47 protein-coding genes (2 of these 47 cut by a window edge) are annotated in these 57,671 nt (G+C 31.7%); 25 read left to right on the top strand and 22 right to left on the bottom strand.

The window, feature by feature from the left end:
- Positions 1 to 1,164, top strand: partial view of an AGE family epimerase/isomerase gene (locus tag EOV51_RS14300; protein WP_128153204.1) — the 3' portion only. The gene continues 96 nt to the left of window position 1, outside the view; 1,164 of the gene's 1,260 nt are visible here — the last part of the coding sequence; the start codon falls outside the window, past its left edge; the stop codon is at positions 1,162 to 1,164.
- Positions 1,165 to 1,199: 35 nt separating this feature from the next.
- Here EOV51_RS14300 and EOV51_RS14295 read toward each other — a convergent pair whose 3' ends face one another.
- The 4 genes from EOV51_RS14295 to EOV51_RS14280 form a co-directional block, all read right to left on the bottom strand.
- A complete protein-coding gene (locus EOV51_RS14295) occupies positions 1,200 to 1,655 on the bottom strand; it encodes a hypothetical protein (protein ID WP_128153203.1) in 456 nt (151 codons plus the stop codon).
- 140 nt (positions 1,656 to 1,795) lie between these two features.
- Positions 1,796 to 2,266: a hypothetical protein gene (locus EOV51_RS14290; RefSeq protein ID WP_128153202.1), complete on the bottom strand. Its 471-nt coding sequence runs from the start codon at positions 2,264 to 2,266 to the stop codon at positions 1,796 to 1,798.
- A gap of 90 nt (positions 2,267 to 2,356) precedes the next feature.
- Positions 2,357 to 3,520, bottom strand: a complete 1,164-nt coding sequence (gene pncB / locus EOV51_RS14285; RefSeq protein WP_128153201.1) for a nicotinate phosphoribosyltransferase — start codon at positions 3,518 to 3,520, stop codon at positions 2,357 to 2,359.
- A 53-nt stretch (positions 3,521 to 3,573) separates the two neighbouring features.
- A complete protein-coding gene (locus EOV51_RS14280; RefSeq protein ID WP_128153200.1) occupies positions 3,574 to 3,924 on the bottom strand; it encodes a YrdB family protein in 351 nt (116 codons plus the stop codon).
- A 150-nt stretch (positions 3,925 to 4,074) separates the two neighbouring features.
- On the opposite strand from EOV51_RS14280, the gene pncA reads away from it, so the two are divergent.
- On the top strand, positions 4,075 to 4,674 hold the full coding sequence (gene pncA, locus EOV51_RS14275) for a bifunctional nicotinamidase/pyrazinamidase (RefSeq protein WP_128153199.1): 600 nt from the start codon (positions 4,075 to 4,077) through the stop codon (positions 4,672 to 4,674).
- Between the two features lie 734 nt (positions 4,675 to 5,408).
- Here pncA and EOV51_RS14270 read toward each other — a convergent pair.
- Genes EOV51_RS14270 through EOV51_RS14255 form a run of 4 tightly spaced genes read right to left on the bottom strand, consistent with a single transcriptional unit; the run spans position 5,409 to position 11,297 of the window.
- Entirely contained in the window at positions 5,409 to 7,211 is a 1,803-nt protein-coding gene (locus EOV51_RS14270) for an acyl-CoA dehydrogenase family protein (RefSeq protein ID WP_128153198.1), read from the bottom strand.
- Positions 7,212 to 7,259: 48 nt separating this feature from the next.
- Entirely contained in the window at positions 7,260 to 8,438 is a 1,179-nt protein-coding gene (locus tag EOV51_RS14265) for a thiolase family protein (protein WP_128153197.1), read from the bottom strand.
- Between the two features lie 17 nt (positions 8,439 to 8,455).
- Complete coding sequence (locus tag EOV51_RS14260) at positions 8,456 to 10,861, bottom strand: 3-hydroxyacyl-CoA dehydrogenase/enoyl-CoA hydratase family protein (protein WP_128153196.1); 2,406 nt, start codon at positions 10,859 to 10,861, stop codon at positions 8,456 to 8,458.
- A complete protein-coding gene (locus tag EOV51_RS14255) occupies positions 10,845 to 11,297 on the bottom strand; it encodes a MarR family winged helix-turn-helix transcriptional regulator (protein ID WP_128153195.1) in 453 nt (150 codons plus the stop codon). The genes EOV51_RS14260 and EOV51_RS14255 overlap by 17 nt, the downstream gene beginning before the upstream one ends.
- A gap of 177 nt (positions 11,298 to 11,474) precedes the next feature.
- Here EOV51_RS14255 and EOV51_RS14250 point away from each other — a divergent pair, with 177 nt between their 5' ends.
- From EOV51_RS14250 to EOV51_RS14240, 3 genes are all read left to right on the top strand, one after another.
- Entirely contained in the window at positions 11,475 to 12,233 is a 759-nt protein-coding gene (locus EOV51_RS14250) for a nucleotidyltransferase domain-containing protein (protein WP_128153194.1), read from the top strand.
- A gap of 64 nt (positions 12,234 to 12,297) precedes the next feature.
- Positions 12,298 to 13,356: a nucleotidyltransferase domain-containing protein gene (locus tag EOV51_RS14245; RefSeq protein ID WP_128153193.1), complete on the top strand. Its 1,059-nt coding sequence runs from the start codon at positions 12,298 to 12,300 to the stop codon at positions 13,354 to 13,356.
- A gap of 277 nt (positions 13,357 to 13,633) precedes the next feature.
- Positions 13,634 to 15,949, top strand: coding sequence for an outer membrane beta-barrel family protein (locus EOV51_RS14240; protein WP_128153192.1), 2,316 nt, complete (start codon positions 13,634 to 13,636; stop codon positions 15,947 to 15,949).
- Positions 15,950 to 16,030: 81 nt separating this feature from the next.
- On the opposite strand, the gene EOV51_RS14235 is transcribed toward EOV51_RS14240, so the two are convergent.
- The 7 genes from EOV51_RS14235 to EOV51_RS14205 all read right to left on the bottom strand — a co-directional run bounded on the left by EOV51_RS14235 (position 16,031) and on the right by EOV51_RS14205 (position 22,530).
- On the bottom strand, positions 16,031 to 17,110 hold the full coding sequence (locus tag EOV51_RS14235; RefSeq protein ID WP_164875321.1) for a glycosyltransferase family 9 protein: 1,080 nt from the start codon (positions 17,108 to 17,110) through the stop codon (positions 16,031 to 16,033).
- A 77-nt stretch (positions 17,111 to 17,187) separates the two neighbouring features.
- Positions 17,188 to 17,817 (bottom strand): 4'-phosphopantetheinyl transferase family protein, encoded by a 630-nt coding sequence (locus EOV51_RS14230; protein ID WP_128153190.1) that lies wholly within the window; start codon positions 17,815 to 17,817, stop codon positions 17,188 to 17,190.
- A 66-nt stretch (positions 17,818 to 17,883) separates the two neighbouring features.
- Positions 17,884 to 18,942: a nucleoid-associated protein gene (locus tag EOV51_RS14225; protein WP_228427645.1), complete on the bottom strand. Its 1,059-nt coding sequence runs from the start codon at positions 18,940 to 18,942 to the stop codon at positions 17,884 to 17,886.
- A gap of 95 nt (positions 18,943 to 19,037) precedes the next feature.
- Positions 19,038 to 19,493 carry a PepSY-like domain-containing protein gene (locus EOV51_RS14220; RefSeq protein WP_128153189.1) on the bottom strand — a complete coding sequence of 152 codons (456 nt, stop codon included), beginning with the start codon at positions 19,491 to 19,493 and terminating at the stop codon, positions 19,038 to 19,040.
- Positions 19,494 to 19,575: 82 nt separating this feature from the next.
- Positions 19,576 to 19,968, bottom strand: coding sequence for a hypothetical protein (locus EOV51_RS14215; protein WP_128153188.1), 393 nt, complete (start codon positions 19,966 to 19,968; stop codon positions 19,576 to 19,578).
- 605 nt (positions 19,969 to 20,573) lie between these two features.
- A complete protein-coding gene (locus tag EOV51_RS14210) occupies positions 20,574 to 21,845 on the bottom strand; it encodes a sensor histidine kinase (protein WP_128153187.1) in 1,272 nt (423 codons plus the stop codon).
- A 13-nt stretch (positions 21,846 to 21,858) separates the two neighbouring features.
- Entirely contained in the window at positions 21,859 to 22,530 is a 672-nt protein-coding gene (locus EOV51_RS14205) for a response regulator transcription factor (protein ID WP_128153186.1), read from the bottom strand.
- 119 nt (positions 22,531 to 22,649) lie between these two features.
- Between EOV51_RS14205 and purU the strand changes: the two genes are divergently transcribed.
- Together purU and EOV51_RS14195 are read left to right on the top strand one after the other, a co-directional pair.
- Positions 22,650 to 23,510 carry a formyltetrahydrofolate deformylase gene (gene purU, locus EOV51_RS14200; protein ID WP_128153185.1) on the top strand — a complete coding sequence of 287 codons (861 nt, stop codon included), beginning with the start codon at positions 22,650 to 22,652 and terminating at the stop codon, positions 23,508 to 23,510.
- A gap of 94 nt (positions 23,511 to 23,604) precedes the next feature.
- Positions 23,605 to 25,197: a peptide chain release factor 3 gene (locus EOV51_RS14195; protein WP_128153184.1), complete on the top strand. Its 1,593-nt coding sequence runs from the start codon at positions 23,605 to 23,607 to the stop codon at positions 25,195 to 25,197.
- A gap of 53 nt (positions 25,198 to 25,250) precedes the next feature.
- Here EOV51_RS14195 and EOV51_RS14190 read toward each other — a convergent pair whose 3' ends face one another.
- Positions 25,251 to 26,459 carry a M12 family metallopeptidase gene (locus EOV51_RS14190; RefSeq protein ID WP_128153183.1) on the bottom strand — a complete coding sequence of 403 codons (1,209 nt, stop codon included), beginning with the start codon at positions 26,457 to 26,459 and terminating at the stop codon, positions 25,251 to 25,253.
- Between the two features lie 79 nt (positions 26,460 to 26,538).
- Here EOV51_RS14190 and EOV51_RS14890 point away from each other — a divergent pair, with 79 nt between their 5' ends.
- Both EOV51_RS14890 and dnaK read left to right on the top strand, forming a co-directional pair.
- On the top strand, positions 26,539 to 26,670 hold the full coding sequence (locus tag EOV51_RS14890; RefSeq protein ID WP_262901878.1) for a hypothetical protein: 132 nt from the start codon (positions 26,539 to 26,541) through the stop codon (positions 26,668 to 26,670).
- Positions 26,671 to 26,819: 149 nt separating this feature from the next.
- The gene (gene dnaK / locus EOV51_RS14185) at positions 26,820 to 28,727 is read left to right on the top strand and encodes a molecular chaperone DnaK (protein WP_128153182.1); all 1,908 of its coding nucleotides are present in this window, start codon (positions 26,820 to 26,822) and stop codon (positions 28,725 to 28,727) included.
- A gap of 158 nt (positions 28,728 to 28,885) precedes the next feature.
- Here the strand turns inward: dnaK and EOV51_RS14180 are convergent, their stop codons facing one another.
- Complete coding sequence (locus EOV51_RS14180) at positions 28,886 to 29,215, bottom strand: hypothetical protein (RefSeq protein WP_128153181.1); 330 nt, start codon at positions 29,213 to 29,215, stop codon at positions 28,886 to 28,888.
- Positions 29,216 to 29,404: 189 nt separating this feature from the next.
- Between EOV51_RS14180 and EOV51_RS14175 the strand changes: the two genes are divergently transcribed.
- From EOV51_RS14175 to EOV51_RS14135, 9 genes are all read left to right on the top strand, one after another.
- Positions 29,405 to 29,794, top strand: a complete 390-nt coding sequence (locus tag EOV51_RS14175) for a helix-turn-helix transcriptional regulator (protein WP_128153180.1) — start codon at positions 29,405 to 29,407, stop codon at positions 29,792 to 29,794.
- Positions 29,795 to 29,894: 100 nt separating this feature from the next.
- Positions 29,895 to 33,725, top strand: coding sequence for a hypothetical protein (locus EOV51_RS14170; RefSeq protein ID WP_128153179.1), 3,831 nt, complete (start codon positions 29,895 to 29,897; stop codon positions 33,723 to 33,725).
- Between the two features lie 273 nt (positions 33,726 to 33,998).
- The gene (locus EOV51_RS14165; RefSeq protein ID WP_128153178.1) at positions 33,999 to 34,244 is read left to right on the top strand and encodes a DUF3781 domain-containing protein; all 246 of its coding nucleotides are present in this window, start codon (positions 33,999 to 34,001) and stop codon (positions 34,242 to 34,244) included.
- A gap of 838 nt (positions 34,245 to 35,082) precedes the next feature.
- The gene (locus tag EOV51_RS14160; RefSeq protein WP_128153177.1) at positions 35,083 to 35,691 is read left to right on the top strand and encodes an outer membrane beta-barrel protein; all 609 of its coding nucleotides are present in this window, start codon (positions 35,083 to 35,085) and stop codon (positions 35,689 to 35,691) included.
- 67 nt (positions 35,692 to 35,758) lie between these two features.
- Positions 35,759 to 36,403 carry a hypothetical protein gene (locus EOV51_RS14155; RefSeq protein WP_128153176.1) on the top strand — a complete coding sequence of 215 codons (645 nt, stop codon included), beginning with the start codon at positions 35,759 to 35,761 and terminating at the stop codon, positions 36,401 to 36,403.
- A gap of 64 nt (positions 36,404 to 36,467) precedes the next feature.
- Entirely contained in the window at positions 36,468 to 37,214 is a 747-nt protein-coding gene (locus EOV51_RS14150) for a glycoside hydrolase family 25 protein (protein ID WP_128153175.1), read from the top strand.
- A gap of 135 nt (positions 37,215 to 37,349) precedes the next feature.
- Positions 37,350 to 38,999 carry a glucose-6-phosphate isomerase gene (gene pgi, locus EOV51_RS14145; protein WP_128153174.1) on the top strand — a complete coding sequence of 550 codons (1,650 nt, stop codon included), beginning with the start codon at positions 37,350 to 37,352 and terminating at the stop codon, positions 38,997 to 38,999.
- A 158-nt stretch (positions 39,000 to 39,157) separates the two neighbouring features.
- Positions 39,158 to 39,571 (top strand): DUF5856 family protein, encoded by a 414-nt coding sequence (locus tag EOV51_RS14140; protein WP_221410474.1) that lies wholly within the window; start codon positions 39,158 to 39,160, stop codon positions 39,569 to 39,571.
- A 97-nt stretch (positions 39,572 to 39,668) separates the two neighbouring features.
- Positions 39,669 to 40,166, top strand: a complete 498-nt coding sequence (locus EOV51_RS14135; RefSeq protein ID WP_221410473.1) for a Dps family protein — start codon at positions 39,669 to 39,671, stop codon at positions 40,164 to 40,166.
- An 84-nt stretch (positions 40,167 to 40,250) separates the two neighbouring features.
- On the opposite strand, the gene EOV51_RS14130 is transcribed toward EOV51_RS14135, so the two are convergent.
- From EOV51_RS14130 to EOV51_RS14120, 3 genes are all read right to left on the bottom strand, one after another.
- Complete coding sequence (locus EOV51_RS14130) at positions 40,251 to 41,045, bottom strand: SDR family NAD(P)-dependent oxidoreductase (RefSeq protein WP_128153173.1); 795 nt, start codon at positions 41,043 to 41,045, stop codon at positions 40,251 to 40,253.
- Positions 41,046 to 41,157: 112 nt separating this feature from the next.
- The gene (locus EOV51_RS14125) at positions 41,158 to 42,015 is read right to left on the bottom strand and encodes an N-acetylglucosamine kinase (RefSeq protein ID WP_128153172.1); all 858 of its coding nucleotides are present in this window, start codon (positions 42,013 to 42,015) and stop codon (positions 41,158 to 41,160) included.
- 145 nt (positions 42,016 to 42,160) lie between these two features.
- A complete protein-coding gene (locus tag EOV51_RS14120) occupies positions 42,161 to 42,943 on the bottom strand; it encodes an NUDIX hydrolase (RefSeq protein WP_128153171.1) in 783 nt (260 codons plus the stop codon).
- A gap of 534 nt (positions 42,944 to 43,477) precedes the next feature.
- Here EOV51_RS14120 and EOV51_RS14115 point away from each other — a divergent pair.
- The 3 genes from EOV51_RS14115 to EOV51_RS14105 all read left to right on the top strand — a co-directional run bounded on the left by EOV51_RS14115 (position 43,478) and on the right by EOV51_RS14105 (position 49,519).
- On the top strand, positions 43,478 to 45,799 hold the full coding sequence (locus EOV51_RS14115) for a glycoside hydrolase family 3 protein (RefSeq protein ID WP_128153170.1): 2,322 nt from the start codon (positions 43,478 to 43,480) through the stop codon (positions 45,797 to 45,799).
- Positions 45,800 to 45,928: 129 nt separating this feature from the next.
- Positions 45,929 to 48,211, top strand: a complete 2,283-nt coding sequence (locus EOV51_RS14110) for a porin family protein (RefSeq protein WP_228427644.1) — start codon at positions 45,929 to 45,931, stop codon at positions 48,209 to 48,211.
- Positions 48,212 to 48,247: 36 nt separating this feature from the next.
- Complete coding sequence (locus EOV51_RS14105) at positions 48,248 to 49,519, top strand: MFS transporter (RefSeq protein ID WP_128153169.1); 1,272 nt, start codon at positions 48,248 to 48,250, stop codon at positions 49,517 to 49,519.
- Positions 49,520 to 49,604: 85 nt separating this feature from the next.
- Here the strand turns inward: EOV51_RS14105 and EOV51_RS14100 are convergent, their stop codons facing one another.
- The gene (locus EOV51_RS14100; protein ID WP_128153168.1) at positions 49,605 to 50,333 is read right to left on the bottom strand and encodes a ZIP family metal transporter; all 729 of its coding nucleotides are present in this window, start codon (positions 50,331 to 50,333) and stop codon (positions 49,605 to 49,607) included.
- Positions 50,334 to 51,056, bottom strand: a complete 723-nt coding sequence (locus EOV51_RS14095) for a class I SAM-dependent methyltransferase (protein WP_128153167.1) — start codon at positions 51,054 to 51,056, stop codon at positions 50,334 to 50,336.
- Positions 51,057 to 51,951: 895 nt separating this feature from the next.
- On the opposite strand from EOV51_RS14095, the gene EOV51_RS14090 reads away from it, so the two are divergent.
- The 4 genes in view from EOV51_RS14090 to citC are tightly spaced (at most 44 nt apart) and all read left to right on the top strand, a layout consistent with a single transcriptional unit that may run on beyond the window.
- Entirely contained in the window at positions 51,952 to 54,531 is a 2,580-nt protein-coding gene (locus EOV51_RS14090; RefSeq protein ID WP_128153166.1) for a bifunctional aconitate hydratase 2/2-methylisocitrate dehydratase, read from the top strand.
- 44 nt (positions 54,532 to 54,575) lie between these two features.
- Complete coding sequence (locus EOV51_RS14085; protein ID WP_128153165.1) at positions 54,576 to 55,772, top strand: hypothetical protein; 1,197 nt, start codon at positions 54,576 to 54,578, stop codon at positions 55,770 to 55,772.
- Positions 55,773 to 55,797: 25 nt separating this feature from the next.
- The gene (locus EOV51_RS14080) at positions 55,798 to 57,276 is read left to right on the top strand and encodes an anion permease (protein WP_128153164.1); all 1,479 of its coding nucleotides are present in this window, start codon (positions 55,798 to 55,800) and stop codon (positions 57,274 to 57,276) included.
- 16 nt (positions 57,277 to 57,292) lie between these two features.
- Positions 57,293 to 57,671, top strand: the beginning of a protein-coding gene (gene citC, locus EOV51_RS14075) for a [citrate (pro-3S)-lyase] ligase (RefSeq protein WP_128153163.1). 680 nt of this gene lie beyond the right edge of the window; only the first 379 of its 1,059 coding nucleotides appear in the window; its start codon is at positions 57,293 to 57,295; the stop codon falls past the right edge of the window.

Below are 57,671 nucleotides of genomic sequence, written 5' to 3'. Positions count from 1 at the left end.
TTTGGTCTCAATTCTGTATTGAAACAAGGAGGTTTCGGATATTTGGATGATAATGGGAATTTGATTAATAAAGCATTGGATACAATGGAAAATGCTCGTATGACTCATTGTTACTCATTAGCATCTATGAAATTTCCTGAGTATGGTAAAATTGCAGATCACGGCGTAAAAGTTCTATTAGACGTAATTAATGATAAAGAACACGATGGATGGTTTTATTCAATTGGAGGATTAGGAGATGCTGGAAGAAAACAGGCTTACATACATGCTTTTATAGCATTAGCCGGATCCTCTGCAAAAATTTCCGGACGTAAGGATGGTGAGCTTTTATTGGAAAAAGCTATTCATATTTTAGAAAAATATTTTTGGAGTGAGGAAGAAGGAGCTATGTTGGAAAGTTATGATTATGACTGGTCAGATTTAGAATCGTACAGAGGAGCTAATAGTAATATGCATTCTACAGAAGCTTTTCTTGCTGTTTTTTCTGCAACTCAAGATGTCAAATGGTTACAACGAGCATTAAAAATAGTGGAAAGAATTATTCACGTACATGCTAAAAAAAATCATTACAGTGTAATTGAGCATTTCACTCCCCAATGGGAAGAAATAAAAGATTACAACAAAGAAGATAAAAATAACCAGTTCAGACCCTATGGAATAACACCGGGGCACGGTTTTGAGTGGAGTCGTTTGCTTGTAGGCCTAGAAGCAGAGTTGTATAAAAATGAGATGGAAGTTCCTGAATGGCTTTTGGAGGATGCTGAAAAACTTTTTGAAAAAGCGTGGAAAGAAAGTTGGGACGTAGATGGTAAACCGGGAATAGTTTATACGGTTGATTTTGATGAAAAACCCATTGTGAGAGACCGTCTTCACTGGACATTGGCTGAGGCGTCTGCAGCTGCCGTTTCATTTCTTAGAAGAACAGGAAACGTTGCATATGATGACAAATATAAATTACTTTGGGAATATATTGACAAGTATTTGGTGGATCATCAAAAGGGAAGTTGGTTTCATAATTTAGATGAAAATAACAAACCTACGGAACGTATCTGGTTAGGGAAACCAGATATTTATCACGCCTTGCAGGCAACCATTATACCCAACTTACCTTTAGGTGGAAGTATTACTGAAGGGGTCAAAAACAATGTAAGCAAAGTATTATAAAATAAAAAACGCGTAAATTTAGTTTACGCGTTTTTTTAATGTTTAAGTTCAAATTGATCTTTAAATCCTTTGGAACCTAATAGGTAATTAATTCCAAAAGTTATTCCTTTCATTCCTATTTTATCATTACCGATTTCCCAGCTGTATCCGATTTTAAGACGGAATATATTCATTCCGTTAATTCCCAGACTTGGATTAATGTTATGAGGAGTGATTGAAAACTCTCCTAAGAATAATGTATTGGAATAGGTAACGTGCGCTTCGGGCACAAATTTAAAATCTCCGTTAAAACTTCCCAGTAAAGTTCCTGCTCCTAAGGCTATGCCATGCCAGTTTTCAGGGTCAAACCGATAAGCATACTCTCCTCCTACATAACCAGCATTTGTATTAATATAAGAATAACCTACATTTAATGCAACACCCTGTGACTGAGCCTGAGCTTTTACTAGTGTACATATAAACAAAATAAGTATGAAACACTGTTTTATCATTTACAATTTTTTTTCAAATTTAATATTATAATTTCATTTTAAGCTTACGTAAGAATACGATACTTATAAACTATCGTAATTAAATTATTTTATAGTTTTGATTTGAGTTTAAACTATAAAAAATAATTAAACAGGCTAATTTAATGTACTACGTTTAGATTTAAATCATCATAAAACCCGGAACTTCCAAGTAAAACGTTTAATCCGAAGGTAATGCCTTGCATTCTTACATTTTCATTGCCCATTTTCCAGCTATAGCCCACCTTAAGGCGCATTAAATTGAATAAGTGTAATCCTATGCTAGGGTTTATATTGTGTTGAGTTATAGAAAACTCACCTAAAAGAACTGCATGAGAATAAGTAACATGAGCTTCCGGTATGAATTTAAACTCACGATTGAAATTCCCCATAAAGGCACCGGCTCCTATGGTAATACCCGTCCAGTCAATCGAATTAAATCGATAGCCATATTCTCCTCCAAAATAGCCGGTATTGGTATTTACATAAGAATACCCAAGGTTAAGAGCAATTCCTTGAGTCACTTTTTTCTGACCATTTACTATAATAGTAATTAAGATACTCAGAGCTGTAAGTAAATGTTTTATATGCATACAATGAATTTTAGTTTATAGTTAGTTTTATTGTTGTAAAATTTAGGAAAACCAAAACGGCAGATTTTAAAATCTGCCGTTATTTATTTTTTAATCATCCAAGCCTAAAGTCAGCTTACTCAAATTAATTTCTTTTTCATCACCGGTATTTTTACCCAATACATCTGATAGCTTTACCGCATTCAGATATTCATCAGAAGGAGTTTCTTTCACATGAGTTAATTTAATTACCATGTTAAGAGGTTTAACGCCTACGTCATTAGACAAATAAGTGCCTATCCCGTAGGTATCATGAATTCGCCCATTAACGTATTCCTTTATTTTTTTTACCTCGTTCAAATTCAAAGAATCACTATAAACAATAGTCTTTGAGGTAGGATCTATTCTATGTTCCTGATAGAAATTGATAGTTTTATCGGTAAATTCCAAAGGATTGCCACTATCACAACGAACACCATCAAATAATTTTGCTAATTTTAAATTAAATGATTTGAAGAAAGAGTCAGAAGTATACGTATCAGTCAGAGTAATTCCCAAGCTTCCCTGAAAAACATCTACCCAGGCTTCTAATGCCTTTATATTAGCAGAGCGATATCCAAAAAGTGCTCCATGATACATAAACCATTCATGAGGCATGGTGCCGATGGGAATAGTATCGTATTTCATTGCCAGGTAAACATTACTGGTGCCTTTAAAATAGTCACCTGAGTTTTCCTTTAAGGTTTTAACAACTCTGTCCTGTACATCAAATGAATAACGTCTTCGCGTTCCAAATTCCGAATAATCAGCCTCAAGATTTTTAAGTCCCAAAGCTTTTTCCTTAGCTTTTATTTCAATATCCTGAGGTTGGGTACCTATCATCTCGAAATATAATTCAGAAATAAGAGCCATTAAAGGAACTTCCCATAATACGGTTCTATACCAAAAACCTTCAATATATAAGTTTAATTTTCCGCCTTCCTGAGAAATGTGCACTTCTTCCGGATCGTAGGTATAACCTTCTAAAAAATCAATAAAAAAAGGATCCAGGAAATAACATCTTTTCATAATGAAGTGCTTTTCTTCTTTATTAAGTTTTAAAGAAGTCATTTCGTTAATTTCTTCTTTTAATCTTTCAGCAAAACCTTCAGGAAAAGCATTTTGACCCCGGTTAATAAAATCATATCTTACATATGCCCAGGGATAAAGCCTCTGAATGGCATGCATGACTGAAAATTTATATAAATCATTGTCCGTGAAGTGCTTAATTATCATGATATTATTTTGTTTTTAATTAGGGTTATTATGTTTATATCTTTTGTTCTAATTTATTGTTTATCGAACCATATATCTCCCCAATGGGTTAGAATATTATTTGCAATCGCGAAGATTAAATAACTAATTCCTAAATTGAGGGAGAGCTTTAAGCTAAGAAGGAAAAAAGCTGAAATAAAAATTGTAAGCTCAATTATAAATCGTATAAAATGACCGGATCGACTAGGAGAGCCAGGCGAAATGTATGCTGACCATAGGAAAATAAATGCAGCAGGAAGTAATATTCCAATACATATATTAAACGGAAATTTAAATTTACTAAATCCCAGCCAGATGAAAATTGTGATAGAAATTAATTCTAACATAAACCTTAAAACAGAATTTATAGAAAATATATAATTCATATTTTTGATCAACAAATTTGTCAAATTTACAATTTTGTATTAAAATATCAATTTTTATTGATTATTATATAATAACAATTGTTATGCCTAAGAAATTTAGTCAAGTAAAAATTAAATTTTATATTTAACATATTTTTGAAAAAAATAGATATGAAAGCATTAATAATTGTAGATGTTCAAAACGATTTTATACCAGGAGGAAATTTAGCTGTTACGGATGGAAACCATATAATACCGATAATCAATAAAATTCAGCAAAACTATGAACTGGTTGTAGCGACTCAGGATTGGCATCCGGCAAATCATTTAAGTTTTAGTACAATGCATGAAGGCAAAAAAAACTTTGAACAGATTGAGCTGGACGGATTACCTCAAACACTCTGGCCTGCACATTGCGTACAGGGAAGTATGGGGGCAGAGTTTTCTAAAGAATTAAATCAAAATAAAATTGAAGCCATTTTCAGAAAAGGAATGGATAAAGGTATCGATAGCTATAGTGGATTTTTTGATAATGGAAATAAAAAATCTACAGGTTTATCAAATTATCTTCAAGGTAAAAAGGTTGATGAAGTTTACATTTGTGGATTAGCCGCAGATTTTTGTGTTTATTTTACAGCTAAGGACTCTATAAAACTTGGTTTCAAAACCTTTATTATTGATAATGCTACAAAGCCGATAAGTTATGAGAACTATGAATTGATAAAAAGAGAATTTATAAGTTTAGGTGGGGAAATTGTGAATTCAAATTAAATAGTTAAAAGACAAAAAACCCCGTATAAAACGGGGTTTAAAACTAACTACTATGAAAATTCACTGCCTTATGAACGCTATATTTAAAACAAAATGTGTGCCAAAGTTATTCATATTTAGCGTGATAGTAATTAATTAAAAATAAAAACCCCGTATAAAACGGGGTTAAAACTAACTACTATGAAAATTCACTGCCTTATGAACAATATATTTTAAACAAAATTTGTGCCAGAATTATTTATATTTAGCGTGATGGTAAATAATTAAAAATAAAAAACCCCGTATAAAAACGGGGTTAAAACTAACTACTATGAAAATTCACTGCCTTATGAACAATATATTTTAAACAAAATTTGTGCCAAAGTTATTCATATTTAGCGTGATAGTAATTAATTAAAAATAAAAACCCCGTATAAAACGGGGTTAAAACTAACTACTATGAAAATTCACTGCCTTATGAACATTATATATAAAGCAAAATGCGTGCCAGAGTTATTATATTTCAGTAAATTAATAAAATAAAAAAACCCCGTATAAAACGGGGTTTAAAACTAACTACTATGAAAATTCACTGCCTTATGAACGCTATATTTAAAACAAAATGTGTGCCAAAATTGTTTGATTTAAAAAATAAATATAAATAAAAAACCCCGTATAAAACGGGGTTAAAACTAACTACTATGAAAATTCACTGCCTTATGAATACTTTTTAACATGCAAATTGCGTGCCAAAATTATAAAGTATATTCGTTTTTTTCAATAATATGCGATGCTATTTTTTCACTTAGCGCTATTACATTGGGAGGATTGCTATACTTAGTAAATCTTTTCAAGCCTAATAATAGCATTCTTTGTTCATCACCTTCCGAAAATGAGTAGATGGATTCTGTTGCTTTAGATTTTATAATTTCAATAGCTTTGAAAAGATTTAGTTGAGCCATTGCTAATGGTATTTTTGCATTTGTTGGAAACTTAGTTACAATTTTTTCTGCTCTTAAAACAGCACTTTCAGCCATATAAATTTGTATAAGTATTTGGGAAGCATTGAGCAATAAATGCTGTTGTTTTTCTATTTCTTCTTTATATTTTTGAATAGCAGAACCAGAAATCATGAGGAAAACATTTTTCAGTTTAGAAAGCATTTCTTTTTCTTCGGATAGGGTTTGAGAATAATCAGGAATATCGAATGAAGGAATACTCATTAATTCTTTACTTATAGAAAGTGCCGGGTTAATTAAATCGATCTGACCTTTCAATGCTCTTTTAATTAACATTCCTATCGCAACCAAACCATTAATTTCATTAGTACCTTCATATATCCTTCCTATTCTGGAGTCTCTCCAGGAGGCTTCCATGGGAGCATCTTCAGAAAAGCCCATTCCTCCATATATCTGAATACCTTCATCTGCAGTTATCTGAGCTTCATCAGATGCATAGACTTTTAGAATAGAACACTCAATAGCAAATTCTTCAACTCCTTTAAGCTCTGCTTCACTGTGAGAAGCTCCTGAGTGTATCAGTTCTTCAATCTTATTTTCTATATTTTTAGCAGCTCTGTAAGAACCAGATTCACAGACATAAATGGAAGTAGCTCGCTCAGCTATTTTTTTACGTATTGCCCCGAAAGCCGAAATAGGAGTTTTAAACTGTACTCTTTCGTTAGCATATTGAATTGCATGCGTAATTATTCTACGTTGCGAATCTATACATGCAGCAGCTAATTTTATTCTACCTACGTTAAGAGCATTCATTGCAATTTTAAAACCTCCGTTTCTTTCTCCTAATATATTTTCAACAGGAATCTTTGTTTCATTAAAAAAAACCTGCCGGGTTGATGAAGATCGTATTCCGAGTTTATGTTCTTCTTCACCGAAAGAAAGTCCGTTTGATTCATCTCTTTCTAAAATAAATGCGGTTATATTTTTATCGTTTTCAATTCTTGCAAAAACAATAAATAAGTGAGCAAATCCAGCATTGGATATCCACATTTTTTGCCCCGTAATTTTATAATATTTTTTATCTTCAGACAGGATGGCTTTTGTTTTCCCTGAATTAGCATCAGATCCGGCATCAGGTTCTGTCAGGCAGTAAGCTCCAAACCATTCTCCTGAAGCTAATTTAGGCAGATATTTCATTTTTTGTTCCTCCGTTCCATATAAAGTTATAGGCATAGTGCCTATTCCGGTATGAGCTCCGAAGGCAGTACTTAATGAACCATTAGCTGCTGAGATATAATCACAAACGAGCATCGTAGAAACAAAGCCAGCTCCCATTCCTCCGTATTGTTCAGGAACGGCAATACTCAGAAGTCCTAATTCTCCTATTTTACGCATTATTTCTTCTGTTAGTGCGTAGTCCTTTTTTTCGAAGCGTTCATTTATAGGTATGACTTCTTTATCAATGAAATCTTTTACTGTATCTCTCATCATTTTTTGTTCTTCTGAAAAATCTTCCGGTATAAATATTTCTTCAAAATGAACTGATTGAGTGATAAATGCAGCTCCTTTAGCTTTATTAATTGAGTTTAATGTTTCCATTATTTGATTTTTTTAAGGTTTATTTTATCGTTTTAACAACATCAGGCTCTATAAAAGTTCAAAAATACTTGCTGCCCCTTGTCCTGTACCAATACACATAGAAACTATTCCATATTTGCTCTTTCTTAGCTTCATTTCATTTAGCAGTTGTACGGTAAGTTTTGCTCCTGTACAACCTAATGGATGCCCCAATGCTATTGCTCCACCATTAACATTCAGTAGATCAGGATTGATTTGTAATTGTTTTTTTATAGCTACGGATTGAGAAGCAAAAGCTTCATTAAGTTCTATCAAATCTATGTTATTTAAAGTCAATCCGGCTTTTTTTAATGCCAGGGGAATAGCTTCAATAGGTCCTATTCCCATAAGTCTGGGCTCAACTCCGGCAACACCATAAGAAACAAGTCGGGCCAGAGGTTGTAGATTGTTTTTACTGATAAATTCCTCAGAAGCTACCAGAACAAAAGCAGCTCCGTCAGAAGTTTGAGAAGAATTACCTGCGGTCACACTTCCTTTATTTGCAAATACTGGTTTTAGCTTAGAAAGAGCCTCCAGTGAGGCTTCCTTTCTTGGTCCTTCATCTTGAGTAAAAGAATAATGTTTTGTTTCAGGTTTATTATTTTCATTCAAAAAATCATATGAAATTTCTAAAGGAACGATTTGATTATCAAATTTTTGTCCGATTATAGCTTTTATAGCTCTTTCATGAGATTGAAGGGCAAATTCATCTTGCTCTTCACGGGAAATATTAAACTCCTGAGCTACTGCTTCAGCTGTAAGTCCCATTCCCCAATAATAACTAGGATGTTTTTTAGCTGTTTCTATTTCGGGAACAGGTTTATAGCCCCCCATCGGTATGTACGACATACTTTCGGCACCTCCGGCAATTATACAGTCGGCCATTCCGCTTTTTATTTTCGCTGATGCAATGGCAATAGCTTCCGAGCCTGATGCACAATAACGATTAATAGTCATTCCCGGAACTTTATCTGTTTGTAATCCCATAAGCGAAATTAATCTTGCCATGTTGAGACCCTGTTCTGCTTCAGGCATAGCACAACCTACAATTACATCGTCTATTTGTTCTTTATCAATGGAAGGATTTTCTAAAAGTAATTTTGCTATCACCTGAGAGGCCATCCAATCAGGACGGACAAATCTGAGACTTCCCTTAGAAGCTTTTCCTACGGCAGTTCTATAGCCTGTAATTATATATGCTTGTTTCATAAATCTTTGCTTTTAAATTAGTTTCTTAGTGCTTTTCCATTTTGTAACATATATTGTATTCTCTCCAGAGTCTTTTTTTCTCCGCAAAGAGAAAGAAAAGCTTCTCGTTCTAAATCCAGTATATATTGCTCAGTAACTCTGGAAGGTTCAGATAAATTACCTCCGGTCATTACATAGGCAAGTTTGTTGGCAATGAGCTGATCATGTTCAGACATGTACCCTCCTTTAACTAATTGATCTGATCCCACGTAAAACATTCCCAAGGCATTCCTGCCCAAAACTTCAAATTTTTCAGGATAAGGCTTTGTATATCCTCTTTCGGCAAGTAAAATCGCCTGCTTTTTAGCTTCCGATATTAATCGGTTTTTATTAACTATTATCGTATCTTTTCCTTGAATAAGAATACCCATGTCCATAGCTTCGTAAGCTGATGTTGATACTTTTGCAGTTCCGATATTCATATATGCATTTCTTAATCTGTTTGTTTTAACGTCGTCTTTGAGGTAATTGAGAGAAGCCCTTCGAGCAAATTCTTTGGAACCACCACCTCCCGGTATAACTCCCACACCAAATTCAACTAATCCTATATAGGTTTCAGCAGCAGCTACCACTTTATCTGCATGCAAAGTAAGTTCGCAACCTCCACCTAAAGCCATACCGTGAGGAGCAACTACTACAGGTATGTTAGAATACCTGACTCTCATGGTTGTTTGTTGAAAAAGGGCGATAGCCATATTTAATTCTTCCCAGTCTTGATCAATGGCCAACATAAAAATCATAGCCAGATTTGCACCTACGGAAAAATTAGTTCCTTGATTTGATATCACCACTCCTTGAAAATCTTTTTCGGCCAGTTCTATTCCTTTGTTTATTCCTTCCAGAACTTCACCTCCCAACGAATTCATTTTAGAACGGAATTCAATATTTATAATTCCATCCCCCAAATCTTCAATTGCTGTTCCGGAGTTTTGCCATAATGTTTTTGTAGGACGAAGATTATTGAGAATAATAAAAGATTCCTGACCGGGAATGGGTTGAAAGGCTTGTTTGTTTTGATCATAATACAAGGTATTTCCATGCGAATCTACTTGATAAAAGTGATGAATATCTTTTTCCTGCATTTCTTTAACCCAGGATGAAACTTTAAACCCTTCGTTTTCAATTAAATCGATTCCATTTTTTAAGCCTAACTGATCCCAAAGTTCGAACGGCCCCGTTTTCCAGGCATACCCCGTTTTCATAGCATCATCCAGACTGTATAAATTATCAGATATTTCAGGAATTCTTAATGAAACATACGCAAATAAACTGGCAAAATGTTTTCGATAAAAGTTTCCGTATTTACTTTCGGATGATAACAATATTTTTAATTTATCTTTTTCATCCTTTGCTTGTTTTGCTGTATCAATAAGATCAATTTTCGGTTTTTGAAGTATTCTGTATTCTAGAGTTCTTAAATCTATAGTATAGCGTACATCTTTTCCGTCAGCATCTTTTTCTTTAAAATAGAAACCTTTTCCGGATTTGTTTCCTAAAAATTTATGCTCAGTCAGAAATTTCATAAAGTCCGGAACATTCAGATTCTGAATCATTGTATCTTCCGGGCAGTTAATTTTAAGCCCTTCGGTTACATTTGCGGCCGTATCCAGTCCTACCAAATCACTTAATTTGAAAGTGCCTGTTTTAGGACGTCCGAGTATAGAGCCGGTCAGAACGTCGGTTTCTTCTGCAGTTAAATCAAGTTCATCACTCAAAGATATTATTTTGGACATGGAATATACTCCGATTCGATTTCCTATAAATCCGGGTGTATCCTTGCATAAAACAGTAGTTTTTCCTAAAAATTTGTCTCCGTACATCAAATAAAAATCAATGACTTCTTTTGAGGTTTCTTTGGTTGGAATAATCTCTAGTAGTTGTAAGTAACGAACCGGATTAAAAAAGTGGGTTCCTGCAAAATATTTTTTAAAATCATCACTTCTGCCTTCAGACATTAAATGAATAGGTATACCTGAAGTATTTGAGGAAATATAAGTTCCCGGAATCCTATATTTTTCAATATTTTCATATATGCTTTTTTTAATTTTCAGATTTTCAACAACAACTTCAAATATCCAGTCGGTATGCTTAATTTTGTGTAAATCGTCTTCTAAATTGCCGGTAGAAATTCTGTCAATAAAAGAGGGGTGATATAGAAGTGCAGGTTTAGATTGAACGGCTTTTCTAAGGTTGTTATTTACAATTCGGTTTTTTACTATAGGATCATTCAATGATAAGCCTTTAGCTTTTTCTGAATCTGAAAGTTCTGAAGGAGCCATGTCGATAAGCAAGACCTGCACGCCAATGTTTGCAAACATGCATGCAATGCCCGAACCCATAATCCCGGATCCGAGAACGGTAACATGATTAATGTGTTTTTTCATTTTTCTTCATTCTTTTTTTTGTGATTATTCGATTGATTTCATCCATAACATCATAGAAAATAGTTAATTTGTCCATAGGTATTTCTTTCTCAATGGTATGGTGAAATTCTTTTACATATTGTTTGGATATGTCTCTCATACGAAGTCCTTCATGGGTTAGGCTTATAATGATGCTTCGCTTGTCTTCTTTTGAAGTAGTCCTTTTTATAAGTTTTCGTTGTTCCAGGTCATTAAGTGTCCGGGATAAACTGGTGGCAGCTATTCCCATTTTTGGACCTAACGAGGAACTGGGAGTTCCTTTTTTCGGATCAATGGATAATAAAGTAAAAGCACCTGACATTGTAGCTCCAAAATGAATGGCTTCTTCGTTATACATTTTTTGTATAGAAAGCCAGGTAGAGCGTAATATATAGTCTATTGTGATTCTGTTTTTCATGATATTTGTCATATACCAAATATAATAAAATTTATTATGCATGCATAATAAATTTAGATTTTTTAGCTTTTTTTGTAAAACTATCTTATTGATATTATTGTGTTTGTATATTCAGTAAGGGATGACTTGTGTAATATTTAAATCATTATTTTTATTTTTGGAGATAATATGCATCTCATGAGAAATAGAATTTTGGATAAAATTTCAACAATTGAAAAAGAAAAGAAAATAAAAATTTGGTTTGCCTGTGAATCGGGGAGTAGAGGATGGGGCTTTCCTTCACCGGGAAGTGATTATGATGTCCGGTTTATTTACAGTAGAGAACAAAAAGAGTATTTATCTATACAGGATCCGGAATTATATTTAAACTTTGCCATTGATGATGAACTCGACATTAATGGATGGGATTTGAAAAAAACTTTACTATTAATAAAAAAATCGAATACAACTCCGTTCGAATGGCTTCAATCACCTATCGTTTATAAAGAAGAAGCCGGATTTAAAGAAGAGTTAATGGCTATTTGCTATCAGTATTTTAATCAAAGATCTAACATTTTTCATTATCTGGGTGTGGCGAAAGGAGCAATGGAAACAATAGCTGAAGAAGAAATAAAAATCAAAAAATTGTTTTATATACTTCGTCCTTTGCTTGCGGCTCAATGGTGTATGGAAAAAAATGAAATAGCACCTATGACTATACAAGAGCTCCTTAAACTAGTGCCTTTGAATTTAAAAGATTTGATTACAAATTTGATAGAATACAAAAAGGATGTTGAAGAATCTCACATCATAACAATTGATAGTAATTTAAAAAAATATATTAATACAACTTTTCAGTCATGTACAGAATTTGCTGGTTCCATAAATACTGTAATTTTTGAAAAAGATAAATTAGATCTTTTTTTTATAAACAAGATGGGATTTGATCAAAGATAATATTAAATGTTGAAAATTTTTTACTATTTAAGTTCAGGTATAATTTAAAAATTAACTGCATATTATGAATATTCAGGATATAAAAGATAAAAATCTATTGTTATTTGAAGCTATTAGTGGAAGTAGAGCTTTTGGATTAGATACGGAAAATTCAGACACAGATATAAGAGGTGTATATTATTTGCCTAAAGATAAATTTTATGGATTTGATTATATTCCTCAAATCAGTAATGAAACAAATGACGAAGTTTATTACGAACTAGGCCGGTTTGTTGAATTATTGGTGAAAAATAACCCTAACATTCTTGAAGTTTTAGCATCTCCCCAAGACTGCATACTATATAAACATCCGATTATGGAAAAATTAAATCTTTCCATGTTCCTTTCAAAATTGGTGAAGGATACGTTTGCCGGTTATGCAATCAGTCAGATTAAAAAAGCTCAGGGATTGAAAAAGAAAATAGTAAATCCAATCGAGAAGCAAAGAAAATCGGTACTTGATTTCTGCTATGTTTTATCCGGATATGATTCTGTTTTACTGTCTGAGTGGTTACAAATTAAAAATTTTAAACAAGAAAACTGCGGGTTAATCAGTATTCCTCATTCTAAAGGGATTTACGCATTGTTTTATGACCAAAAAGGTAATTTGGGATATAGAGGAATTACTAAAAAGGATGATACTAATGAAGTTAGCTTATCTTCTATTGCTAAAGGAGAAAAAGAAATTGCTTACTTGTCTTTTAATAAAGACGGATATTCCTCTTATTGTAAGGAATATAAAGAATATTGGAATTGGGTGGATAAAAGAAATAAAGAGAGATTTAAAATAAATGAATCACATGGGAATAATTATGATTCTAAAAATATGATGCATACCATCAGGCTTCTGGAAGTGGCTAGGGATATTTTTCAAAATGGGGAATTAATAGTTAGAAGGTCAAATCGTGAAGAATTGTTAAATATAAAATATGGCAGGTATTCCTATGAAGAATTACTACAAAAATCAGAAGATCTAATAAAGGAAATAGAAAATCTATATTCTTTATCTTCTTTGCAAAATGTACCGGATTCTAAAATTGCTGAATCATTATTAATTGAGATGCGAAAACATTTATATGAATAGATTTTTTTATGGATGCATTTTTATTTAATATCAACCTGATTATTTTCAATTTTAACTTCTTTTTTTACTATTTTCCAGTTTTACTATATTACAAACTTAAAAAAAATCATAGTTTTTATTAATTTAGTGTATTGATTGTCAGTACTATATTAATTTTTTTCAAAAAAATTAATATAGTATGTAACAAATTTCATAATACTCATACATATTGTATAAAACAGTTGCTTTTATAATTAACTAGTATGTATAACAAAGTATTAAATTAAATTTACAACCTATGAAAAAAATCCAGTTAAGTACAATTTTGACCCTTATATCAATAGTATTATCCAGTACTTTATATGCTCAATCAATGTCACAGGTAAAAGGTAAAATTGTTGACGAATCTACACAGATAGGTATAGAGGGAGCTATGATATTAATTTTAAAAAATGGAAGTATTGTAAATGATACTTTTACTGAAGAAAATGGAGAATTCAGATTTGAAATATCTGAAGGAGAGTATGAAATTATTACTGAAATTTTCAGCTATGTAAAAAATAAACAGTCTATTCATATTTCTGGTGAATCTGTAAATCTGGAATCAATTAAAATGGAAAAAATAACGAAAGAACATACGCTGACAAATTTAGTAATCACCGGAAAAAAAACGACGATTAAAAATAGTATTGACAGAAAAGTCGTAACTCTTGGTGATGATTGGGCAGGTACAGCTCCGGATTTAACTCAAATATTGACAACAATTCCGGGAATCAGCATAGATCAAGCAAACCAAATTTCTTTACGGGGAAGTTTAAATGTTAAAGTTTTGATAGACGGCAAACCTTCTACTTTAGATTTTGATCAGGTATTAAAATTATACCCCCCCTATTTGGTAGATAAAATAGAAATTTTAACCAATCCACCCGCAAAGTATTCACCTGAAGGTAAAGCAGGAATAATCAACATAATTTTAAAAAAGAGTACTAAACAAGGAATTAATTTAGGTTTGAATACCGGATATATAATAGGAAAAAAATCAAAATATGTAAACGGTATTGATATGAATTTGGGCTATAAAAAATTTAATCTATTCGCAAATGCAGGATATAATGATTATAATTTTCAAAACTCCGGTTATTTAAAGAGAAGAAACCCAGATTCTCAATTAGATTATCTGTTATCAATAGGAAATATTAACAGATATGTAAAAGTAGGAACTGATTATTTTATAAACTCTCAAAATACGTTATCAGTTTATACGCAACAATCAGGAAATAACTTACGAGTGGATAATGAAAGTACCGATAGTAATAATTTAATGAAAAGTATAATAAATCAGTCACAGAAAGATAATTCAAAATATCAGGAGTATGATTTATTTTATAAATCAAAATTCGATAAATCGGATCACGAATTAGAACTTCAAGCAAATTTTAATAAAAATAATCAAGATAGATTTAGAAACTCTTCTATAAGTTTAAAGGAAAAAAATCATATTGAAGAAAAAAATATCAGAGCAAATTTGGATTATTCAAATCCTCTTTCTGATAAAACTATGTTTACGGCAGGTGCTGAATTAAGGCTTAACAGATACAATGACAATTACGAAAGTGCCCAGGCAAATGTATACAAATTCGAACGGGATATTTATAGTTTATATGCAGAATACAAAAAACAATGGGAGAGAATTGGTTTGAAAGCCGGTATACGTGGTGAGCTTACAGATACAAAAGCAACATCAGATTTTACTAATTCAGTTCAGGTTAATACAACAGATGTGCAAATTTATCCTACTTTACATACCAGTTATAAATTAGGAAAAGAAAAAAAAATGGAATTGTCTTTCAATTATTCACGAAGAATTGATCGTCCGTGGGCAGGAATACTCTCTCCGGTTCCTCAATTTGTAGTCGGAACAATAATTATTTCAGGTAATGATAAATTAAAGCCTGAATTTACTAATTCATTTCAGGTAGGAACCTCTGCTAATATTGGAAAATTAAATGTGGAAGCTGGTATTTTTTATAGAGATATTAAAGACGCAATCAGTCAAAGATTTGTAGAGCATCCGAGTTATATTGAAATTATTAACGAGAATACGAAAGCCAATGCTCAGTATGGAGGTGAATTTGATTTAAATTTTTCTGCTTACAAATGGTGGAAAAATAATTCTTCTTTGGAGTACTATTGGGGAGAAGTGTCTGGATTAAAGCAGGAGCAGTGGACTAAAAGGAATATTGACAAATATATATTTAAAACAACCAATAATTTTGTTCTTAATCCTTCTTTAAGTATTCAACTTCTAGCTCAATATTATTCTAAGTCAAAGGACCTCTATAACTCATATAATGAACAATGGAAAGTAGATATTTCATTGAGAAAAATGTTGATGAACAATCAATTAAGTATCAGTATAAGGTTGGCTGACGTATTCAATACCAACCATTCGGAATATCAAATGATCAACCCATCTAATCTCAAAGGACGTTCTGATTGGGAAAGCAGAAATATAAGTTTTTCTGTTCGTTACAATTTAAATTCTGGGAAAGTTAATAGAATAAATAAAAAAGTTTTTGACGAGAACACTAAAAAAGGAGGAGGAATTATGTGATTTTTCTTTCAAACATTTGATACATTAATTTTGCAGGTAATTTATTTTTTAATAGTTACCTGCTTTTTAACGTTTATAGGTTTATTTATATAAAGGAATATTTAACACGTTTTGTACATAATCGGAAATTACCGGAATAACTTTTTCAGGCTTCAATAAAAGATAAAAAGGTTCAGGTGTTTTTAGAATCTCTTTAACAGAGTGTTGTTTGTATATTTCGGGGTTTATATCTGTAAGGTGAAAACTTTGATGTATAAACAAATTTTCATAACAGCCCCAGTCTTTCCGGAATTTATGTGGGGAAAAGATTGAAAATGTAGGTTTTAAGAGAGCTTTTGCGATATTTACCGCTCCCCCTTCATTAGCAATAAGAGCATCTGAATTTTTTAAAATAGCTGCAAATTCTCTTACTGAAGATCCCAATATAGATGTAAATATCTTATCTTTTTGTGAAACCGAAGAAAGGATTTGATCTACATCTTTTTGTTGAGAAGGTACGTAATTAAACAATATATTAATATCAAAATTTTCAAGTAAAAAATTGGTCAATTCTGCCATATAGGCTAAAGGCCAGGACTTATCCAGGCTGCTTCCTAAAACACCCAGTATAATAACCGGTTTATTAAAATTAACCCCCTCCTGGGACATATAGTCTCTGGCGTTATTTATTTCTTCATCGGTAAGAAATATTTCCGTCTGAAAATCAATAGTCGTAAAATCTTTAAAGAATGGAGATAATAATAAACATCGGTTTTCAATGGAAGTACAATGAATAAGCATAGGTTCTTTTTCTTCTTTATAAACATCTGTATAAAAATGTTTGAAAAAGGGTTTGTCGAAGCTGATTTTTTGCTTAGCGCTGGAAAGCAGAGTAATAAAACGGCTTTGTAACTTTGCATAGGGATCAATTAATATATCATACTTTTCATTTCTGATTTGTTTGGTATATTTCCAAAGAACCGAAATTTTTTTTAGTTCTTGGTCATCAAAGGTAATAACTTTATCTATGTATGGGTTATTCTCTAATATACTTACGGCTTTATCATAGCAAAAAAAATGAACACTAAGGTCAGGAATGCTTTTTTTTAAATTTTTAGCCAGTACACTGGCTACCAAAACATCTCCTATAAATTTGTTTTGAATGATAAGTGCTTTTTTCAATGGATTAAATTTTAGATGGTAATACAGATGAAAATAAAATAAAAATTTCGATAGTTAATGTCAATATATGAAAAAAATTATTCATAGTTTAAGACATAGGCCATGTAATAATTGTTGATTTTTTTGTATCGGGCATAATACTTTACGCTGGCTTTTTCATCAATAATCCAGCAGGTGATGGGTTTATCACCCTTTAAACTGAATGGTTCCACCCTGTAATGATTTAAAAAAGACCATAAGTTTCCCTGGTGTATTTTATATAAAGCTTCTTTTAGTCCCCAGATGATATGAAAATAATCTTTTTCCTGTTCTTTAGGAATAAATTTAAATTCATCTTCACGAATAAACTTATATTTAATGTTATTAATTTTATTATCTCTTTCCAGCTCAATGTCTACTCCTATATTAAAAGAGGAGGCACCTACGCAAACCATTCCGTGAGAATGAGTGACAGAGATGTTATATGTACCTTCAACGAAAGGTTTTCCTTCGGGGGTATATTGCACTTTTTCATCCAGTCCCAGAGCCATAAGACAGGCTCTAAGTCCAAGATACTCACGTTTCCTTTTAGGAGTTAACGATTCATATCTTTCTTGACGCTTATTGTTCAGTTTGAGAATACGAAGCAATTCTTCATTGGTCTCGCTTACTTTCCATGTAACAATTCTGGTGAAATAGTCTGGTATAATAAAGTCTACGATGGGCATTCTGTGGTGAATTGAAAAGTAAATATAAGAAATAAACTACTTATACACCAAATATGTCTGAAATTCCTATATTTCAGAATTAAAATAGACTTTATAATAGAACATTTTTTTCTCATCATCATACCCCTGTTCCATGAAGTCTTCAGAAGATTCAGGTGAGTTTATATCCAGCTTAATCTGTATGTTGGTATCCAGTTTAATATCAGTTTTAATCTTTCTTTTTTCCCGGTTTAAGGCAGGAGTAGATACATCAAATATTTGAGAAAACTCAATATTGGAAGACTCAGCATAATCTTTTTTATAATTTTTAAATTCTTCTGCTACCTCATACGTATCCAATATTTCTTTTTCAAGAATTTCTTCGGTTATAGTTTCATTTTCGTTAAAAACCTGAAGGCAATTACTTATAAACTCTGTCTGGGCTTTTTTTCCTTTCTCTTCAAAAATAACTTGCTGAGAAAAATCAGAGAGCAGATTGATGTAATTCTTTGTCTGATAAGAGTCATCCTTAATGTAGTCTACATCTAAAAAAGATTTTTTCCAGTATTCCGATTCAACACGTGCATCATCATGTATTAACGAAAGGTAACCGGAGTCTTTTTGAACGTTAAGAATGATACACCCTTTATCCAGAGATGAATTTAAACGATATCCTTTTTGAATTGCGCATTCTACAATATCAGAATGTCTGAATCGCAAAAATTTATTTTTGTTTTCGAGTTTAAAAATACCGATGCCGGATATTTTAGATTCCTGACCCGTATCAATACCTTCCAGCAAAGCGATAAAAACCTCGCCACTTTTTATCTGAGGGTGATTGGATCTTTCATAAAGATGATCCAGTACTTTGTCTGAAAATTCAACAAAGTCTATAGAATCATCAAACATTTCTTTGCAGAGAGAATATAATATATTAAAGTTGATATCTTGAGTATAATGAGTAAACTGATAGTATTCCGTCAATTTTTTAAAAGGAGACATAAAAAAAGGAAGAAGTTCTTCCTCTTCTTTTTCATTGAGATGGAATAAATCACCGGCATAGGTGTTTTTTTCTTCCCGTAATTTATTTCCAACAGATTGCAATGTTAATTTGGTTATCACTGCAGTTTTCAGATTAATCATCATAATTATAGACTTGAAACGAAATGCAAAAATAACTTTTTAAAAAAATACAATTCAACGAAAATTAAATTAATTTAAAAAAATAGATAATTAACTTTTTAATCTTCCAGACTTTTAAATTCTCCTTGTGATGAGAAGAGCAGTTCCAGCCCGTTAGATATTTTTATTTCCTGTCTTCCGAAATTTTTCCTTTCAGCTTTTAAAATTTGAGTACCGGGAAAGTGGGAGGCTAGATAAAATCCGATTTTTTGAGAAAAAACGGAATAATCAATGGTAGCATATTTTGCATCAATCTCTGTCCAGTTTCCTTGAGAATCAAAATTTATTTCCATTCCATGGGTAAATTTGACTTCATATTTTGTACTAAAAAATTTCTGCTCTCTAATTATATAATTTAAATTATGATGAGCATAATGACGTTGAATAAATGCTGAGGCTTTCTCAGGTAACTGGTCTTTCGTTACAATGGTCTCACCTACGGAATAAAAACGCATAGAGATAAAAACTATGGAGGCACAAATTAAAATTCCTAGAACTATTATTTTGTATTTCATTACAACTAATTTTAATAACGGGATACAAACCTAAATGTAAATTTAGGAAAGAATTAGGAATTTAATTTTCAGGCACAGAGAGTTAAATATAATGTTCAAATCTTTTTTGAGAATAATAAGAAATTTGAAATTCATTATTTTCTGACAAAAAACCCAAGGCTAAAGATAATTTTTCATTTAAGTTGGAAACCCCTACTTTATCATTTATATGTTCATTAATAGGTTCTTCCAGTACTTCTATAACAATAGCCGGTTGATTATATTCGGGTTTTTTTCTGTTTTTTAGACCTGTCTTCCATTGTACTAAATCGCCAACTTCAAAAACAGATTTTTTATTATAATTTTTTGCTATGTTTTTTAACTTAGAAATATATTCCTCGTTGGCATTATTATCTTGCCGGTTGAGAATTTTAGGTTCAAATTTATTTTTAATAAGATTGTTTTTTCTTACAGAAAGCTTTGTATTTTCTTCCATTTATAAAAGAATTTATATTTTTATTTTCTAACATACAAGTAACATTAAGCATAAAGCTTACTCCATAAAATATTAAGAGAATGATATCTCATACATATACAGGTTAACAGCATAGATTGTATATGTTAAAGGACTATACAAAGAGTTGAAAATGTTATTAATCAATAGTTTGGAGAGGTGAAGTAATAAAGAGCGAATTTTTTTATTACATATTATTGAAAAATAAGTTATCGGACAACAACGTTTTGCAAATAAATTAATTAATTTTATTATTAGTTAAATTTAAAATCATAGTATTTTTTTATTAATGATGTATTATTATATATTTATTACCTTATAATGAAAAAGAAATGTTTGCAAAATTAAACAATATTTTATAATAAATGTATTATTTAGGTAAAATAAATAAATTTTAACATATTATATACTGATTAACAAAATGATATGTAAATAAAAGTATTAAAACAAAATAAATCTTTTTTTATATTAAAAGACTTTATATGATCCGTTGAATAAATTTAAAAAACACTGAGCAAATGGCTTAATATTTAATGGATTAAAGAGAGAATAAACAACAGAGTTGTAATTATATTGTAAAAAACTAATTATATAATTTGGTAAATTTTAAAACTATGAAAATCATTAAAAGTATATTGAATAGATAATTTAGGATAAGAGTTAATTATTGTTTTAACTAAGGATAAGCCTAAGCCTGTAGACTGGGAGTCATTCGAATTTCTGTAAAATCGGTTAAAGATGAGTTGTTCGTCAAGTACTGTTTGAATACTGGTATTTTGTATGAGGAAATAGTCTTGGCTTATAGTAATAATAATTTTACCTGTAGGGTAATTATGGATAATGGCGTTTTTTATCAAATTATTAATCAAAGTTATAGCAAGCCCTTTATTCATATTAAATTCAAAATTACCAATCTCTGTAAGTTCGATTGAAATTTGTTTATATTCAGCAAAGTCAGTAAAATCAGTTAAGCTGTTTTTAATTATATCATTAAAAGATATATTTTCATTTTCATGAAACTGGTTATTTTCAATACGGGTCAGCAGTAATAAAGATTTATTAAGTTTAACCAGACGATTTAAACTGTTGGTAATAGAAGAAATTCCTTCTAATTGTTTTTCTGTAATTTGAGGATCTTCCGCTAAAAGTTCTAGTTTATTGATGGATATAGCTAATGGAGTTTGAAGCTCATGAGCGGCATTAGATATAAACAATTTTTGTTGATTGAAGCTATTCTCGTTTCGGATCATCATTTTTTCAATTTCATTTTCCAAGTCTTTAAATTCTTTAATCTTTGTTTGAGTGGATGTAAAGCTGGATTTATTTCCCGGAATATATTTTTTTAATTTATTTAATAAATCATAAAATGATTTCCATACCTTTTTTAATAAAATATAATTTAATAAAAAAATGCTTATTATAAGAACCAGATATAAAACCAATAAAGCAATACTTAAATCGGCAAGTAAATCATCTTCTTCAATCATAGAAGTTTTCACTTCCAACTTATAAGGGTTATTATCAGAATCGTAGAAATAAGCGGTTAATAATCTTACAGGCTCATCTTCGTCATCAAACTCCAGATATTCCTGAGTAGTAATAATTTTGCTTTTAGAAGGATAATCACCTTCCGGCATAGGAGTAATTCTGAAATTATTAATTCCGAATTCCCGGGTATTTAAAATTTCAGGATCTTTATATGCTTCCTTAATAATTTCAATTTTAGAGTTTTTGAGTCCATCATCTATATTATCATACACTTCATCTAAAATAAAAGCATAAAAAAGAGCAGCCCAAAGAGAAATTACAAGTAAGAGTGCAATCGTAAGGTATTTCAGTGTATAATTATGTAAACGCATACAAAAAGTAAGATTAAATCATTTTGTATCCTAAACCATATACCGCTTGAATATTGATGTCGGCTTCATGATCCTTAAGCTTTTTTCGTAAATTTTTTACCTGGGAATAAACAAAGTCCAGGCTGCTTGCCTCATCCATATAATCGCCCCAAACATGTTCTGCAATAGCTGTTTTAGATATTAACCGGTTAGGATTTATAAGGAAATAATAAAGTAGATCAAACTCTTTTTTAGTAAGATTAAGTAAAGAAGAATTTACTTCAACCGTTCTGTTTTCAGGAGACATTTTAATATTGTTCCATACAATTAAGGATTGTCCGTTATGATTGTTTCTTCTAAGCACGGATTTTATGCGGGCATGAAGTTCTGCAAGATGAAAAGGTTTAGTCAGATAATCATCAGCACCTAAATCTAATCCTTCAATTTTATCGTCCAAAGAATCCTTTGCAGAAATTATAATTACAGAATCCTTTTTACCCTCATTTTTTAAATTTTTCAATAAGTCCATACCACTTCCATCAGGAAGCATAATATCAAGAAGAATACAATCATAATCAAAAGATATGATTTTGTCTAACCCGGTCTTATAATTATTGGCAGATTCAACAATATGCATTTCTTTTTCCAGGGATTGGCAAATCACTTGGCATAATTCCGGTTCATCTTCAATTACAAGTATTTTCATATTATTCAATTAAAGAATGTAAAAATACACATTTTATTTATGGCATTAAATCCCGGTAAATTACTAAATAAAGTATATTTGTATACTATTTCGTATCAAATTAATATACCTATATAAATATGAAAAATTCACAAGCTATTATTCTAATACACTGCCCTGATCAGCCCGGATTGGTTGCTGCTGTTACAGATTTTATTAATGTTAATGGGGGGAATATCATCAATCTGGAACAACATGTAGACAAGCAGGAAAATCAGTTTTTTATGCGTATAGAGTGGGATCTTTCAAATTTTGTTATTCCCAGAGACAAGATAGAAGACTATTTTGAAACCTTATATGCAAAAAAATACAATCTTACTTTTAGCTTGTATTTTAATGATTATAAACCTAAAATGGCAGTTTTTGTATCTAAAATGTCTCACTGCCTGTTTGATATACTGGCAAGATATACGGCAGGGGAGTGGAAGGTAGAAATACCGTTGATAATAAGTAATCATGAAGATTTACGATGGGTGGCAGAAAAATTCGGGATTAAATATTATGTTTTAAAAATTAACAGTACAAATAAAGAAGAAATAGAAGCAGAGCAAAAGCATTTGCTGGAAGAAAACCAAATTGATTTCATAGTACTGGCCCGTTACATGCAAATATTGTCTGATCAATTCATTATAAATTATCCCGATAAAATTATAAATATACATCATTCGTTTTTACCCGCTTTCGTAGGAGCACGGCCTTATCATGCTGCATATGAGCGTGGAGTCAAGCTTATAGGAGCTACAAGTCACTACGTTACCGCAGAGCTGGATGCAGGGCCGATTATAGAACAGGATATAACCAGAATAACACACCGGGATAGTGTTCAGGATTTAGTTCGAAAAGGAAGAGATTTGGAAAAAATAGTTTTATCCCGGGCTATAGAAAGTCATATTAACCGGAGGGTTTTGGTTTATAAGAATAAAACCATTCTGTTTTCATAGTTTACTATGTTGCTCATAGCAATTATTGTGGAGCATATAGAGAAGCAAACTTATAATTATTTTATATTTGCAGACATTTATTCAAATTTTAATAATGAGTACTACTTTAGAAAAAGAAATACACAGGCGTAAAACCTTTGGAATTATTTCTCACCCCGATGCAGGTAAAACCACACTTACTGAAAAATTGTTGCTTTTTGGAGGCGCTATTCAGGAAGCAGGAGCTGTAAAAAGCAATAAGGTAAAAAAAGGAGCCACTTCGGATTTTATGGAAATTGAAAGGCAAAGAGGTATTTCTGTAGCTACTTCGGTATTGGCTTTTGAATATAAAGGAAAGAAGATTAATATTCTGGATACTCCCGGACACAAAGATTTTGCAGAAGATACCTATAGAACTTTAACCGCCGTAGATTCGGTTATTGTGGTTATAGATGTGGCTAAAGGAGTCGAAGAACAAACAGAAAAGCTGGTTGAGGTCTGTAGAATGAGAAACATACCTATGCTTGTTTTCATTAACAAATTAGACAGGGAAGGAAAAGACGCTTTTGATTTGCTTGACGAAGTTGAGCAAAAATTAAAACTGAAAGTTACCCCTTTGTCCTGGCCCATAGGTATGGGATTAGATTTTCAGGGAATCTATAACATGTGGGAAAAAAAATTAAAATTTTTCACAGAAGAAAGAAAGCAAAAAATAGGAGACACCATTGAAATTGAGGATATAAACGATCCCTCACTTAACGAATGGGTAGGAGAAAAAGCTGCGGAAAATTTGAGAAATGATCAGGAGTTGATAGCATCTGTATATCCGTCTTTTTCTAAAGAAGAATATTTGAAAGGAGCATTACAGCCGGTATTTTTCGGTTCTGCTTTAAATAATTTTGGTGTTCAGGAACTTTTGGATGCCTTTGTGGAGATAGCCCCTAATCCGTTACCTAAAATGAGTGATGTTCGGTTAGTTAAACCTGAAGAAGAAGGATTTACAGGTTTTGTTTTTAAAATTCATGCTAACATGGACCCTAAACATAGAGACCGTCTTGCGTTTGTCAAGATAGTATCGGGAACATTTAAAAGAAATACAAACTATCTTCATGTTCGTCAGAATAAAACAATGAAGTTTAGCAGTCCGGCAGCTTTTTTTGCAGATAAAAAAGAAGTGGTGGAAGAAAGTTTTCCCGGCGATATTGTCGGGTTGCACGATACAGGAAATTTCAGGATTGGAGACACCCTTACAGAAGGTGAAAAATTAAACTTTAAAGGAATCCCTTCATTCTCTCCCGAACATTTCCGGTATATTAATAACGATGATCCAATGAAAACCAAGCAGCTGGCCAAAGGAATAGATCAGCTGATGGATGAAGGGGTTGCTCAGCTCTTTACAATGGAAATAAACAATCGTAAAATTATAGGTACTGTAGGAGCCCTTCAGTATGAAGTAATACAATATAGATTGGAACATGAGTATTCAGCCAAATGTAGTTACGAACCCGTTCATATACATAAAGCCTGCTGGGTGGAATGTGATGATGAAAAATCGGAAGAATTTTTAGAATTCAAACGAGTAAAACAAAAATTTCTGGCCCGCGATAAATTTGGCCAGTTAGTATTCCTGGCAGATTCAGCCTTTAGCATTACTATGACTACGGATAAATATCCTTCCGTAAAACTGCACTCAACCAACGAATATTAATCCAATAATATAATAAAAAAGAAAGAGAGGTAATTTTTACCTCTCTTTTTTTGTTATCTTACCACGTAAAAAGCAATACCTTCAGCTTGATAGCCGTATTTACCACCGGCAACTTCCGAGCTGTTTATAGTGTAAAAATGGTCTGGTTTGTTACCCCCTTTATAATATCTGTAAACAGGAATTGTATTGGGCTGTGCGCTTTGATAAGCATATCCGGTAATTCCTTCATATCTCCAGCCACCCTGGCCACCGCCTTTCAGCTCATTCCAGTTTAATGTAGACAAACGATCTCCGTTAATACTATTAAAATATCTGTAAATAGGCAGAGTATTACTTACCTGCTGAGAATAGACCTTACCTAATACACCTTCATAATACCTGTTGCCTAATTCTGCAAAATTAGAAGTATAGAAATGCTGAGCATTAATATTATATCGATATAAATTTCTAAGTTCAGCACTTGGTTTAGGCTTAGGATATTCCTGAGAAATAAAGTTTTTATCAGTTGCAGATAAAGCGGTATTCCATCCGCTGGACCATCCGTTCAAAGTTAATGAAGCAGGAAAAGAATACAGCATAATCGATTGACTGTCAAAAGATGAATAATTGGTTACCGTGCTGCTGTATTTGTTTATAATATTATTATCTACCTGTGCAGTGGTCCAGTAATTAGGAGCACCCCCATAATAAGAATAAACTTTGGCCTTGTTCCACTGGATATTGGCTGCCGGATTCTGATGCTCGTGTATAAGTCCTAAAGCATGTCCGAATTCATGAATTACGGTTCTTGAAAATTCAGTGTCCGGCGTAGAGTTGTTAAACCAGCCAAAATTCATAGAAGGCTTGCTTTGGTCAATTCGTTTTGAATCTGTGCCTAAATAAGACCAGGATCCCCCGCTGTTATCAAAGTTAATTCTTATATCTGCACTCTGATTTGCATTTACATATACAAATTTAAGGTTGGCATATTGCATCCATTGATTGGCAAATTGCTTTACTTTGTTTTGTAAAAAAGCATTACCGTTTAAAAATTTGATAGTAATAGTTTGTCCGTTTTCCCATTTTTTTGACTTCAATAAAGCTCCGTGAGTAGTTAATTTGGGATTTTCTAAAAGATCTTCCGGTACAATAGCATCTAAACATAGATGTTCTTTGGCATTTGATTGAATATCGGTTGAGGATACCGGATTAATAGATTCGTCGCTACACGACGATAAAAATAGCACGCATGCTATAAAGAAAAGGTTAAAATAGTTCTTCATGATAATTATTTGTTTTAATTTAACCAAATATAATAATTTTTATTTGTAAATTATCTTGAAATATTATATTATTAAAAACTTGCTAATATATCTTAATCCTTGCAGACCTTTGCTACAGTTGAAAATTCAGCATGAGTATAAAAAGACAGCTAAAGGCTTGGTCATTCTTATATTCAGAGGAAGAGCAGAAAATAAAGACTTATTTATGTAAGAAAAACAGGATTTTTTTTGTCATTATGTCATATATTTAACGAAGGCGTCTGACAAATAATTCTAAATTACTTCATGGCATAATCATTGAAAATAGTTACAGTGAAATTTTAATATCATTAATTTAGTAATAAAAGAAAAAACATAAATATGAGCAAAATTATTGGAATAGACTTAGGAACTACCAACTCATGTGTGGCAGTTATGGAAGGAAGCGACCCTACTGTTATAACTAATGCAGAAGGAAAAAGAACCACTCCTTCAGTAGTGGCTTTTATGGAAGATGGAGAAATTAAAGTAGGAGACCCTGCAAAAAGACAAGCGGTGACTAACCCTCACAACACTGTTTATTCTATAAAAAGATTTATGGGAACTAAATATTCATCTGATGCCAGTGAAGTATCCAGAGTTCCTTATAAAGTAGTAAAAGGTGACTCAGACACACCCAGAGTAGATATCAACGGAAGATTATATACACCACAGGAAATTTCAGCCATGATTCTTCAGAAAATGAAAAAAACGGCAGAAGATTTCTTAGGAGAAACTGTAGACAGAGCGGTAATTACCGTACCTGCGTACTTTAACGATGCACAAAGACAAGCAACTAAAGAAGCAGGTGAAATTGCAGGGTTAAAAGTAGAAAGAATTATAAATGAGCCTACAGCCGCAGCATTGGCCTATGGGTTAGATAAAGCACACAAAGATCAGAAAGTAGCGGTTTACGATTTAGGAGGAGGTACTTTTGATATTTCTATCCTGGATTTAGGAGACGGAGTTTTTGAAGTATTATCTACCAACGGAGATACACACTTAGGAGGAGATGACTTTGACGATGTTATCATCAACTGGTTGGCAGGTGAATTCAAATCAGCAGAAGGAGTAGATTTAAAAGCAGACCCTATTGCTTTACAACGATTAAAAGAAGCAGCAGAAAAAGCGAAAGTAGAATTATCATCCTCTGCACAAACAGAAATTAATTTACCTTACATCACTGCAACAGCTTCAGGGCCTAAACACTTGGTTCAAACTTTGACTCGTGCAAAATTCGAGCAATTGGCAGCTGACCTGGTTAAAAGATCTATGGAGCCTTGTAAAAAAGCATTGGAAGATGCAGGATTAAAAACTTCAGATATAGACGAGGTTTTATTAGTAGGAGGTTCTACCCGTATTCCTATTATACAGGAAGAAGTGGAAAAATTCTTCGGAAAAAAACCATCCAAAGGAGTGAATCCGGATGAGGTGGTTGCCGTAGGAGCCGCTATTCAGGGAGGGGTATTAACCGGAGATGTAAAAGATGTATTATTATTAGACGTAACTCCGTTATCTTTAGGTATTGAAACCTACGGAGGAGTTTTCACTAAATTAATTGATGCCAATACGACCATCCCTACCAAAAAATCGGAAACTTTCTCTACCGCAGCAGACAATCAGCCCGCTGTAACCATTAGAGTAGGACAAGGAGAAAGACCTATGTTTAACGATAACAAAGAAATCGGTAAATTTGATTTAGTTGACATTCCACCGGCACCTAGAGGAGTTCCTCAAATCGAAGTTACTTTTGATATAGATGCTAACGGTATCTTAAGTGTATCGGCTAAAGACAAAGGTACAGGTAAAGAGCAATCCATCAAAATACAGGCTTCTTCCGGTTTAAGCGAAGCGGAAATCGAAAAAATGAAAAAAGAAGCAGAAGCAAATGCTGAAGCAGATAAAAAACGTAAAGAAGAGGTTGATAAGCTGAATGCTGCTGACGGAATGATTTTCCAAACGGAAAAACAAATAAAAGAATTTGGAGACAAATTACCGGCAGACAAAAAACAACCGATTGAAGATGCCTTGGCAGAATTGAAAAAAGCCCATGAAAGTAAAGATATTGCTGCTATAGACGTAGCAATGGAAAAAATTAATACGGCATGGACAGCCGCATCTGAAGATTTATACAAAGCAGGTCAAAACCCTGAGGCAGCTGCCGGAGCACAACAAGGCGCAGATCAGGCAGGTGCAGGACAACAAGGGGGAGATAATGTAGAAGATGTTGACTTTGAAGAAGTAAAATAAGAAAAGATTACAAACGATAATCAAAAATAAACAAACCGCAGTAAAGCATATATTTACTGCGGTTTTTTCTTGTAAATATTTTTAGTTCGGTACTATAAGAATGCAGAAAAAAAGAATTATATTACCTTATTTCAGGTAGAGCCAGAAACAGATTTATATCAAAAATTTTTCTTTATATAGTCCTTTACTTCACCGTAAGCTCTTGCATACGTAGCCAGCTGGTTCAGCAGTTCATAATCATCTTTGTTGAGCATACCTTTAGCAACCTCCAGTATATTATAAATATGAATTCTTGTAGATTCACTAAGACTCTCCTCTTCCAGAAACAAACATTTTTGAGCAACCTCCAATAAAGATTCCATAGTAAAATGAACATACTCATAATTAACTTCCTTTTCATAAAAAGGATCGTATTCCTCAATAGACTCAATCATGCTTTTTTCCAGTTCCTGAAGTCTTTCCGTACAAGTGGGCTTTTCGTGCTTCATTTTTACGCTTTTTTGTGACAAAGTAACTGCAGGTTGATGGTAAAACCTATCAGAGCAACCAATAGTATATTGAAAAAATTAGTAATAATATTAGTAACACTAGTAATAAAAAAATAAGCTAAAGAAATTAAATAGTGGATGAATTAATTTTCCTATTTTTGTGAGTAAGTAAATTTATAATCAGAATTAATGGAAGCAACTACAGCAAAAAAGAATAACCACGGAGCCAATGTAAGACGATGGAGAGAATGGAGAAACATAAACCAGGATGTACTGGCAGAAGAAATTGGCGTATCACAGGCTACTTTATCTACCTACGAAAAGAAAGAAAAGCTGGAACAAGACATTTTGGAGAAAATTGCTAAAGCCTTGGATATTCCTGTAGAAGCCATTACTGAATTAGAACAGGGCGCTGCTATAAATATTATTTCAAGTACTTTACATGATAATTCTGGTTCAATATTTAATCAACCTACCTTTAATACAGTAGATAAAATAGTAGAATTATACGAAAAACTACTGGAAACCGAAAAGGAAAAAGTGAGACTTTTGGAAGAGGTTTTGAAAGGGAGGGGGTAGATTACTTGATAGAACAAAAGTCATAAGATCATTAATTATAAAAAGTATAGATTAAATTATATTATTTATGAAATATTTTCCACGGTAATATGTAAATTTAATGAAAATAAATATATTTTATTCTTGGCAATCAACTACTAGTACAGTTTATAATAAAAATTTCATTAGAAAATGTATAGATAAAGCTATTAAAAACCTTAAAAATAAGCCTGAATTAAAAGGTGTTGAATATTATATAAACGATAGTGTAAGAGGTGAGCCAGGATCTCCACCTGTAGCGGGGAAAATATTTGAACGAGTTAAAGAATGTGAAATATTTATTGCAGATTTGTCTGTTGTAAATAATGAACAATCATGGTTAATAAGACTTATTAGACGTTTTAAATGGGCTAAATTAAAGCCATTTCAAAATAATAATGTTATAATGGAATATGGTGTTGCTTATAGTGAACTAGGGGTAGAACGTATTATTGGTGTATTAAATTCATTTTATGGTTCGCCTAATGATAATCCAGATAATATACCTTTTGATATTAGACATTTACGCTTTCCTATTGAATATAATTATTCTAAAAATAAAAATAAAGATAAAGTACAGAAGGAATTAATAGATGCTCTAACCAAAGCAATTAAAGGTTCTTCTCTTTATGTCTTAAAAAATCAGAAAGAAAAATACAGGCCTTTTAAAACTTGGAATGATTGGAATTCTGTATTTGATAGTTCTCAGAAATTTCATAAAAATGAATTTATTGAGGGTGTAATCCATGAAATTAAGGAATCTATTGTTACAAAAAAAGAAAGTTTAAGATTGATTGGACTTTCCGGACTTGGGAAAAGTAGAGTTTTATTAGAAACTTTTAGACCTATCGAAGGAGATCAGGGAAGTTTATTTCTATCAAGCAGGGTTCTTTATTATGATTTTCAGGAAAACTCAACATTAGCTTTGGAGCAATTTATTATCACTTTCCAAAATGAAGATGAAGATAGAATTATAATATTAGATAATTGTAATATAAAAATTCATAAACAATTATTGGAATATTTAAAGAAAACTAATAATAAACTTTCTTTGATTACTATTGATTCTAATCCTGAAGAATCAGAACTAGGAATGTTAAATATAAATTATATTCATATTAAAACAGAAGATTTAAAAGATATTGTTGGTGAAATAATAGATGAAGACTTTTCATATTTAGAAAAAGAACAAAAGGATAAAATAAAGGAATTCTCACAGGGTATACCTTTGATGGCAACTCTTCTTTTAGAAAGCGCAAAAAATGGAGGAGTAACAACAGTTAATCTTGGTGATACCGAATTATTAGATAAGTTACTTGGAGAAAAAGGAAAAGAAGAATTTAATAGAGGAATTCTTAGAGCATGTTCTTTGTTTGATTATATAGGATTTGATGGTGATTGTCAAAAACAATTAGAATATATTGCTAAGGATAGGAATATTACTAGTGTAGATATTTCAGAAGATACAGTACTAGTAGATAAATTTACTGAAACGTGTAATCATTTTTTAAAAAGAGGAATTTTTGAAAGAAGAGGAAGATATATTAGAATGAGGCCATTTCCTTTAGCTGTATATTTAGCTGAAGAATGGTTAGATACTTGTACGGCTGAGAAAATGTCAAGAATTATAGAAAATATTTCTAATATTGAGGAAGAAGTACATAAAAGAAACATTTCAGATTCATTTGCTAAGCAAATGAGGTACTTAAATTTTAATCCTAAAGCAATTGAAATTATTGAGAAATTAGTAGTTTTTGGCCCTTTTCATGATGCGAAAGTTTTAAATACTGAATTGGGTTCACGCCTCTTTCGCTCATTTGTAGAAGTGAACCCAGTAGCTACATCAAATACTCTTTGGAATGTTTTTGGAGTAATGTCAACAAAAGAGTTATCAGGAATCTATGAAGGAAGAAGAAATTTAGTCTGGGCATTACAAAAGTTATGTTTTGATAGGAGGACTTTTGAACAAAGTGCCAAAACTTTATTTTTATTTGCTTTAGCTGAGAATGAAAACTGGTCTAATAACGCAACAGGAGAATTACTGCATTTATTTAGAATCTTTTTGCCTGGTACTGAAGCAGATTTTACACAAAGATTTAATGTATTAAAATGGTGTTATAATAGAGAGGATGAAGATTCGAAAAGCTTAGCTTTAAAATGCGCAAAATCTGCATTAGAGTCTTCCCATTTTTCTAGAATGATGGGAGCAGAGGAGCAAGGTATAACTAAATTAAAAGATTATGAACCTAAGGTTTATGAAGAAATTTATACATATTGGAAGAATATATTAGATTTGATTATTGAGCCAGTAAAAAATGCTGAAATAAATGCTGAAAATTGTATAGATGTTATTATAAGTTCCTTTCGTGCTATAACACGTTATGGTAAATTTGATCTTTTAGAAAGTTATCTTTTAATAATTTTTGATTTTAAAAAGTGGGATTTTGACCAAGGATTGAAAGCTTTGAAACAGGTGAGAAAATATGATAAAAAATTCTTATCTGAAAAACAATTAAATATATTAGAAGATTTTATTCAAAAACTGTCTAAAAATGATTTTAAATATAAATTTATAAATGCTTACGAACATTTTTATTTAGATTTTGAAGATATTTCATATGAAAAAGAGATTGAATATTTTAATAGTCTAGCAGTAGAGTTTATTCAAGAGGGATATTCTTGGGATGAATATTTTCCTATTTTATTTAGTTCAAAACCAAATTTTACATTTTATTTTGGAAATAAATTATATGAATTATTAGTATTTGATAATGATAAAAAATTAGAATTTATTGACAAAGCAATACATACTCTTGAAAATATACAGCCAGAAAATAGAAATTATTCAATTCTTGGCGGGTTTATAGATAAATTGGATGAAAAAAATAAAGCATTATTTTATAATAAAATTTTTAAAAGTTCTAAACTTCAAAATTCATTATTTTCTTTTATAAGCAATGATCTAAATGGTAAAGAATATTTTTATTATTTATTTAAACTTATAGAAATTAATCCTCAAAATATTGAAGAACTTTTTAAGTATACTTATAATCGTTCATTGTCAAACTCAAATACTAATGAATTAAAAGAGTTTTATAATCAATTGTTAGAAAAAAATGAAAAATCATACTTATTTATTTTTGAGTCTATCTTTAATATTGTATATGATTCCAAAGATTTAAACATAGAATTAAAAAGTTATATAAAAGAGATAGTGTGTCGATTTGGAAAAGAATTAGATTTTAATGATTATAAAATTTCAAATCTGATAGAAAAGATTTTAGAAAATGATGAAGAAACTGAATTTGCTAGACTTATCAATAAAATAATTATAGAAAATATTTCATATAAAAATACCTATCATTTGGATTTTGAAGTTAAAAAGATTTATGAAATTTTAATATCAAAATATTTTAAAGAAATATGGGATGATTTAAGTATTAGTTTAATTGGTAAGGATGACAACTATATTAAATTTTATGGGTTAAAACATATTTTAGGATCTAACAATGGAAGTTTAGGAGGAGGTGTAGGCATATTATTTAAAGGTGATTGGGAAACGATATTTAATTGGGCTAAAGAAAATAAGGAAATAGCGCCTGAAAGATTGGCTGCATTAATTCCTGTATATGCCGGTAATAATGACAAATATGATGAATTAAATCCAATAGCAATTAGGCTATTAGATAACTTTGGTGATAATCAAAATGTTGTTAATGAATTTAGTGCAAATATGGGGACATATTCATGGAAAGGTTCAATAGTACCTTTATTAGAAGCAAAAAAACAAGTTTTTAAATTTTTATCTAATCATAATATGGTAAATACTAGAGACTGGGCAAATGCTAAACTTAATTACATAAACAAAGAAATTGAAAATGAAAAAAATAGAGACCAAGAAATGTATCTATAAAACAATAATATATTATTATCCATTTTTGTGTTTTGTAAATAATAAAATGCCTTTATTTTGAAGATTTTTTAAAGTGAACATAAATAAAAATTAACTAAAAATTCAACATGAAAAATATTTTTTAAATGGAAATGTTTAAAAGAAAATGATATTTAGTTAGTGTTAATAGTTAGCTGAACTTAATAGCTTACAATGAAAAAATATTTAAATGTTATTATAATAAGTCATAAAAAGTTTATAAAGAAATAGAATATTTACACAGTTAGTAAGAAAATGAATGATTTGTTATCCAATATCAATAAAATTCATACTACAGAATTAGGAACATTAAGGATAAAGAAAAACCTTTCCCTGGAAATCGATGAGGTTGTCAGTTGGTGTAAGCAGCAAATACAGCAGGCAGACCGTATAAAAAGGAGAGGGAAGAACTGGTATGTGTATACTAAAGATGCGGTACTAACCCTACATGCCGGCAGCTATACTCTTATAACCGCTCATAAAAATAAAATTAAGGCATAAAGGAGTAAAAAATCTAAATTCTGTTTACCCGTTTAAACTACTTATGTCAGTATGCAGGAGTTCTTTTTTTCGAAAAAAAGAATATAAATATATTTTTTCTGTTAATTAAACTTGTCAAAAGTGTATAAATATTCTGAAAACGTAAAACTTGTTTGGTTTATGATCAATTGTCATGACCAGGCAAAATATATCTGCCTGCAATATGGCAGTAAAAACCATTAGATACGCAAAGGTCTACCTTTTAGCAGCAGTAAATACCGCTGTATTCCAAGACAATGTTTGAAATACTTGCGTTTCAGTAAAAATAAATTTTAGGAGCTAAACCTGCGTAAATAGTTGATACTAAATAAATAAAAACCAATAAGGGAAACTTTTTTCTTTTCGGAGTTTATTTATTGCCACAGAAATATAAAGTTGGTATGTTTTTAGCACACTATCTGGAAAAGATATAAATTGATCTTAAAATTAGGAAACAATAAATAAATTACGTAAGGTAAAACGCTTTTATAATAAATTATCATTTATTTATACGGATAGTACCTAAAATTGTAATTTAGAAAAAAAAAATAACTATATTTGCCCCGAATAGAGCTAAAGAAGAAATTTTTATAACCTAAATATCTGTATATGAAAATATAAGATAAAATCTTCAAAAGTTCTTTACAGGGAAGAAGATAAGTTGAGTATAAGTTTTTAATGAAATGTTAATTTTTGGCACGATATTTACGTATCGTTAACATAATTTAAAATAAAAAATTCTAAACATGTAGAGAATTTTACATTAGAATAAAGGTTAAATAAATTTTTTGAATTAAATTATTTTATAAAAAAGAAAATTATGAAAAAGTTAGTATTGTTTGCAGCAGTAGTTTTTGGATTATCAACTATGAACGCACAAAAAAACAGTATCTTATTAGGAGGTAATGTTGGTTACAGCCATACTGAAAACAAATTTGGAGGTGCAAAAGAAAAATTAGATTCTTACGATTGGTCTCCATACTTAGGTTATCAGTTTGCTGACAGATGGACAATAGCTGCTAAAGTTGCTTTCACTAAAGCTGATTTGAATGCAAGTTCTTTAGAGCAATTAGGATGGGTAGATGGAAACACAAAAACAACCAGAATCGGTGGTTTTGTACGTTACACACAACCATTAAGTGAAACATTTGCTGTTTACGGAGAACTAGGTGGTGGATGGCAAGAAGCTAAAACTAAAGGATACAACGCAACTACAAGTAACATCGAAAACAAAGCAGACGGTTACTACATTGGGTTCAATCCTGCATTATTCATTAATTTTAAAAATAACTTTGGTTTAAACTTCAGCATCGGAGGAGTTGAGTACAGCCATTTAAAAACTAAAGGTACTAATCTAAAACAAAGTACAGTAAATGTTACTTTCGGTAATGCCTTTAACATTGGTATCTCTAAAAACTTTTCTCTATAATTTTATAAATTAAATTCTGGAGTTAATCGTTTAAAAGTTATCTAAAAATTAATTAAAAAAGATTAAAATGAAAAAATTAATAATAGCAGCCTTTGCTTTTTTTAGCGTAATGTCTGTTCAGGCTCAGCAAGGATCTATCTTTCTGGGGACAGATTTAAGCTATCAAAGAGTGGACGGTTTCAACAATGCGAAAACAAATCAGGTATCATTCTCACCAAACATAGCTTATGGTATTGCTGATAACTGGTACATTGGAGCAAGAAGTACTATGAGTTTTTCTGAAAATTCAGCAAAAACTGATATGGGAGGTACTCTAGTTAAAATTAAAGATAAAACGTACGAAACTAAAATTGGAGGTTTTATCCGTTACAATCATTCATTCACAGATACATTCGGTATATTCGCTGATTTAGGTGCTGGTTACCAGCAATACAGATCTGACAGAACTCTTAGAGATTATTCCACAGGGTTAAACTACTCTGATGATACTCAAAGAGTAAGAGGATCAGGATACTATATCAACTTTGTTCCGTCTTTGTTTATCAACTTTAAAAATAACTTTGGTTTAAATGTTGCTTTTGGAGGTGTTGAATGGAATGACACAAAAACAAATACAGCTAGAGACTATGCTAATAATTACAAAAGCCAAAGCATAGATTTTACTTTCGGTAAATCTATAAGCGTAGGTGTAATTAAAAAGTTTACTTTCTAAAATAGTAAAATTAAATATAAAAAAGACCTCTGATTTTTCAGAGGTCTTTTTGTTTTTTAAAAACATGGAAACCAAAAAATCACTAATTAACCATAAAAAAGTATGGAGTGTAGTCGTAGGGCTGGGACTGACAGGACTATTGCTGACAGCCGGATTTTATTCCGGTTATATACGATGTAACTACCCGTCAAAAAAACAATATCCTATTCGGGGAATAGACCTGTCTGCACATCAGGGAACCATTGATTGGTCAAAACAGCACAACAAGGAAATTAATTTTGTTTACATAAAAGCTACCGAAGGAGGAGACTTTATCGATAAAAAATTTCAAGAAAATTGGAAAGAAGCAAAAAACAGAAATATAAACCGGGGAGCTTACCACTTTTTTACATTTTGTAATTCAGGCGAAGTGCAGGCCGAAAATTTTATTAAGGTTGTACCATATGATTCTAATGCGCTGCCACCTGTCATAGATTTGGAATACGGAGGAAACTGTAAGCTGAGGATATCCAGAAGTCAGTTACGTAAAGAGTTGAGAATATTTGAAAAAAAATTAGAAGAGCGCTATCATAAGAAACCCATATGGTATGTAACCCAGGAGTTTTATGAAGACTATATCATGGGAGACTCACAGAGCTACCGGCTATGGTTCAGGGATATATATTCAGAGCCTAAAATCAAAGATTCCCGAAACTGGATCTTTTGGCAGTATGCCAACCGCGGACATCAGAAAGGAATATCCACTTATGTAGATTTAAATGTATTTAACGGGAACGAAAACGAGTTTAAAAATCTCATGAAAATTGAATAAAAACCGTATTATTCAAAACTTGTAACAAAAGATTGCCGTAAGTTTTCATATATTTAAAAACACTCGGCTAAAATTGTTTGTCAACAATGATTAAATACCTAAATTTGTTAGTACGATAAAAAAATTAAATCCAAAATGGCATTATTAAAAATTAATCCGACCCAGACACAAGCTTGGAATTTATTAGAAGAACATTACAATCAAATAAAAAATAAACATCTTAGAGATTGGTTTAAAGAAGATTCAAACAGATTCGATAAGTATTCAATACAATTCAACGATATACTTTTTGATTATTCTAAAAACAGAATTGACGATAAAACGTTAGAGTTGCTTTTACAGCTGGCTGAAGAAACCAACCTTAAAGATGCTATAGAAAAACAGTTTAGCGGTGATAAAATCAATGGAACTGAAAACAGAGCGGTATTACACACTGCGTTAAGAAACAGAAAAAACACACCGGTACTGGTTGACGGTAAAGATGTAATGCCAGAGATAAATCAAGTTCTTGCTCAAATGGAAAGTTTTTCGGAAGCTGTCATCAGCGGCCAGTGGAAAGGATTTACCGGAAAAGAAATAACAGACGTGGTAAACATTGGAATAGGAGGTTCAGATTTAGGACCGTTAATGGTGGTTGAAGCATTGAAGCATTATAAAACAAGGCTTTCCATGCATTTTGTATCCAATGTAGACGGAACACATATAGCAGAAACGCTTAAAAACCTGAATCCGGAAACGACTCTCTTCATTGTAGCTTCCAAAACTTTTACCACTCAGGAAACCATGACCAATGCACATACGGCAAGAGAATGGTTTTTGAAATCAGCAAAAAATGAATCGGAGGTAGCCAAACATTTTGTAGCATTATCTACCAATGAAAAAGCAGTTACAGGTTTCGGAATAGACAAAGAAAATATGTTTGAATTCTGGGATTGGGTAGGAGGCCGTTATTCCCTTTGGTCAGCTATCGGACTAAGTATATGCCTTGCCGTAGGTTTTGACAACTTCGTACAGTTACTGGAAGGAGCAAACGAATCAGATTTACACTTCAGAAATGCTGAATTTAACCAAAATATACCGGTAATACTAGCTTTACTGGGAATTTGGTATAATAATTTTTTTAATGCCGAAACAGTAGCTCTTTTACCTTATGAGCAATATCTGCATCGTTTTTCAGCATACTTTCAACAGGGAGACATGGAGTCTAACGGAAAATATGTGGACAGAGACGGAAAAAAAGTAAATTACCAGACAGGACCGGTAATCTGGGGTGAGCCGGGTACCAACGGACAGCATGCTTTCTACCAGCTAATACATCAGGGAACCAAGCTTATTCCTTGCGATTTCTTAGCAGGAGCACAAACATTAAACAAAGTTTCGGATCAGCACGAGAAGCTACTTTCCAACTTTTTTGCCCAAACAGAAGCCTTGGCTTTCGGTAAAACTGAAGAACAGGTAGTTGAAGAGTTAAAACAACAAGGAAAGTCTGAACAAGAGATTAATTTTTTAAAACCGTATAAAGTTTTTGAAGGAAACAGACCAACCAATTCATTTTTATATAAAGTTTTAACACCCAAATTGTTGGGCGAGCTGATAGCTTTATATGAACAAAAAATATTTGTTCAGGGAGTTATCTGGAATATATTCAGTTTTGATCAGTGGGGAGTTGAATTAGGAAAGCAATTAGCCAATAACGTGCTTCCGGAGTTACTAACAGATGAAAAAATTTCATCTCACGACTCTTCAACTAACGGGCTTATCAACGCCTATAAAAAAATGAGATAATACTTATCAAAATACAATTAAAGTACTCCGTAATTAATTTATTGCGGAGTATTTATATACATTTTAAATAAGCGACCATTCTATTTATTTGTCACTTTATTCTCTGCTTTAGGTATGGTATTTGCAAATTATACAATATAACCTAAAAAATAAATGTTATGATTCAAGAGAAAAATGAAGTTAAAGGCACCTATGATGACGCTACAAAAAACAAAAAATTGGGTAAATTTTTTGGTGAAATCTTTTCCTACAACAGTTCATTAAAACTTTATCACTGGCATGTTACCGGTAAAGGTAGTTATGCGACTCACATGGCATTAGATGAAGCCATAGACACTGTATTGGATACCATAGACCGCTTGGTGGAAACTGCATACGCTCAGTATGGCACTATCGATATTACAATAAAAGAAACGCCCAATCCTAAAGATATTGTAAAACATTGTGAAAACTTCTATATGCTTTTACAGGACGGAAGAGATTTATTCCCTGACGATTATGCACAATCAATATTTGACGACTATCAGGAAGCTGTACAGCAATTGCTATATCGTTTGAAAAGGTTACAATAAATTTATTATAAATAGTGGTTTTTGGTTCGAAAATTGCTATATATAATCTTGTAATTTTACAAATAGTAATCGTTTAAAACAGTTAAAAAATAATCATATGGCATCAAAAGTTAAAAACATAGAAGCAAACATTGGAATAAGTGAAGAAAACAAACAAGCAGTATCTGACGATCTAAACAGACTATTGGCAAATGAATATTTTCTATATACAAAAACTAGAAAATTTCATTGGAATGTAGAAGGTTCGCATTTTAGATCATTACATACTTTGTTTGAAGAGCAGTACAATGAGTTGGCAGAAATAATTGATGAAGTTGCGGAAAGAATTAGAAAGCTTGGGCACTATGCATTAGGATCTTTCAAACAATTCAGCGCGGTGGCAGATTTAGTTGAGCATGATGGAGAAGAGGTAGCAGATGCTAAAACGATGCTTTTAGAATTGTGTGACGATCACGAAACCATAATTCGCATCATACGTGCAGAACTAATTCCTATAGCTGAGAAATATAAGGATTTAGGAACCAGCGATTTCTTAACAGGAGTAATGGAACAGCATGAAACTATGGCATGGATGCTTAGAGCTACTGCCAAATAAAACATAAAAGTTTTAAACTAAATAAAAAACAGGTTTTTCTTTTTGAAAAACCTGTTTTTTATTTATATAGGTATACTAATTATATTATAATCCCGAATATTTAGCTATAATCTTTTCAAACCATTTTTGCGGAATGAGAGATTTTACCCAAACGGATAGTTTTTGAGTGGAGGTTCCAAAATAATAGTGAGGTTTTAAACGCTTTTTTTGTAAGCATAATTTTTCTATATAAGGGGCAAGTGTGTACGGATCCAAACCGGTATTTACATCCACATTCATTCTATCATACACTTCCTCAAAATCAGATTTATAAAAATCTGATATTTCACTTCTGATTCTGTGATCGGCTATATTGGTTTTAATATCTCCTAAATTAATAGTACAAGCTTCAATATGAGTATTTTTTAATTCATAACGTAAGGATTCTGTAACCATATCAAGCGAAGATTTTGATGCAGAATAAAATCCTCGAAAAGGAAGCCCCATAACGCTTCCGATAGAAGAAATATTGATAATTTTGCCCTGATTGGTTTTCCTCATTATGGGAAGTACGTGCGAAATAATTACGGCAGGAGCCCCCAGGTTAAGAGAAAAAAGTTCAATAATTTCCTCAATAGTAGCATTTTCCACCGGTCCCACCATACCTTTGCCCGCATTATTTATAATCCAGTCAATAGTATCTGTTTCCTTAATTATAGTAGCAAAAGCATTTTCAATTTCCTCTTTTTTAGTGATATCTGTAGGTATAGTTTTAAATTTTGCTGAATCAGATACGGAACGGCTTAATCCAAACACTCGGTACCCTTTTTCATGAAAATAATTTCCCAAAGCTAGCCCGACACCAGAAGATGTTCCCGTAATTACAATTGTTCTTGGCATTTTTTTTAATTAGATGATGACAAAAATATAATTTTATTTTTAATAATAAACTAATTAAAAAACAAAAGGGAGTTGTAAAAAACTCCCTTTATTCTGTAATATATTATAAATATTATAATTTATGACTTTTAACGTATTCGATTAAACCATCAATAGGTCTTCTTAAAGCAACTCCAAGCTTTAATCCATTTTCAGTAAGTTTTCTTTCCAATTCATCTTTTAAATAAAAGCCGATTGAACCATTAAAGTTGATAGGAACTTCTGCACAGTTATCGTATTGTTTGATGTAACAATCAATAAATGTCTGAATCTGTTTATCAATAATGTTTTTGATAAATTCATGATCTTTATTTTGGATAATGAATTTTGCAAAAGTTGCTAAGTAAGCATTAGGATTAGGTCTCTTATAAAGATTTTCCTTAATTTCATCAATATCCATATTATATTCCTGTTCCAATTTATCAGATAAAACTTTAGGAAGGGTTTGGAAATTATAAGCCCTAATAAGATCAGCTCCTAATTTGTTACCGCTGCAATCATCCATCAATAAATATCCTAACGACAAAATTTTCTGGTGAAGTGACTCACCATCATAATAACTACAATTTGAACCGGTACCCAGAATACACACAATGGCATGAGTTCCCGGAGGAGTAGTTGCATAAACAGCTCCGTAAGTATCTTCTTCCACTACAATTTCTTCTGCATTAGTGAAAAATTCTTCCAAAGCTGCACGTACAATATCTTTCATATTGTCTGTACCGCAACCTGCCCCGTAAAAGAATACTTTGGTGACTTTTTCTTTATTTTGAGAGATATCAAAACGTTCGTTAAGTCTTATCAACATTTCTTCTTTATCGATAGCTTCGGGGCTTAAACCTTTGGTTTGAGAAGAAAATAAACGATTACCTTCCGTATCGATGGCAATCCAGTCGGCTTTTGTGGCTCCTGAGTCTGCTAATAAAATCATATTTTGTATTTTGTTTTAGTTGAGTTTTCAAAAGTACAAAATAAAATTTTTAGCATTTTATGAATTATATCACTAAATATATTAAATTTTATACTTTAACTTAATAGTTGATGCTTTTTTTGTTATTATCTATATAGAAAAATGCTTAATTTTTTAATAATTTAGTTATACCTTCAGTGTATTTTTCTTTATTAAAGGAAAATAGGACAGCAGGTTTTACTCCTCTTTTCTCACTTTTTTCGTCTAATTTATTAAGATGTCCCATGGAGAGCATTTTTCGCTGAAAATTCCGACGGTCTAATTTTTCTCCCAAAAATGCCTCATAAATTAAACGCAGATCGCTCATGGTAAATTTTTCCGGAAGCAACTCATAACCGATAGGGATATAAGCAATATACTTACAGATTTCTCTAATAGCCGTTTGAATGATTTTATTGTGGTCAGAATACAATGCAGGAATTTTATCCAAATCTGACCACTGAATATCTTCATCGTCATAACATTTTATACTGGTTCTGGTATAATCTACAAATGCATAATAACCAATGCTTACATAGCGCTGGATAAGCCAATGATTTTTATTACGAGCTTCAGAGTTTGTAAAATGCTTATTGAGAAGATCCATATTTTCATCGAGGCTGGTTCTGTTTATGTCACCAAATGTATGAAACTGTTTTAAAAAAACTTCTTCAAGGCCGGTTCGTTCCTTTAATATTCTTATAGCAGCACCATTTACCGATTCAGATGTGTAAATAAACCCTCCGGGAAGCATCCATTTATCAAAAGATATGAATTTATTGAGTAAAATTTTAATTTTACCCTCATGGTATCCAAAAATAACATTATCTACAGATATTCCAGGTAAGAATTCATTTCTGTTTTTTAAAAGTAACTCACCACTTCCTGAAAATGTTTTTTTATTTTGCATGAGCTAGTTATGTTTTATAAATGATAAACTTAACACAAAATTAATTACTTTTTTTAACCATTTTTTCATTATTGTATAAGATTAATCAATCAGATAAATGTCATTTCTGTAATTATTGCGATTAAATGATTGATATTCTATTGATTATTAACATAGAAAACTTAGATAAACTTATATATTTTATAAATAAGCTAAATGATAGGAAAATTAAGAAAAAATTAAGAAAATCTCAAGAAAATCGTTTTCAAAGGGTATTTTTAAGAGGTTTTTTTTTTGCTTAATTAATAAAATTAGGGTTGTTTAAACCTTAAAATTTAACGAAACTATTATGATTTTCATCACTCAAAACTAAATTAATTGATTGATTATTAATTAATTGTATAAAATATTTTTATCTTGTTAAAAAAAGTACCTCAATAAATTATTTTTTTAGAAACTTTTTAAAGTATATTAGCGTCCATATGACATTTATATGTGTCTACCTAACCACAACAGTGAAAGAAATAATGTATAACTAAATAATAAATGTATTATATGAGAAAGAGAATTTTAACTGCATTTACGATTTTATCTCTACTATGTGTCAAGGCACAACACAGCGATTTTATTTTAATTAATAATAATAACGGAGCTACCATAGGTTATTCTCCTACTTCAGGGATTAAAATTTTAACTGTAGACGGTTTAAAGTTTAAAGACCTTAATAAAAATGGTAAACTTGATAAATATGAAGATTGGAGATTACCAATCAATGAAAGAGCAAAAGACTTGGCTCAAAAAATGTCTCTAGAACAAATAGCAGGATTAATGCTGTATAGTATTCACCAGGCTATACCTTCTAATGACTCAGGTTTTGGATCAGGAAAATATAATGGTAAACCATTTTCTTTAAGTGGAGCACAACCTTGGGCTTTATCAGATGAACAAAAAACATTTCTTAAAGATGATAACTTAAGACATGTGCTTATTACTTCAGTTAAAAGTCCGGAAGTAGCTGCAAAATGGAATAACCAGATGCAAGCTTTCGTTGAAGGTATCGGATTAGGTATTCCAGGAAACACAAGTACGGATCCAAGACATTCAGGACAAGCTACCGGAAATACAAAAGCGGAATTTAACGCTGGTGCTGGAGGAGATATTTCAATCTGGCCGGATGGATTAGGATTGGCAGCAACTTTTGACCCTTCTATTGTACGTAAGTTTGGTAACATTGCCGCTCAGGAATATAGAGCATTAGGTATAACCACTGCATTATCACCTCAGATAGATTTAGGTACTGAACCAAGATGGTATAGAATTTATATGACATTTGGTGAAAGTCCTGAACTTTCAACTGATATGGCAAGAGCTTACATTGATGGTTTTCAAACTTCATTTGGTAAAGATGAAATAGCCGATGGATGGGGATACAAAAGTGTGAATGCAATGGTAAAACACTGGCCAAGTGGAGGACCTGAAGAAGGTGGACGAGATGGACACTGGGCATTTGGTAAATATGCCGTATATCCGGGAAGTAATTTTGAAACTCATTTAAAACCATTTACAGAAGGAGCATTCAAATTAGACGGTAAGACTTCTAAAGCTTCAGCTGTAATGCCTTATTATACCATATCTTACAATCAGTCTAAAGATGGCAGTAATTATGCAAATGGTTTTAATAAATATATCATTACCGACCTGTTAAGAGGAAAATACGGATACGACGGTGTATTATGTACGGACTGGTTAATAACTCATAACGAAGGTAAAACACCGGATGAATTTGACGGAAAACCTTGGGGAGTTGAAGATAAAACAGTTGCCGAAAGACATTACATCGCTCTAATGGCAGGTATGGATCAATTTGGAGGTAATAATGTTATGGGACCAATCATTGAAGCTTATAAGATGGGAGTTAAAGAACATGGAAAAGCTTATATGAGAAATCGTTTCGAACAGTCAGCTGTTAGACTTTTGAAAAATATTTTCCGTCTAGGATTATTTGAAAATCCATATTTAGATGCTTCTGAAAGTGCTAAATTAGTTGGAAACCCTGACTTTATGAAAGAAGGTTATGATGCACAAGTTAAATCTGTAGTTTTATTAAAAAATAAAGCAAACTTATTACCAATAAAAGACAGAAAAACGGTATTTATCCCTAAAAATTATTACCCGTCCACTAAAGATTGGTGGGGAAATTGGTCATCACCAAGCTTAGATTACCCTATTGATTTAGAGTTAGTAAAAAAATATTACAACGTAACTGAAGATCCTAAAAAAGCAGATTTTTCAATAGTATTTATATCTAGCCCTTATAGCAATAATGATGGAGGAGGATATGATATAAACGACAGAAAAAAAGGAGGTAACGGATATGTGCCAATTTCTTTACAATACAACAGTTACACTGCTACAGATGCACGTGACCACAGTATAGCTGCCGGAGATCCGGTAATAGATCCGACAATTAAAGATCGTTCATACAAAGGAAAAACGGTTAATGTTTCAAATGCTATGGATTTATCAACAGTTTTAACTACTAAAAATCAAATGGGTGATAAGCCTGTTATAGTAGTAGCAAATGTGAATCGTCCAATGATTTTCAACGAATTTGAAAGTAGAGTTCAAGGTATTCTAGTTCGTTTTGGAATAGGTGAGCAAGCAGTAATGGATATAATTTCAGGTAAATATGAACCATCAGGATTACTTCCTTTACAAATGCCTGCAAACATGTCTACCGTTGAAAAACAATTAGAAGATGTTCCATTTGATATGCAATGTCATACAGATACAGAAGGTAATATTTACGATTTCGGATATGGATTAAACTGGAGTGGAATAATTAAAGATTCTCGTACAGCCAAATATCATAAATAATGATTTCATATTAGTCGTTTAAGTTTATATAAATGGAGTAACTAAATATTTAAATTCATTAAGTTACTCCATTATAAATACAAAATACAATAAAAATATTTTACAAAATAACTACAAATTAAAATCACAATGAAAAAAAATCGGAAAAAGTTAAACAAAATTAAAATACTAACGGTGGGTTCGTTAGCCCTATTAGGGGGTGCCAGCCTTACTGCTCAGGTAAAGCAAAAATCAGATACAATAAAAACAAGCGCAGAACAGAAAGGTGATAGTAAAGTTATGTTGAATGCAGCTAACAATACCGGACCTCGTGATGTAAATATTGGTCTTCCTGCATCCGTTGGAGGAACCACTGTATTGGAAAACGGTTTGCCGGTAGTATATTTCTTCTGGCCGGAAGTTCCTACAAAAACATGGAGAGGGGATGCCATGCTAAATAAATATTCTTTATATGATTTAGGTCAAACTGCAATTAATATCGGAGATGTTGGTTTCTCTTTAAGTTCTTATGATAATCTTGGAACCGATGATTTTCAGGGGAAATTAAATCTGGAGTCTAATCATTATGGTTTATTAAGAGGGAGTGCTAATGTAAGTGGTCCTATTAATAAAAAAGGATTAAAGTATTCTGCAGGAGCTTATGTAAGTATGGACCCGGGAACTTTTAACGCAAAAGGTCTTAACACGTATTATTCAGATCAGGCTCAGATTTATAAATTAGCCTTAACACAGGATTATAAATTTACCGGAGGTACAGGATCCATTACTGCTCTATATAAATATGCAAATGTAAAAGGAATTGGTCAAAAATACAGCCCTTTTATATACGGTAAAAATGGAGAGGTAAGTGAAGTTCCAGGATTTAAAATAGGTAGAAAATCATACTATGAAAGATCCGGGAAAGTTACTTTAATGGATGCATTTAGCGGAGACTTGGTACAAAGAGATGTATTAAATGATTACGGTTCTCAATCAAATACAATAGACGTTATCGGTAAAAACAATTTTGATAATGGACTAAATTTAAATTATATAGTACGATACCATTCTGCGAAAGTAGGTACCTATATTCCAATTATGGCAGGTATTTCAAAAGCTGCAGCTGGTGAATTCGTATATGCTGATACAGGGGAGGCTTACACCGGATCCAATGCTCAGGGAGTTTTAATTTTAGCAACTAAAAGAACTCCGATTCAGTCATTAACAGGAACCATAGAATTAGGTAAAAAATCCGAATCAAGCTGGGGTACTCATGATTGGAAAGTTGGAGTAAACGAATGGTTTTATGATATAGACAAATATGCAACAGAATCAGCCATGTATTTTCAGGAAGTTGCGCCAAACCCTAGAAAGTTAATAAAAGCTGGATCAGGAGCTAACGTTAATGGTGACTTTAACCTAAATGGAGGTTTAGAATATCATAACGGTAGAGAAAATAAATTTGCTTTCTTTGCTTTAGACAAATGGACTGTATCCAAATCTTTTGAAGTTAATGTAGGTGCTCGTTTAGAATATCAGACGTTAAGAGGGGATTATCAGGACAGAAATCTGGGATTACAAACTTTAACAGGACCTAAGACTAAAATTGACAAAGATTGGTTTAACCAATCCTATATGGTTAATGCAATCTACAAAGTAAACGAGAAATTTGGTTTATTAGGAGATTTAAATTATATAGAACAAGCGGGACATTTAGAAAATTATAACATTGGGGTAGATCCTAAAATTAAAAAATCTAAAATACCTAGTGCTGGTTTCGGAGTATTTTATAACCACCCTATAATTAGTGTAGTATCTAAAGCTACCTACATCACAAGAGATGAGTATCGTTCAACAGTTAACTTCTCTAACCCAAACAATCCGGGCGAAGTAAAAAGAGAGACTACTAAATATGATATAGAAACAATTGGTTGGACTACTGATATAATATCTAAACCTTTTAAAAATTTTGAATTACATTTTTTACTAACTTTGCAAGACCCGAAATATAAAAATTTCGTAGGTCAAGTTGGCTTTAACGATGGTTCTGTAGCAAAATACGATTTTACGGATAAGTATGTTACAGGTATTTCAAGAGTATTAATTGAAATAGATCCTAGTTATGTTTGGAAAGATTTAAGAGTTTGGGCAAGTGCAAGATATTTCAGTAAACAATATGCAAACAGACCTAACACAGTTTATTTTGCTAGTCGTTGGGAAACGTTTGCAGGTTTGGAATATAAAATCAACAAGCATTTAAGTTTGTCTTCAACAATTATTAATTTGTTGAATCAGAAAGGAGCACAGGGAGATATGGGAGATGCAGATTTACTTTTAACAGCGGAACAAGCAAAACAAAAAGAAGGAACTATTTTATCCGGTACTTACATTCGACCGTTTACAGTTGAATTTGGCCTTAAATATAATTTTTAATAAAAGAAAATTAAACAATTTAAATTATAAGGTTATATGAACAACAAAAGTTATGTTTTACCCATAATAATGATGTTTGCCCTGTTTTTTATGATTTCATTCGTAACAGGTTTGCAAAACCCAATGGGGGTAATTATAAAAAATCAGTTTGGGGCAAGTAATTTTCAGTCTCAACTGGGAAACGCAGCCAATTTTATTGCTTATGCTTTTATGGGAATTCCCTCTGGGCTTCTTCTTCAAAAGATAGGTTATAAAAAGACAGCTTTACTAGCTATCGTAGTAGGGTTTGTTGGAGTAGGTATTCAATATTTATCAGGTAGTCTGGAAAGTTTTGAAGTATATTTAACCGGTGCTTTCATATCCGGATTTTCCATGTGTATGTTAAATGCAGTGGTTAACCCTATGTTAAACACATTAGGAGGCGGTGGAAAAAAAGGAAATATACTTTTACAATTCGGAGGAACTATTAATTCTTTTGGAGCTACCATAGTTCCTGTTTTAGTAGGGTATTTAATCGGAAATGCTGCACAACAAACTATAAAAGATGCTAATCCTGCGTTATTTCTGGCTATGGGTATTTTTGCATTAGCTTTTATTGTTTTGACTTTAGTATCGATTCCTGAGCCTTTTTTAGGCAAATCAGAAAAAAATACTGGAAAATATAGTGCTTTTTCTTTCAGACATTTTTGTCTGGGAGCAGTAGCTATCTTTATTTATGTAGGTATAGAAGTAGGGATTCCTAATACAGCAAATTTATATATGACTTCTTCTGTAGATAACGGAGGGTTAGGAATAGATACGACTGTAGCAGGAACAGTAATAGGTACGTATTGGTTTTTAATGTTAATAGGCCGTTTGGTGGGAGCTTCTCTTGGAACTAAAATTTCAAGTAAGACCATGCTTTCATTTACAGCTTTATTAGGGCTTGTATTTATACTTTTAGCTATAGTCAGCCCCAGTTCAATAACAGTAAGTATGCCTGTGTTTAAATCAGATATATCATTTGGGTTAGCACAATTACCGATAACTATCATGTTCTTTGTATTATGTGGTTTATGTACTTCAGTTATGTGGGGAGGAATTTTCAACCTGGCAGTTGAAGGATTAGGTAAATATACTTCTGCAGCATCAGGTATTTTTATGATGATGGTGTGCGGTGGAGGTATTTTGCCACTTATTCAAGGATATATAGTTGATAATTCAGGCTTCTTGTCTAGCTACTGGTTAATTATATTAGAATTTGCTTTTATACTTTATTATGCATTAATAGGTAGTAAAAACGTAAATAAAGACATTCCGGTAAATTAAATAATATCGGGTTATTCAAGATATTTAAATATTTCTATATAATATTATAAAAACTTCCCTAAAATTTTAGGGAAGTTTTTTTTATTTATATAAGAGAAATAATTATACCTAAAATCATACCGCTGAAAACCAAAACAAGTTTTTGCCAGTTTAGATTATGTTTTTCATTGCTTTCAAAAATAATAACTGAAGAAATATGAAGGAAAATCCCTGCAACAATTCCTAAAACATTTGGATACCAGGAAGGATTTAAAAAAGAACCGACGAAAGCACCAATGGGAGCAGAAATGGCAAAAAACACAAGTATAAGAAACTGATAAATTCTTTTAATGTTGAGAGAAAAAAGAAAAGTAGCCAGTACAATTGATTCAGATACTTTGTGAATGCTTAATGCCCATAAAATATTAGAGTGAGAATGATGATGCGAATGTCCTCCGTGTAAATGTATTCCGGATTGTGCATCAATAATAGGAGTACCTTCTAAAAAAGAATGAATAAAAAGACCAAGCATAACACTAAGTGGAATAATGTTGTTTCCGTTATGACTGCTTTTATGATGATGAAGATGTCCATGTTCAATTCCTTTAGACAGACCTTCAAGAATAAGTTGTAATCCAACCCCTACTATGATCCAAAGACCGGCATGTGCTCCTCCGTTATAGTATAAAGAAGGAAACATGTCCAAAACTGTAATTGCCAGTAACAAACCGGCACTAAACATAAGTAAATTTTTACTGAACTTTGCATTATTTTGAAAATAGTAAGCAATGGCAGCACCTAGTACTACCGCTAAAATTAAGATAGCATAATCCATCTATTTCTTAAAAATTAAAATTAGTCTTGGCGATTTAGATTCATTAAATTCATTGAGTTGGTAATCTCCAAATACATCCGTAAGTGTAAAACCTACTTTTTCACCCAGTTTTTTAAAATAATTTAATTTAAAACCTTTCACACGTTCCTGATAATGATAATCCTTACCTTGGTCAGAAAAGGTAATATCTTTTATAACAAAATCATTTTCAACTTTTCTTTCAAGGTGAAATGTAATACCATCCACTATTTTATCTTCCTTCGGAATTAAATCATTCTCCACAAGAGAAGCGTTCATAAAATCCATGACAAAGATTCCATTTTCTCTTATTTGTTCATATACAGATTTATAAACTCTGTAATTGTCTTCTTCATCACTGAAATATCCAAAGCTGGTAAATAAATTGAATACAACTGAAAAGGAATTGGGAAAATTAGGATTTCTCATATCTCCCACATGAAATTTTAAACGATCGTTTTCAAATAGTTTAGCCTCTTTTATGCTTTGAGAAGCTAAATCAACTCCAGTAACATCATATCCCAGCTTGTTAAGGAAAATACTATGCCTTCCTTTTCCACAAGCCAGATCTAATATCTTTTTATCTGTAGAAATAGATAAATATTTTAGTAGATAGGAAATAAATTCCTGAGCCTCCCTGTCATCGCGGTTTTTATATAAAATATGATAATAGGGAGTATTAAACCATTCTGCAAACCAATCCATAATTCAAAATTAATACAAATTTTTAACTAATTTATACATTATGTAAATCATTATTTAAAAACGTAAATAAAAATAGGGATAAATAATTTGTTGGATACATATATAAAATAGCACACTAACTCTTTTCCGGTCTATGTATACATCAGATAAATCAAAGTTTAGACACATACGATAATGCTTTAAAAAATATTCATTCATATAATTTATATAAAATATCAGGACTATAGAGGTAAGTTACATAGATGTGAATTTTTATATAATGAATTGTGTAGTTTACAATTAATCGTAATAAAATATTATATATTAAAATAGTTGTCGGTTTAACGAATCAATATTTTATAATTTAACAAATCCGTATCATGGCTATTTATACATCAATTCAAAAGTCTTTGAGAAAACTATAATATACCTAATCCAAATTCGTATTAAGTATTGAAAATTATTTATTTAACAGCTTAAATCAAAACTTCAATTTTCTTAGAAGAAAATATTTTATTTATCCCATTTTTTTATTTACAATGATATGATATGTATCATTTCTTATGATGTATCTAAATTGATTAAAACGTAATACTTTTGTTGAGCATTGAAATATATCGAAAGAATGAATAGTAACCTTCTTAAAAATTATAACTAAACCAGAAGATTGTAAGTAACTTTCTTATTATAAAGTGTTTAGTTAGTGTTAAATATACTTGTTTTATTAATTGTAGAATTTTTTAATTAAATAATTCATAGGAATTGTATAAATTAATAATTTATATTAAGTATAAAGAAATCTTTAGTTTATCTCTTTTTTTTTGTTAATTTTGATATGATATGAATCATTGTTCATATTATTTACTTAATGGTTTAAAAGTAATAATTTTGTCGAGTATTGAAATATATCGAAAGTATGAACGAAAAATATTATGCTCATTTAGCAGAAAGAGAGGCAAGAGGAATACCTCCATTACCATTAAATGTATCTTATACAAATGAGTTGGTTAATTTGCTAAAAAATCCTTCTAAAGAACAAGAAGAAGAATTTTTAAATCTCTTAATTAATAGGGTACCGCCAGGAGTTGATGAAGCCGCTAAAATTAAAGCAGAATTTTTGGATAAAATTAGTAAAGGACAAATTACTAGTCCTGTAATTTCCCGACTCAAAGCGGTTGAAATTTTAGGCAGTATGCAGGGGGGGTATAATATACAACCACTGATTGAAGCTTTAGATATAGAAGAATTGGCAGAATTGGCGGTGAAACAGCTTTCACATACTCTTTTGATTTTTGACGGATTTGAAGCTATAAAAGAAAAAGCTCAACAAGGAAATCTTTACGCTCAGAAAGTAATTCAAAAATGGGCAGATGCTGAATGGTTTACTCACAACAAAGAAGTTTCTGAAAAGTTGACAATGAAAGTATTTAAAGTTTCAGGAGAAATCAATACAGATGATTTGTCTCCTGCGCAAGAAGCCTGGTGTAGATCAGATATTCCTCTTCATGCACTTTCAATGTTAAAAATGTCTCGTACAGACAACGTTCCGGATAAAGAAGGTGAAATAGGGCCTGTTTCTTTACTAAATAAACTTAAAGAAGAAGAATATCCTTTAGTATTCGTAGGAGATGTAGTGGGGACAGGGTCTTCAAGAAAATCAGCAACCAATTCTGTTTTATGGCATATAGGAGAAGATATCCCTTTTGTACCCAATAAAAGAAGACGAGGAGTAGTGTTAGCCGGAAAAATAGCACCTATATTTTTTAATACAATGGAAGATTCCGGAGCATTACCTATTGAAGATGTAGATGTTTCTCAGCTTAATACAGGAGATGTAATAGATATTTATCCATATGCAGGAGAAATTAGAAAACATAGTACAAATGAATTAATTACAAAATTTGAAATAAAAAATCCGGTATTATTTGATGAAGTAAGAGCGGGAGGAAGAATATCTCTCATTATAGGTAGAAAACTTACAGCTAAGGCTAGAGAATTTTTAAATCTTCCGGCAAATGATGTATTTAGAAAAAATATACAAATACCAGCTTCAAACAGAGGATATTCTTTAGCTCAAAAAATTGTAGGTAAAGCATGCGGAGTAACAGGAATTAGACCAGGAGAATATTGCGAGCCTAAAATAAGTTCCGTAGGTTCACAGGATACAACAGGTTCCATGACCAGAGATGAATTAAAGGATCTGGCTTGCCTTAAATTTTCTGCAGATCTTGTTATGCAATCTTTCTGTCACACTGCAGCCTATCCTAAGTTAGCAGATATAAAATTACAACAAACACTCCCCCAGTTTTTTATAGAAAGAGAAGGAATAGTGCTTAGACCTGGAGATGGAATTATCCATTCCTGGCTAAACAGAATGATTATTCCGGATACTGTAGGCACGGGTGGAGATTCACATACTAGATTTCCGATGGGAATATCTTTTCCCGGAGGATCAGGATTAGTTGCTTTTGCAGCAGCAACTGGAGTAATACCCTTAGATATGCCAGAATCTGTATTGGTCAGATTTACAGGAACAAGACAAGAAGGAATTACTTTACGGGATTTAGTACACGCAATACCTTACTATGCAACTAAAGAAGGTTTATTAACTATAGACAAAAAAGGGAAAAAGAATGTTTTTTCTGGACGTATATTAGAAATAGAAGGACTTTCTGACTTAACAATGGAACAAGCTTTTGAATTGGCTGATGCTTCAGCAGAACGTTCAGCAGCAGCATGTACTATTGAATTAGGAGAAAATAAAGTTAAAGAATACATAGAATCTAATATAGCTCTCTTAAAATGGATGATTACAGAAGGATATGAATGCTCTAAAACTATAGAAAAGAGAATTCAGCAAATGGAAGAATGGTTATCAAAACCTAAATTACTAAAAGCAGATAAAGATGCGGAATATGCAGCGATTCTTACCATTGATATGAATGAAATAAAAGAGCCGATACTTTGTGTTCCTAACGATCCGGATGATGCCAGATTATTATCAGAAATAAATGAAGGAACTATTGATGAAGTATTTATTGGTTCATGTATGACTAATATAGGGCATTTTAGAGCAGCCTCAGAAATAATAAAACAAAGTAAAAAAGAGCTGAAAAGCAAATTATGGATTAGCCCTCCTACGCGAATGGATCAAAAAGAATTAAAAGAAGAGGGACTTTATAATACATTTTGTTCAGCAGGGACTAGAATTGAAATACCCGGATGTTCTTTATGTATGGGAAATCAGGCCAGAGTAAAAGAAGGAACTAATGTAATATCCACTTCTACACGAAATTTCCCGAATAGATTAGGAACTAATGCCAGAGTATATCTGGCCTCTGCCGAATTAGCTGCTGTTAGTTCGCTATTAGGAAGACTTCCTTCAATAGATGAGTATACGACCCACATAAAAGTACTTTCAGAAAATGAGAAAAAAATATATAAGTATCTGGATTTTAGTACAATGTCAGATTATTATACAGACTTAAAAAACTAAAAAATTACAACTACTCACATGAAAATAGCTAAAACAATCACTGTATGGAAAAAAAAATCTTTTTAATAGTTTTTGCTTTTACAATCAGCCTTATAAAAGCACAAAAAAATGATAGTATTCATATAAACTATCAAAAACAAATGGAACAACAACAGCAACAAATAAAAGAATTACAAGAGCAAATGAAAATACTTCAGGCTCAAAATACTTCTTCACTCAACAACAATTCTGTATCAGAAACAAAAAAAGAATCTACTGAATTCAAACCCAAAGGAAGAGTTTTCGGGAGAATTTTTATGGGGTATGCAAACAGTTTAGAAAATAAAAGTGACAGAAGACAAGGTTTTGATATTGCAAGAAGTTATTTAGGTTACGATTATCAGATAACTGAAAATCTATCTACCAGGATTATGATTGATGCTACTCCGGAAGGAACATTAGCACAAATAGGAAAAGAAAACGTTCAAAGTTTAAAAACACCCGCACTTAAAAACGTGTATATAAAATATGAAACAGAAAAAGTATCTGTCACTGCAGGAATGTTTGCTACTCCCCATGTGGTTATTCCTTTACAATATTGGGAAAACAGATATATTAATAAAAGCTTTCCAATAGCAAACGGTTTAGCCAGAGGTGCAGATATAGGTATTACAGGAGTTTATAAAATAGCTCCATATTTATCTGTAGATGCAGCAATTCTAAAAGGAGAAGGTTTTAGGAAAATATCTAAAGATAATATGTATCAGTATGTGGTAGCAGCTACTATAACACCATTTAAAAATATGATCATAAGACCTCTATTTGATATTAAAACAGGTGAAAACCTTCATAGAAAAGACAGAATGTATGCAACAGCACTTATAGGATACAGAAATTCCAAAATATCTGCCGGTGCAGAATTAAGTAAAGTATTTAATGACGGAGCTGCTGAAGTTGATAAATACGGATACTCACTATTTCTTAATGGAAAAATTACGAAACAAATAAAAATATTTGGAAGAGCAGATGTATACAGTACAAGTCTTCCGGAATCATATTATTCAGGATATGATTTTTTTAATGCAGATAACAAGGCATTTACAGGACATACAGACATGTTTATATTTGGACTTGAATACATTATCGCAAAAGGTGTTAAAATTTCACCCAACTTCAATTACAAAGTCTATAAAAAAGCCGGTGATAGAGGGCAGGACTTACACTCCAATACCCTAGCCGTTTCAATGGAAATTAAAATATAACTATTTAAAATAAATAACACAACAAATGGACAAATCAAAAATTATAAAACTTGGAGTTTTAATACTAATAGTTGTTATCACTTGTATAACTCCTCATCCCGAAGGATTGCAGCCTATAGCTTGGAAATTATTCGGTGTCTACTTAGCGGCAATTGTCGGATTAGTAATGAAGCCTTATAAAGAGCCCGTAATTTTATTAGCAGCCATAGCTGTTTCTGCAATTTTTATAGGTATTTATAATAAAAGTTTACCAGAAGGGGCAAAATCGCTTATTGAAATGAAAAAAGTATTAGGAGGATATGCTTCTACAACAACTTGGTTGGTATTTTCTGCTTTTTCATTAAGTGTATCGTTTGTAATAACCGGATTAGGTAAAAGAATAGCCTATAATTTAATAGGGATGATAGGTAGTAGTACCTTAAAATTAGGATATGTAAATGTCTTTTTAGAATTATTACTTTCTCCTGCAATGCCTTCCAATACAGCAAGAGCAGGCGGAGTAATCACGCCGATATTTAATGGAGTAGCTGCTGCCTTAGGCTCTGATCCCGAAAAATCACCAGATAAAGCCGGAAAGTATTTATTATTAAATGTATATATGGTAACTAAAACTACCAGTTATATATTTCTAACAGCAATGGCTCCCAATGCATTAGCATTAGAACTTTTAAACAAGATAAATCCTGAGTTTAATTTATCATGGGTACAGTGGATGGTGTTCGCTTCGGTTCCCGGATTGTTATGTTTGTTTTTAACACCACTAGTTGTTTACAAGTTTTGTACACCCGAAATGAAAAAAGTAGACAATAAAACTATTGCGAAAAATGGGTTGGAAGAATTAGGCCCAATGAGTACAAAAGAAATGATATTATGTGGAGTGTTTGTTATTGCTCTATTAGGATGGATTTTTGGAAAAATGACAGGAGTTAATTCTGCATCTGTAGCTCTTGCTGCAATGGCTATATTATTAATTACCAATGTTATTAGTTGGGATGATATCCTGAAAAGCAAAGGAGGATGGAGTACACTAGTTTGGTATGGTGGAATTATAGGTCTTTCCGGAGTATTAACTCAAGTAGATTTTTTCAAATGGCTAGGAGAAACATTAGCTGAAAAATTAGAATTTATAGCTCCATTCATGCAAGGCGGCGAAGGAATGGTAGGTATCGTAATAGTTTTAGCCATTAGCGTGGTAATCAGATATATTTTTGCATCTGGAGCCGCTTATGTAGCCGCTATGGTTTCAGTATTCGGATTATTAGGAGTAGCATTAAAATTACCATATGATATATTAGCTATAGGTATTTTATTCTCCAATGCTTATGGGGGATGTACAACTCATTATGGTGGAGCGGCTGCCCCTATCGTAATGGCCTGTGGTTATAACGATACCAAATCATGGTGGAAAGTAGGTAGTGTTGTAGGCTATGGAAGTTTAATTATACATTGTACCATAGGTATTCTTTGGTGGATGTTTTTAGTTAATTCAGGAATATTAAAATAGAATAAAATTTTAAGTTATGAGCAATTATAATTCTTATACAATTAGAAAAATAGAACTAAAACCACAAGGCGGAAATATAAAAAACATTAAAAAATTTTTGGAAAAAAATGATTTGGAAATAAGCCATGATATTCTATTCTTTATTACAATTGAAAAAAATGAAGACATAATTGCTTGCGGAGGAATTTCAGAAGGTGGTATTATAAAATGTGTAGCCATAGATAAAAAGGAAAGAGGGAAAGGATTAGTACTTAAACTCATGACAGAACTTATCTACATAGGATATGACTTAGGTTACACAGAATTATTTTTATATACTAAACCCGAAAATGAAAAGATGTTTAAAGCCTGTGGATTTACCAAAATAGAAACAGTACCAGGATTGGTGGTTTTAA

This window comes from Apibacter raozihei (assembly GCF_004014855.1).
In the GTDB taxonomy this organism is placed as follows: domain Bacteria; phylum Bacteroidota; class Bacteroidia; order Flavobacteriales; family Weeksellaceae; genus Apibacter; species Apibacter raozihei.
Note: the sequence above shows the minus strand (reverse complement) of the source record. Positions and strands in the feature narration are given on the sequence as shown.

What these genes read in the sequence shown, in the direction of transcription:
- pgi (WP_128153174.1), top strand. Translation starts at nt 37,350, where the DNA reads ATGGCATTATTAAAAATTAATCCGACCCAGACACAAGCTTGGAATTTA.
- EOV51_RS14160 (WP_128153177.1), top strand. Translation starts at nt 35,083, where the DNA reads ATGAAAAAGTTAGTATTGTTTGCAGCAGTAGTTTTTGGATTATCAACT.
- EOV51_RS14245 (WP_128153193.1), top strand. Translation starts at nt 12,298, where the DNA reads ATGAATATTCAGGATATAAAAGATAAAAATCTATTGTTATTTGAAGCT.
- EOV51_RS14265 (WP_128153197.1), bottom strand. Translation starts at nt 8,438, where the DNA reads ATGAAACAAGCATATATAATTACAGGCTATAGAACTGCCGTAGGAAAA.
- EOV51_RS14095 (WP_128153167.1), bottom strand. Translation starts at nt 51,056, where the DNA reads ATGGATTGGTTTGCAGAATGGTTTAATACTCCCTATTATCATATTTTA.
- pncB (WP_128153201.1), bottom strand. Translation starts at nt 3,520, where the DNA reads ATGATAATTAAGCACTTCACGGACAATGATTTATATAAATTTTCAGTC.
- EOV51_RS14205 (WP_128153186.1), bottom strand. Translation starts at nt 22,530, where the DNA reads ATGAAAATACTTGTAATTGAAGATGAACCGGAATTATGCCAAGTGATT.
- EOV51_RS14220 (WP_128153189.1), bottom strand. Translation starts at nt 19,493, where the DNA reads ATGAAATACAAAATAATAGTTCTAGGAATTTTAATTTGTGCCTCCATA.
- EOV51_RS14130 (WP_128153173.1), bottom strand. Translation starts at nt 41,045, where the DNA reads ATGCCAAGAACAATTGTAATTACGGGAACATCTTCTGGTGTCGGGCTA.
- EOV51_RS14250 (WP_128153194.1), top strand. Translation starts at nt 11,475, where the DNA reads ATGAGAAATAGAATTTTGGATAAAATTTCAACAATTGAAAAAGAAAAG.
- EOV51_RS14150 (WP_128153175.1), top strand. Translation starts at nt 36,468, where the DNA reads ATGGAAACCAAAAAATCACTAATTAACCATAAAAAAGTATGGAGTGTA.
- EOV51_RS14260 (WP_128153196.1), bottom strand. Translation starts at nt 10,861, where the DNA reads ATGAAAAAACACATTAATCATGTTACCGTTCTCGGATCCGGGATTATG.
- EOV51_RS14180 (WP_128153181.1), bottom strand. Translation starts at nt 29,215, where the DNA reads ATGAAGCACGAAAAGCCCACTTGTACGGAAAGACTTCAGGAACTGGAA.
- EOV51_RS14120 (WP_128153171.1), bottom strand. Translation starts at nt 42,943, where the DNA reads ATGCAAAATAAAAAAACATTTTCAGGAAGTGGTGAGTTACTTTTAAAA.
- EOV51_RS14080 (WP_128153164.1), top strand. Translation starts at nt 55,798, where the DNA reads ATGGACAAATCAAAAATTATAAAACTTGGAGTTTTAATACTAATAGTT.
- EOV51_RS14270 (WP_128153198.1), bottom strand. Translation starts at nt 7,211, where the DNA reads ATGGAAACATTAAACTCAATTAATAAAGCTAAAGGAGCTGCATTTATC.
- purU (WP_128153185.1), top strand. Translation starts at nt 22,650, where the DNA reads ATGAAAAATTCACAAGCTATTATTCTAATACACTGCCCTGATCAGCCC.
- EOV51_RS14280 (WP_128153200.1), bottom strand. Translation starts at nt 3,924, where the DNA reads ATGAATTATATATTTTCTATAAATTCTGTTTTAAGGTTTATGTTAGAA.
- EOV51_RS14155 (WP_128153176.1), top strand. Translation starts at nt 35,759, where the DNA reads ATGAAAAAATTAATAATAGCAGCCTTTGCTTTTTTTAGCGTAATGTCT.
- EOV51_RS14085 (WP_128153165.1), top strand. Translation starts at nt 54,576, where the DNA reads ATGGAAAAAAAAATCTTTTTAATAGTTTTTGCTTTTACAATCAGCCTT.
- EOV51_RS14230 (WP_128153190.1), bottom strand. Translation starts at nt 17,817, where the DNA reads ATGCCCATCGTAGACTTTATTATACCAGACTATTTCACCAGAATTGTT.
- EOV51_RS14135 (WP_221410473.1), top strand. Translation starts at nt 39,669, where the DNA reads ATGGCATCAAAAGTTAAAAACATAGAAGCAAACATTGGAATAAGTGAA.
- EOV51_RS14195 (WP_128153184.1), top strand. Translation starts at nt 23,605, where the DNA reads ATGAGTACTACTTTAGAAAAAGAAATACACAGGCGTAAAACCTTTGGA.
- EOV51_RS14125 (WP_128153172.1), bottom strand. Translation starts at nt 42,015, where the DNA reads ATGATTTTATTAGCAGACTCAGGAGCCACAAAAGCCGACTGGATTGCC.
- EOV51_RS14170 (WP_128153179.1), top strand. Translation starts at nt 29,895, where the DNA reads ATGAAAATAAATATATTTTATTCTTGGCAATCAACTACTAGTACAGTT.
- EOV51_RS14090 (WP_128153166.1), top strand. Translation starts at nt 51,952, where the DNA reads ATGAACGAAAAATATTATGCTCATTTAGCAGAAAGAGAGGCAAGAGGA.
- EOV51_RS14110 (WP_228427644.1), top strand. Translation starts at nt 45,929, where the DNA reads ATGAAAAAAAATCGGAAAAAGTTAAACAAAATTAAAATACTAACGGTG.
- EOV51_RS14290 (WP_128153202.1), bottom strand. Translation starts at nt 2,266, where the DNA reads ATGCATATAAAACATTTACTTACAGCTCTGAGTATCTTAATTACTATT.
- EOV51_RS14140 (WP_221410474.1), top strand. Translation starts at nt 39,158, where the DNA reads ATGATTCAAGAGAAAAATGAAGTTAAAGGCACCTATGATGACGCTACA.
- EOV51_RS14295 (WP_128153203.1), bottom strand. Translation starts at nt 1,655, where the DNA reads ATGATAAAACAGTGTTTCATACTTATTTTGTTTATATGTACACTAGTA.
- EOV51_RS14165 (WP_128153178.1), top strand. Translation starts at nt 33,999, where the DNA reads ATGAATGATTTGTTATCCAATATCAATAAAATTCATACTACAGAATTA.
- EOV51_RS14105 (WP_128153169.1), top strand. Translation starts at nt 48,248, where the DNA reads ATGAACAACAAAAGTTATGTTTTACCCATAATAATGATGTTTGCCCTG.
- EOV51_RS14215 (WP_128153188.1), bottom strand. Translation starts at nt 19,968, where the DNA reads ATGGAAGAAAATACAAAGCTTTCTGTAAGAAAAAACAATCTTATTAAA.
- EOV51_RS14240 (WP_128153192.1), top strand. Translation starts at nt 13,634, where the DNA reads ATGAAAAAAATCCAGTTAAGTACAATTTTGACCCTTATATCAATAGTA.
- EOV51_RS14175 (WP_128153180.1), top strand. Translation starts at nt 29,405, where the DNA reads ATGGAAGCAACTACAGCAAAAAAGAATAACCACGGAGCCAATGTAAGA.
- EOV51_RS14210 (WP_128153187.1), bottom strand. Translation starts at nt 21,845, where the DNA reads ATGCGTTTACATAATTATACACTGAAATACCTTACGATTGCACTCTTA.
- EOV51_RS14190 (WP_128153183.1), bottom strand. Translation starts at nt 26,459, where the DNA reads ATGAAGAACTATTTTAACCTTTTCTTTATAGCATGCGTGCTATTTTTA.
- EOV51_RS14100 (WP_128153168.1), bottom strand. Translation starts at nt 50,333, where the DNA reads ATGGATTATGCTATCTTAATTTTAGCGGTAGTACTAGGTGCTGCCATT.
- pncA (WP_128153199.1), top strand. Translation starts at nt 4,075, where the DNA reads ATGAAAGCATTAATAATTGTAGATGTTCAAAACGATTTTATACCAGGA.
- dnaK (WP_128153182.1), top strand. Translation starts at nt 26,820, where the DNA reads ATGAGCAAAATTATTGGAATAGACTTAGGAACTACCAACTCATGTGTG.
- EOV51_RS14115 (WP_128153170.1), top strand. Translation starts at nt 43,478, where the DNA reads ATGAGAAAGAGAATTTTAACTGCATTTACGATTTTATCTCTACTATGT.
- EOV51_RS14255 (WP_128153195.1), bottom strand. Translation starts at nt 11,297, where the DNA reads ATGAAAAACAGAATCACAATAGACTATATATTACGCTCTACCTGGCTT.
- EOV51_RS14225 (WP_228427645.1), bottom strand. Translation starts at nt 18,942, where the DNA reads ATGATGATTAATCTGAAAACTGCAGTGATAACCAAATTAACATTGCAA.